The sequence below is a fragment of the Spirillospora sp. CA-142024 genome (assembly GCF_050942325.1).
Lineage (GTDB): Bacteria > Actinomycetota > Actinomycetes > Streptosporangiales > Streptosporangiaceae > Spirillospora.
The window spans coordinates 2807588-2862592 of sequence record NZ_CP192077.1 but is presented as its reverse complement, the minus strand read 5'-3'; the positions used below and the strand labels follow the sequence as shown (position 1 = coordinate 2862592).

At 71.7% G+C, this 55005-nt stretch carries 57 protein-coding genes (2 of these 57 only partly in view); 20 read left to right on the top strand and 37 right to left on the bottom strand.

What is annotated here, in order from left to right; all coding sequences use genetic code 11:
• A protein-coding gene (locus ACQPZP_RS13890; protein ID WP_433478024.1) for an ROK family transcriptional regulator crosses the window boundary here: on the bottom strand, positions 1–675 show its 5' portion. The gene continues 549 nt to the left of window position 1, outside the view; only the first 675 of its 1224 coding nucleotides appear in the window; the start codon lies at positions 673–675; its stop codon lies beyond the left edge, outside the window.
• A 253-nt stretch (positions 676–928) separates the two neighbouring features.
• Between ACQPZP_RS13890 and ACQPZP_RS13885 the strand changes: the two genes are divergently transcribed.
• The 6 genes from ACQPZP_RS13885 to ACQPZP_RS13860 all read left to right on the top strand — a co-directional run bounded on the left by ACQPZP_RS13885 (position 929) and on the right by ACQPZP_RS13860 (position 6940).
• A complete protein-coding gene (locus ACQPZP_RS13885) occupies positions 929–2194 on the top strand; it encodes an extracellular solute-binding protein (protein WP_433478023.1) in 1266 nt (421 codons plus the stop codon).
• Positions 2195–2216: 22 nt separating this feature from the next.
• Entirely contained in the window at positions 2217–3188 is a 972-nt protein-coding gene (locus ACQPZP_RS13880; RefSeq protein WP_433478022.1) for a carbohydrate ABC transporter permease, read from the top strand.
• A complete protein-coding gene (locus ACQPZP_RS13875; protein ID WP_433478021.1) occupies positions 3185–4027 on the top strand; it encodes a carbohydrate ABC transporter permease in 843 nt (280 codons plus the stop codon). Before ACQPZP_RS13880 ends, ACQPZP_RS13875 begins: the two co-directional genes overlap by 4 nt.
• Entirely contained in the window at positions 4024–5490 is a 1467-nt protein-coding gene (locus ACQPZP_RS13870; RefSeq protein ID WP_433478020.1) for a glycoside hydrolase family 3 protein, read from the top strand. The genes ACQPZP_RS13875 and ACQPZP_RS13870 overlap by 4 nt, the downstream gene beginning before the upstream one ends.
• 105 nt (positions 5491–5595) lie before the next feature.
• On the top strand, positions 5596–6060 hold the full coding sequence (locus ACQPZP_RS13865) for an RrF2 family transcriptional regulator (protein ID WP_433478019.1): 465 nt from the start codon (positions 5596–5598) through the stop codon (positions 6058–6060).
• Positions 6061–6118: 58 nt separating this feature from the next.
• Entirely contained in the window at positions 6119–6940 is an 822-nt protein-coding gene (locus ACQPZP_RS13860) for a DNA-formamidopyrimidine glycosylase family protein (RefSeq protein WP_433478018.1), read from the top strand.
• Positions 6941–7228: 288 nt separating this feature from the next.
• On the opposite strand, the gene ACQPZP_RS13855 is transcribed toward ACQPZP_RS13860, so the two are convergent.
• From ACQPZP_RS13855 to ACQPZP_RS13835, 5 genes are all read right to left on the bottom strand, one after another.
• A complete protein-coding gene (locus ACQPZP_RS13855) occupies positions 7229–7735 on the bottom strand; it encodes a hypothetical protein (protein ID WP_433478017.1) in 507 nt (168 codons plus the stop codon).
• Positions 7736–7863: 128 nt separating this feature from the next.
• Positions 7864–8331: a Dps family protein gene (locus ACQPZP_RS13850; RefSeq protein WP_433478016.1), complete on the bottom strand. Its 468-nt coding sequence runs from the start codon at positions 8329–8331 to the stop codon at positions 7864–7866.
• A gap of 149 nt (positions 8332–8480) precedes the next feature.
• Complete coding sequence (locus ACQPZP_RS13845) at positions 8481–8834, bottom strand: helix-turn-helix domain-containing protein (RefSeq protein WP_358450696.1); 354 nt, start codon at positions 8832–8834, stop codon at positions 8481–8483.
• 111 nt (positions 8835–8945) lie between these two features.
• On the bottom strand, positions 8946–10241 hold the full coding sequence (locus ACQPZP_RS13840; protein WP_433478015.1) for a CinA family nicotinamide mononucleotide deamidase-related protein: 1296 nt from the start codon (positions 10239–10241) through the stop codon (positions 8946–8948).
• A gap of 325 nt (positions 10242–10566) precedes the next feature.
• On the bottom strand, positions 10567–11079 hold the full coding sequence (locus tag ACQPZP_RS13835; protein ID WP_433478014.1) for a DUF1990 family protein: 513 nt from the start codon (positions 11077–11079) through the stop codon (positions 10567–10569).
• An 87-nt stretch (positions 11080–11166) separates the two neighbouring features.
• Between ACQPZP_RS13835 and ACQPZP_RS13830 the strand changes: the two genes are divergently transcribed.
• From ACQPZP_RS13830 to ACQPZP_RS13820, 3 genes are read left to right on the top strand one after another with little or no spacing between them, the layout of a single operon-like run.
• Positions 11167–11970, top strand: a complete 804-nt coding sequence (locus ACQPZP_RS13830) for an MOSC domain-containing protein (RefSeq protein ID WP_433478013.1) — start codon at positions 11167–11169, stop codon at positions 11968–11970.
• Between the two features lie 22 nt (positions 11971–11992).
• On the top strand, positions 11993–12316 hold the full coding sequence (locus ACQPZP_RS13825) for a hypothetical protein (RefSeq protein WP_433478012.1): 324 nt from the start codon (positions 11993–11995) through the stop codon (positions 12314–12316).
• Positions 12313–12735 carry an acyl-CoA thioesterase gene (locus ACQPZP_RS13820; protein ID WP_433468167.1) on the top strand — a complete coding sequence of 141 codons (423 nt, stop codon included), beginning with the start codon at positions 12313–12315 and terminating at the stop codon, positions 12733–12735. The genes ACQPZP_RS13825 and ACQPZP_RS13820 overlap by 4 nt, the downstream gene beginning before the upstream one ends.
• Positions 12736–12741: 6 nt before the next feature.
• Here the strand turns inward: ACQPZP_RS13820 and ACQPZP_RS13815 are convergent, their stop codons facing one another.
• From ACQPZP_RS13815 to ACQPZP_RS13780, 8 genes are all read right to left on the bottom strand, one after another.
• Positions 12742–13332: a CDP-alcohol phosphatidyltransferase family protein gene (locus ACQPZP_RS13815; RefSeq protein ID WP_433478011.1), complete on the bottom strand. Its 591-nt coding sequence runs from the start codon at positions 13330–13332 to the stop codon at positions 12742–12744.
• Complete coding sequence (gene rimO, locus ACQPZP_RS13810) at positions 13329–14741, bottom strand: 30S ribosomal protein S12 methylthiotransferase RimO (protein ID WP_433478010.1); 1413 nt, start codon at positions 14739–14741, stop codon at positions 13329–13331. The genes ACQPZP_RS13815 and rimO overlap by 4 nt, the downstream gene beginning before the upstream one ends.
• A gap of 90 nt (positions 14742–14831) precedes the next feature.
• The gene (locus ACQPZP_RS13805; RefSeq protein ID WP_433478009.1) at positions 14832–15587 is read right to left on the bottom strand and encodes a helix-turn-helix domain-containing protein; all 756 of its coding nucleotides are present in this window, start codon (positions 15585–15587) and stop codon (positions 14832–14834) included.
• Between the two features lie 144 nt (positions 15588–15731).
• Positions 15732–18338: a DNA translocase FtsK gene (locus ACQPZP_RS13800; protein ID WP_433478008.1), complete on the bottom strand. Its 2607-nt coding sequence runs from the start codon at positions 18336–18338 to the stop codon at positions 15732–15734.
• Between the two features lie 103 nt (positions 18339–18441).
• Positions 18442–20127 carry a ribonuclease J gene (locus tag ACQPZP_RS13795; protein WP_433478007.1) on the bottom strand — a complete coding sequence of 562 codons (1686 nt, stop codon included), beginning with the start codon at positions 20125–20127 and terminating at the stop codon, positions 18442–18444.
• The gene (gene dapA, locus ACQPZP_RS13790; protein WP_433478006.1) at positions 20124–21062 is read right to left on the bottom strand and encodes a 4-hydroxy-tetrahydrodipicolinate synthase; all 939 of its coding nucleotides are present in this window, start codon (positions 21060–21062) and stop codon (positions 20124–20126) included. The genes ACQPZP_RS13795 and dapA overlap by 4 nt, the downstream gene beginning before the upstream one ends.
• Before the next feature lie 156 nt (positions 21063–21218).
• On the bottom strand, positions 21219–21440 hold the full coding sequence (locus ACQPZP_RS13785) for a hypothetical protein (protein WP_433478005.1): 222 nt from the start codon (positions 21438–21440) through the stop codon (positions 21219–21221).
• 139 nt (positions 21441–21579) lie between these two features.
• The gene (locus ACQPZP_RS13780) at positions 21580–22623 is read right to left on the bottom strand and encodes a hypothetical protein (RefSeq protein ID WP_433478004.1); all 1044 of its coding nucleotides are present in this window, start codon (positions 22621–22623) and stop codon (positions 21580–21582) included.
• Positions 22624–22852: 229 nt separating this feature from the next.
• Here ACQPZP_RS13780 and ACQPZP_RS13775 point away from each other — a divergent pair, with 229 nt between their 5' ends.
• Positions 22853–23029, top strand: a complete 177-nt coding sequence (locus ACQPZP_RS13775) for a hypothetical protein (RefSeq protein WP_433478003.1) — start codon at positions 22853–22855, stop codon at positions 23027–23029.
• Between the two features lie 12 nt (positions 23030–23041).
• Here ACQPZP_RS13775 and ACQPZP_RS13770 read toward each other — a convergent pair whose 3' ends face one another.
• Positions 23042–24067 carry a hypothetical protein gene (locus ACQPZP_RS13770; RefSeq protein ID WP_433478002.1) on the bottom strand — a complete coding sequence of 342 codons (1026 nt, stop codon included), beginning with the start codon at positions 24065–24067 and terminating at the stop codon, positions 23042–23044.
• Positions 24042–25055 carry a DMT family transporter gene (locus tag ACQPZP_RS13765; protein ID WP_433478001.1) on the bottom strand — a complete coding sequence of 338 codons (1014 nt, stop codon included), beginning with the start codon at positions 25053–25055 and terminating at the stop codon, positions 24042–24044. Before ACQPZP_RS13765 ends, ACQPZP_RS13770 begins: the two co-directional genes overlap by 26 nt.
• Between ACQPZP_RS13765 and ACQPZP_RS13760 the strand changes: the two genes are divergently transcribed.
• Positions 25054–26445: a PLP-dependent aminotransferase family protein gene (locus tag ACQPZP_RS13760; protein WP_433478000.1), complete on the top strand. Its 1392-nt coding sequence runs from the start codon at positions 25054–25056 to the stop codon at positions 26443–26445. The genes ACQPZP_RS13765 and ACQPZP_RS13760 overlap by 2 nt on opposite strands.
• On the opposite strand, the gene ACQPZP_RS13755 is transcribed toward ACQPZP_RS13760, so the two are convergent.
• Together ACQPZP_RS13755 and ACQPZP_RS13750 are read right to left on the bottom strand one after the other, a co-directional pair.
• Positions 26440–26793, bottom strand: a complete 354-nt coding sequence (locus ACQPZP_RS13755; RefSeq protein ID WP_433477999.1) for a VOC family protein — start codon at positions 26791–26793, stop codon at positions 26440–26442. The genes ACQPZP_RS13760 and ACQPZP_RS13755 overlap by 6 nt on opposite strands.
• Positions 26790–27047, bottom strand: a complete 258-nt coding sequence (locus ACQPZP_RS13750) for a hypothetical protein (RefSeq protein WP_433477998.1) — start codon at positions 27045–27047, stop codon at positions 26790–26792. The genes ACQPZP_RS13755 and ACQPZP_RS13750 overlap by 4 nt, the downstream gene beginning before the upstream one ends.
• Positions 27048–27171: 124 nt before the next feature.
• Between ACQPZP_RS13750 and ACQPZP_RS13745 the strand changes: the two genes are divergently transcribed.
• The 4 genes from ACQPZP_RS13745 (at position 27172) to ACQPZP_RS13730 (ending at position 30972) form a co-directional block, all read left to right on the top strand.
• Positions 27172–27723 (top strand): CGNR zinc finger domain-containing protein, encoded by a 552-nt coding sequence (locus tag ACQPZP_RS13745; protein WP_433477997.1) that lies wholly within the window; start codon positions 27172–27174, stop codon positions 27721–27723.
• 97 nt (positions 27724–27820) lie between these two features.
• Positions 27821–28360, top strand: coding sequence for an N-acetyltransferase family protein (locus ACQPZP_RS13740; protein WP_433479604.1), 540 nt, complete (start codon positions 27821–27823; stop codon positions 28358–28360).
• A gap of 61 nt (positions 28361–28421) precedes the next feature.
• Complete coding sequence (locus ACQPZP_RS13735) at positions 28422–30071, top strand: MFS transporter (protein WP_433477996.1); 1650 nt, start codon at positions 28422–28424, stop codon at positions 30069–30071.
• 34 nt (positions 30072–30105) lie between these two features.
• Entirely contained in the window at positions 30106–30972 is an 867-nt protein-coding gene (locus ACQPZP_RS13730) for a 1,4-dihydroxy-2-naphthoate polyprenyltransferase (RefSeq protein WP_433477995.1), read from the top strand.
• Here ACQPZP_RS13730 and ACQPZP_RS13725 read toward each other — a convergent pair.
• Entirely contained in the window at positions 30936–31991 is a 1056-nt protein-coding gene (locus tag ACQPZP_RS13725) for a hypothetical protein (protein WP_433477994.1), read from the bottom strand. The two genes, ACQPZP_RS13730 and ACQPZP_RS13725, sit on opposite strands and share 37 nt — an antisense overlap.
• A gap of 83 nt (positions 31992–32074) precedes the next feature.
• Positions 32075–32749 (bottom strand): uracil-DNA glycosylase, encoded by a 675-nt coding sequence (locus ACQPZP_RS13720; protein WP_433477993.1) that lies wholly within the window; start codon positions 32747–32749, stop codon positions 32075–32077.
• Positions 32750–32861: 112 nt separating this feature from the next.
• Here ACQPZP_RS13720 and modA point away from each other — a divergent pair, with 112 nt between their 5' ends.
• The 3 genes from modA (at position 32862) to ACQPZP_RS13705 (ending at position 36623) form a co-directional block, all read left to right on the top strand.
• Entirely contained in the window at positions 32862–33641 is a 780-nt protein-coding gene (gene modA / locus ACQPZP_RS13715; protein WP_433477992.1) for a molybdate ABC transporter substrate-binding protein, read from the top strand.
• 137 nt (positions 33642–33778) lie between these two features.
• Positions 33779–35860, top strand: coding sequence for an ATP-dependent zinc metalloprotease FtsH (gene ftsH, locus ACQPZP_RS13710; RefSeq protein ID WP_433477991.1), 2082 nt, complete (start codon positions 33779–33781; stop codon positions 35858–35860).
• A gap of 91 nt (positions 35861–35951) precedes the next feature.
• Entirely contained in the window at positions 35952–36623 is a 672-nt protein-coding gene (locus ACQPZP_RS13705; protein WP_433477990.1) for a Uma2 family endonuclease, read from the top strand.
• 6 nt (positions 36624–36629) lie between these two features.
• On the opposite strand, the gene ACQPZP_RS13700 is transcribed toward ACQPZP_RS13705, so the two are convergent.
• Positions 36630–37469, bottom strand: a complete 840-nt coding sequence (locus ACQPZP_RS13700) for an SCO6745 family protein (protein ID WP_433477989.1) — start codon at positions 37467–37469, stop codon at positions 36630–36632.
• 101 nt (positions 37470–37570) lie between these two features.
• Here ACQPZP_RS13700 and sigJ point away from each other — a divergent pair, with 101 nt between their 5' ends.
• On the top strand, positions 37571–38449 hold the full coding sequence (gene sigJ, locus ACQPZP_RS13695; protein WP_433477988.1) for an RNA polymerase sigma factor SigJ: 879 nt from the start codon (positions 37571–37573) through the stop codon (positions 38447–38449).
• A 55-nt stretch (positions 38450–38504) separates the two neighbouring features.
• Here sigJ and ACQPZP_RS13690 read toward each other — a convergent pair whose 3' ends face one another.
• The 8 genes from ACQPZP_RS13690 to rpsO form a co-directional block, all read right to left on the bottom strand.
• Positions 38505–38972: a Pycsar system effector family protein gene (locus tag ACQPZP_RS13690; protein ID WP_433477987.1), complete on the bottom strand. Its 468-nt coding sequence runs from the start codon at positions 38970–38972 to the stop codon at positions 38505–38507.
• Between the two features lie 132 nt (positions 38973–39104).
• Positions 39105–39494, bottom strand: coding sequence for an N-acetyltransferase family protein (locus ACQPZP_RS13685; protein WP_433477986.1), 390 nt, complete (start codon positions 39492–39494; stop codon positions 39105–39107).
• A gap of 47 nt (positions 39495–39541) precedes the next feature.
• Complete coding sequence (locus tag ACQPZP_RS13680) at positions 39542–40078, bottom strand: transglutaminase-like domain-containing protein (protein WP_433477985.1); 537 nt, start codon at positions 40076–40078, stop codon at positions 39542–39544.
• The gene (dapB, locus tag ACQPZP_RS13675; protein WP_433468138.1) at positions 40078–40815 is read right to left on the bottom strand and encodes a 4-hydroxy-tetrahydrodipicolinate reductase; all 738 of its coding nucleotides are present in this window, start codon (positions 40813–40815) and stop codon (positions 40078–40080) included. The genes ACQPZP_RS13680 and dapB overlap by 1 nt, the downstream gene beginning before the upstream one ends.
• 37 nt (positions 40816–40852) lie before the next feature.
• Positions 40853–41476 (bottom strand): FMN-dependent NADH-azoreductase, encoded by a 624-nt coding sequence (locus ACQPZP_RS13670; protein ID WP_433477984.1) that lies wholly within the window; start codon positions 41474–41476, stop codon positions 40853–40855.
• A 98-nt stretch (positions 41477–41574) separates the two neighbouring features.
• Positions 41575–42894, bottom strand: coding sequence for a M16 family metallopeptidase (locus ACQPZP_RS13665; RefSeq protein WP_433477983.1), 1320 nt, complete (start codon positions 42892–42894; stop codon positions 41575–41577).
• Positions 42895–43031: 137 nt separating this feature from the next.
• Complete coding sequence (locus ACQPZP_RS13660; protein ID WP_433479603.1) at positions 43032–45362, bottom strand: polyribonucleotide nucleotidyltransferase; 2331 nt, start codon at positions 45360–45362, stop codon at positions 43032–43034.
• A 347-nt stretch (positions 45363–45709) separates the two neighbouring features.
• On the bottom strand, positions 45710–45979 hold the full coding sequence (rpsO, locus tag ACQPZP_RS13655) for a 30S ribosomal protein S15 (protein ID WP_067792110.1): 270 nt from the start codon (positions 45977–45979) through the stop codon (positions 45710–45712).
• A gap of 306 nt (positions 45980–46285) precedes the next feature.
• Between rpsO and ACQPZP_RS13650 the strand changes: the two genes are divergently transcribed.
• Entirely contained in the window at positions 46286–46876 is a 591-nt protein-coding gene (locus ACQPZP_RS13650) for a hypothetical protein (RefSeq protein WP_433477982.1), read from the top strand.
• A gap of 77 nt (positions 46877–46953) precedes the next feature.
• Here ACQPZP_RS13650 and ACQPZP_RS13645 read toward each other — a convergent pair whose 3' ends face one another.
• The 8 genes from ACQPZP_RS13645 to ACQPZP_RS13610 form a co-directional block, all read right to left on the bottom strand.
• Entirely contained in the window at positions 46954–47895 is a 942-nt protein-coding gene (locus ACQPZP_RS13645) for a bifunctional riboflavin kinase/FAD synthetase (protein WP_433477981.1), read from the bottom strand.
• A 112-nt stretch (positions 47896–48007) separates the two neighbouring features.
• A complete protein-coding gene (gene trhA, locus ACQPZP_RS13640) occupies positions 48008–48676 on the bottom strand; it encodes a PAQR family membrane homeostasis protein TrhA (protein WP_433477980.1) in 669 nt (222 codons plus the stop codon).
• A 109-nt stretch (positions 48677–48785) separates the two neighbouring features.
• Positions 48786–49658, bottom strand: a complete 873-nt coding sequence (gene truB, locus ACQPZP_RS13635) for a tRNA pseudouridine(55) synthase TruB (RefSeq protein ID WP_433477979.1) — start codon at positions 49656–49658, stop codon at positions 48786–48788.
• Positions 49659–49671: 13 nt separating this feature from the next.
• Entirely contained in the window at positions 49672–50706 is a 1035-nt protein-coding gene (locus ACQPZP_RS13630) for a DHH family phosphoesterase (RefSeq protein ID WP_433477978.1), read from the bottom strand.
• Complete coding sequence (rbfA, locus tag ACQPZP_RS13625; protein WP_433477977.1) at positions 50703–51236, bottom strand: 30S ribosome-binding factor RbfA; 534 nt, start codon at positions 51234–51236, stop codon at positions 50703–50705. Before rbfA ends, ACQPZP_RS13630 begins: the two co-directional genes overlap by 4 nt.
• An 89-nt stretch (positions 51237–51325) precedes the next feature.
• Entirely contained in the window at positions 51326–51634 is a 309-nt protein-coding gene (locus ACQPZP_RS13620) for a DUF503 domain-containing protein (RefSeq protein WP_433468130.1), read from the bottom strand.
• Positions 51635–51844: 210 nt separating this feature from the next.
• Positions 51845–54880, bottom strand: a complete 3036-nt coding sequence (infB, locus tag ACQPZP_RS13615) for a translation initiation factor IF-2 (protein ID WP_433477976.1) — start codon at positions 54878–54880, stop codon at positions 51845–51847.
• Between the two features lie 108 nt (positions 54881–54988).
• Positions 54989–55005 carry the 3' end of a YlxR family protein gene (locus ACQPZP_RS13610; RefSeq protein WP_433468128.1) on the bottom strand. The gene runs 256 nt beyond the window's last position, so the window shows 17 of its 273 coding nt (coding positions 257–273); the start codon falls outside the window, past its right edge; the stop codon is at positions 54989–54991.

Sequence of the window (55005 nt, the reverse complement as noted above, 5' to 3'; positions counted from 1 at the left end):
GCCCAGCATCACCGACAGGCCCATGCCGCGGTCCAGCCACATCAGGGCGAAGTCGTCGGCGTCGTGCGCGGCCCCGTACGCCCGTTCGGCGATGGCGGCGAGGTTGACGTCGTTCTCGATGGTGACGGGACGGCGCAGGTCCGTGCGCAGCGCGGCGAGGACGCCCTCGTGCCAGGCGGGCAGGTCGAAGGAGAACTGGACGTCGCCGGAGCGGGGGTCGACCACACCGGGCGTCCCGATGACGAACGCGCTCAGCCTCGACACGGCGACCTTGGCCGAGCGGCACGCCTTGGCGACGGCGCTGTGCACCATCTTCACGGGGTCGTCGGCGCCGTTCGGGTCCACCGTGACCTGGGCGACGATGTGCCCGGTGATGTCGGCGACGCCCGCCGTGACCCCGTCCGGCCCGACCTCCAGGCCGGCGACGTAGGCGCTGGACGGGACGACCGCATAGAGTGCGGCGTTCGGGCCTCGTCCACCCGCCTGTTCCCCGACGACCGACACGAGCCCGCGTTCCTCCAGCCTGGACAGCAACTGGGACGCGGTCACCTTCGACAACCCGGTGTGCTCGCCGATCTGGGCGCGGGTCAGCGGGCCCTGCTCGACGAGCAGGTCCAGTGCCGCGCGGTCGTTGAGCTCACGCAGCAGCCTCGGCGTTCCCGGGCGTCTTGCCATCCTGGCACCCCTGATGTCTCAATCCGCTAACGAGCAGTTTTGTTTAGGAAAGTTTCTTGTTAGTTTACGCCCAAGCGCCGACCGGTCCGGTACCCCGGGCCGGGGGCGCGCGCAGAGCGCGGACTGGCGAGCAGGGCGCCCGCGACCGATGCGAACGCGAGTGGGGCATGGCCAGGACCTTAAAGGGTCCCACCGGCTCCACCCGCATCGCAGGCCACAAGGCCGCGCGAGGCGATGCCGGAAAGGATCCCCAGTGAAGTACATCAAGATTGCGGCCGCCGCGGCCGCGATCGCCCTGGCCGCCACGGCCTGCGGCGGCGACAAGAAGGACGACGCGGGCGCCGGCAAGGACCCGGCGCAGCTCAAGGTCTGGATGATGGGCGACGGGACACCGGAGCAGACGAAGTTCCTCGACGGCGTCGAGACCGAGTTCAAGCAGAAGCACCCGAACACCGACGTCCAGATCAAGTACGTGCCGTGGCCGCAGGTCGCCACCACGTTCCAGAAGGCCGCGGCCGGCGGCGAGGGCCCCGACGTCACCGAGCTCGGCAACACCGACGTCCAGTCGCACATCGAGCAGGGCAGCCTGGCCGACATCACCGGCAAGTTCGGGGGCTGGGCCGACGGCAAGACCCTGAACAAGACGGCGCTCGCCAACGACCAGGCGGACGGGAAGACCTACGCGGTGCCGTGGTACGGCGGCGTTCGCGGCGTCTGGTACCGGACGGACTGGTTCCAGGACCTCGGCATCCAGCAGCCGAAGACGTGGGCCGACCTCACCGCCGCGGCGAAGAAGGTGCAGGACGCCAAGAAGGTGCCCGGCATCGGCATCCCGAGCGACCAGACCAACGCGCTGCTCAGCTTCATCTGGGGCAACGGCGGCGATGTGGCCGCCAAGCAGGGCGGCGAGTGGAAGGGGCGGCTCGACCAGCCCCAGGCGATCGAAGCGGTGAAGTACTACGCGGGCCTCGTCACCACGGAGAAGGTCGCGCCCGAGAAGTACGTCGGCAAGAACGAGCTGGAGGGCCCGCAGCGCGACTTCGCCCTCGGCAAGCTCGGCATGTACATCGACGGCAGCTGGGCGCTCAAGGAGATGAAGAAGGTCTCGGAGAAGAACGCCGGCAAGTGGGGCGTCTTCCCGATCCCGAGCAAGACCGGCGGCAACGCCCCGGTCATGGCGGGCGGCTCCGACCTCGCCGTCTGGAACGACAGCAAGGCCAAGGACGCGGCCTTCGACTACATCACCGTCCTGAACAACGCCAAGAACGCCAAGGGCTGGGCCGACTACAGCGGCTTCTCGTCCATGCGGTCGGACGTGACGTTCTCCGACCCGAAGCTGGAGATCTTCACCCAGATCGCCGGCAACACCAAGTTCCCGCCGATCAGCGCCGGCTGGGGCGAGTTCGAGCAGGCCAAGAAGGTGCTGCCGAACACGGTCAAGGCGATCATGCAGGGCAAGTCCGCCGAGGAGGAGATGAAGAAGGCGAACGGCCAGGCCAACACCCTGCTGAACCCGTAGTACCCGGCTGATCGGAACGCCCATGCTCGACACCGCCCCCGCGGTGCGGAAAGCGCCCGGCCGGAGGTCCTCCGGCCGGGCGCGGCCCCGCCGCCGGCCCCGCCTCGGGCCCTACCTGCTGATCGCGCCGACCGTGCTCGTGATCGCCGTCCTGATGTTCTGGCCGATGATCCAGATCGGGATCATGTCGTTCCAGAAGGTCGGCAACCGCCAGCTGCGCGGCGAGCCGGCCGAGTCGGTCGGGACCGAGAACTTCGACAAGATCTTCAACGACCCGTTCTTCTGGCAGACCCTCCGGCACACGGTGCTGTTCGCCGTCGTCGCGGTGACCCTGACCCTGGTCCTCGGGACGCTGGTGGGGCTGCTGCTCAACAAGCTCGGCAAGAAGATGTCGGGCTTCGTCGCCGGCGGCGTGATGGTCGCCTGGGCGACCCCGCCCGTCACCGCCGCGATCATCTTCAGCTGGCTGTTCGGCACCACCGGCGGGCTCGTCAACTGGTGCCTGGACCTGCTGCCCGACTTCCTCGTGGGGGGCGGCTGGAGCGACTACAACTGGTTCGCGACACCGCTGTCCACCTACACCGTCCTCACCGTGTGCGTCGTCTGGCAGGCGTGCCCGTTCGTCGCCGTGTCCGTGCTGGCCGGGCTGAAGAGCGTCCCCGGCGAGCTGTACGAGGCGGCCCGCGTGGACGGCTCGGGCCCGTGGCGGACCTTCTGGAGCCTCACCTACCCGATGCTCAAGCCGATCTTCCTGGTGCTGATCGTCATGTCGATCATCTGGGACTTCAAGGTCTTCACGCAGCTGTTCATCATGGCCGGGATGGCCAACCGCGACGCGTTCAACCTGTCGCTCTACGGCTACTCCGAGGCGTTCGGCTCGCTGAATCCGAAGCTCGGCATGGGCTCGGCCATCGCGCTCGTGCTGACCCTCATCCTGCTCGTCGTCACCGCCCTGTACGTGCGGGTCATGGTCCGGCAGGGGGAAACGAGATGAAGCGCTCACTGCCGCGCAGGCTGCTGCTGAACGGGACGGGGCTGCTCGTCTTCCTGATCGCGGTCTTCCCCGTCTTCTGGATGGCGTCCACCGCGTTCAAGCCCAACAACGAGATCTTCAGCACGACGCCGAAGCCGCTGCCCTCGCATCCGACGCTGGCGCACTTCGACCTGGTGCTGAACGGCGGCATCGCCGAGGTCTCCTTCTGGGAGTACTTCCGCAACAGCGCGATCCTGGCGCTCGTCACCGTGCTGGCGTCCGGGCTGCTCGCGCTGATGGCCGCGACCGCCGTCGCCCGCTTCCGGTTCCGGTTCCGCACCACGTTCCTGATCATGCTGCTGGTGGTGCAGATGGTGCCGTGCGAGGCGCTGGTCATCCCGCTGTTCCTCGACCTGAAGAAGCTCGACCTGCTGAACAGCATGGCCGGTCTCGCGATCGTCTACATCGGCTTCGCGGTGCCGTTCGCCATCTGGATGCTGCGCGGGTTCGTCGCCGCGGTGCCGCGCGAGCTGGAGGAGGCCGCCGCCATCGACGGCGCCGGCCCGGTCCGGACGTTCTTCCGGGTCATGCTCCCGCTCGTCGCGCCCGGACTGGTGGCGACCAGCATCTTCTCCTTCATCACCGCCTGGAACGAGTTCATCTTCGCGTTCACGTTCCTCGACGACCAGAACAAGTACACCCTGCCGATCATGCTGCAGTTCTTCTTCGGCCGCAGCGGCAACGCCTGGGGGCCCATCATGGCAGCGTCCACGCTGCTCACCATTCCCGTCATCGCCTTCTTCCTGCTGGTCCAGCGCCGCATGGTGTCCGGCCTCACCGCCGGGGCGGTGAAGGGGTGACGACCGACGACATCGCGACCACGGCGGAGATCGCCCGGCTGGCGCGCGGCACGCTGCTCCCGTCCTTCCCCGGGGCGACCGCGCCGCGCTGGCTGCTGGACGAGCTGGAGGCCGGCCTCGGCGGCGTCACGCTGTTCGCCCTCACCGGCAACGTGCCGAGCGCGGAGGCGCTGGCCGCGCTCACCGCGCAGATGCGCAAGGCCGGCGACCCGTTCGTCGCGATCGACGAGGAGGGCGGCGACGTCACCCGGCTCGGCGGCCACCGGGCCGGCAGCCCCTACCCGGGCAACGCCGCGCTCGGCGCCGTGGACGACCCGGAGCTGACCAGGCGGATCTACCGGTCGCTGGGCGCCGAGCTGGCCGAGGTCGGGGTGAACGTCAACTTCGCGCCGTCGGTGGACGTCAACACCGCCGACGACAACCCGGTCATCGGGACCCGCTCGTTCGGCTCCGACCCCGGGCTCGTCGCGCGGCACGCCGCCGCGTCCGTCACCGGCACGCAGGAGGCGGGCGTCGCCGCCTGCGCGAAGCACTTCCCCGGCCACGGCGCGACGGTGGAGGACTCCCACCTGGCGATCCCGCTCGTCGACGCCGACCTGGACCTGCTCGACCGCCGCGAGCTGGTCCCGTTCCGGGCGGCGATCGAGGCCGGCACCCGGGCGGTGATGACCGGGCACCTCAACCTGCCCGCGATCACCCGCGGGGTGCCCGCCACCCTGTCCCCCGACGCGATCACCGGCCTGCTCCGCGAGCGGCTCGGCTACCGGGGCGTGGTCGTCACCGACGCGCTCGACATGGAGGGGGCGAGCGGCGCGATCGGCATCCCGGAGGCGTCCGTGCGGGCCCTCATCGCGGGCGCCGACCTGCTGTGCCTCGGCCCCCGCGAGCACGCCGAGACCGTGGCGGCGACGCTCGCCGCGATCGACGAGGCCGTCCGGACCGGGCGGCTCCCGCTCGCCCGGCTGGCGGACGCGGCGGAGCGCACCGCGCGGCTCCGGGAGTGGCTCGCCGGGCGCAGCCCCGGCGTCGTCGACCGTGCCGCCGGCCTGGCGGCCGCCCGCCGCGCCGTCCAGGTCACGGGAGCGCTCCCAGGCTGGGACCGGCCACCGCTGGTCGTCGAGACCGAGTCACCCGGCAACATCGCGGTCGGCCCGACGCCGTGGGGTCTGCACCCGTGGGCGCCGGACACGGTCCGGACCGACGGCGCGGACGGGACGGCGGACGGTGTCCTGGACCGTGCCAAGGGACGCGGCCTGATCGTCGTCCTGCGGGACGCGCACCGCCACGCCGGCCAGCGCGCCCTCACCACGGCGCTGCTCACGGCCCGTCCCGACACCGTCGTGGTGGAGATGGGCCTGCCCGTCTGGCGCCCCGGCTCGGCCGTCTACCTGGCCACCTACGGCGCCGCCGCCGCCAACGCCCAGGCCGCCGCGGAGATCCTGGGGCTCACCTCCGCCGGCTGACCGGCCCGCGGCGCGCCCGCCGGATTCAGAGCCCGGTTCCGGCGGGCGCGCCGCGCTCACGTGCGAAGAACCCGAGTGGTCCGATCGGCAAGGGATAATGCTTACATGCGATTGTCCGCCCGGGTCGACTACGCGCTCCGTGCCGCCGCCGAACTGGCCGTCGCCGGGAATCATCCGGTGACCGCGGTGCAGCTCGCCGAGGCGCAGCAGATTCCGCCCAAATTCCTCGAGAACATCCTCGGCCAGCTGCGCCGGTCCGGTCTCGTCCGGAGCCAGCGGGGACCCGAGGGCGGCTACTGGCTGGCGCGTCCGGCCGAGAAGATCTCGCTGGCCGACATCATCCGCGCCATCGACGGTCCGCTGCTCGGCGTGCGTGGCGAACGGCCCGAGCACGTGGGGTACGAGGGGCCGGCGCGTTCGCTGCAGGAGGTGTGGATCGCGCTGCGCGCCAGTGAGCGCTCGATCCTGGAGCAGGTCACGCTCGCGCACATCTCCACCGGGGAGCTGCCCGCGCCCGTCCGCAAGCTGACCGAGGACCCGTCCGCGTGGGAGAGCCCCTCGTTCATCTGAGCCTTTCGGGCGGTCGCCCCCGGCGTGCGGGTGCCGCCCCCGGAGGAGACAGAGCCTCATGCCGGAAGGGGATGTCGTCTGGCTGACCGCGCGGCGCCTTCGTGAGGCGCTCGCGGGGCGGACGCTGACGCGTTCCGACTTCCGCGTCCCGCGGCTCGCCACCACCGACCTTCGAGGGCGGACCGTCCTGGACGTGGTGTCGCGCGGCAAGCATCTCCTCGTGCGCGTCGAGGGCGGCCTGACCATCCACACGCATCTCCTGATGGAAGGGCGCTGGCAGGTCGGCCGGGCGGGGCCGTCGCCTCGCGACCATCGGGTGCGGCTCGTCCTGGCCAACGCGGAGTGGCAGGCGGTCGGTCATTCGCTCGCCCTGGTCGAGCTGTTGCGCACCGCCGAGGAGGAGAAGGCCGTCGGGCATCTCGGACCCGATCTGCTGTCCCCGTCGTGGGGCGGCGAACTGGCCGCCGAGGCCGTCGCGCGGCTGGGCGATGAGCCGGGGCGGGCGATCGGCGAGGCACTGCTCGACCAGACGCGGCTCGCGGGCATCGGCAACGTCTACAAGGCCGAGGTTCTCTTCCTGCGGGGCGTGAACCCGTGGACCCCTGTCCGGGACATCCCCGACCTGCGCGGACTCGTGGAGCTCTCTCATCGGCTCCTGGACGCCAACAAGGCGAGGCACGGCCACATCACCACCGGCGAGCCGGGGCGCGGCCGGGAGCACTGGGTGTACGGACGAGCAGGCCGCCCCTGCCGCCGCTGCGGCAGCCGGATTGAGCGAGCAGGCCAGGCGTCCCAAGCCGGAGAGCGCACCACCTACTGGTGCCCCCACTGCCAACCCGCCCGTGGGGAGACGACCCCCACACCACCCGCCGGAGCCTGACCGGTCGGCGCCCGCCGGCGTCCCCGGCTGGAGAGCGGAGCGCGCATTGGGTGCGAACCACCAGCCTGCGCCCAGATAGCGGGCCTCGTCCGCCCCGAAGCCGTGGACACGGCCGCGAGCGCATCAGCCGATACATCAGCCACGCACCAACCTGGGCCATCGCGATCGCGTCCGAAGGCAGTTTCGAGCTTGCGAGAAACTGATCGCGCAGCGAGCCGCCAGGCGAGCCGGAGCGATGCGCTTGCCGTCGAGTTCGCGGGGGCCGTCCTGGAACATCTGCGCGCTTGATCAGCGTGGGGTGATCTGGCCGTTCGCGACGGTCAGGACGGCCTGCGGTTCGCCTTCGCCGCAGTGCGGGCCGTTCGGGAACGTGGCCTTGGGGGTGACGTCGACGCGTTTGCCGAGATACGTCCGGCCCTGGGCGTCGCGCAGCGTGAGCGTGACCTTCACCGACGTCTTCGGCAGGCCCTCGACGTGCGCGAAACCGCGCATGCCGCCGTCGGGGGAGGCGGACGCCCCGCAGGCGTCGTCCGGTTCGTCGCCGTCGCAGCCGGTGGAGACCGTCTTCGAGGTCGGCCTCAGCTCCAGCTTCGGCTCCTGGCATGTCCCGCCCCAGCACACCCGCAGGTGCGCGGACGCGACGCGCGCCCCTTCCGGGGCCGGGACGACCACGCTCAGGCCCGGCATGGAGCCGATCAGGGTGCACTCGCGCCCGGCGCCGTCTCCGCCGGTGCCGCAGGCGGCGAGGGCGAGCAGCGCGGTGCCGAGTGCCACGGCCGTGCGGAGGCGACGCATCCCCAAAGATCACCACATTCCGCGGCGGGTTCGCATCTGAACCCGGAAATGCCCCGGCCCCCGCCGGAAGGGCGGGGGCCGGGGCATCTATCGCGCTCGGGGCCGGTGGCGCGGCCCGGTCGCGCGGGTCAGGTCTGCGCCTGGAACATCCAGTGCTGCTTCTCCAGTTCGCGGGTGATGCCGATGAGCAGGTCCTGGGTGACCGGGTCCGGCTCGTCGGTCGCCGCGACACGCTCGCGGAACCGGCCGATGATCTGCGCCAGGGTGTCGGTGATCGCCGCGACGACCTTGTCGTCGGCGAGGTAGCCGGCCTCCGGCTGCGGAACCGTGCTGCGGTCGGCGACCGTGCGGACACGGCCGTCAGGGTTCACCCCGATCGCCACGGCGCGCTCGGCGACATCGTCCTGCCCCGCGCGGGCGAGGGCGACGATCTCGTCAAGGTGCTCGTGGACGACCTTGAAGTTGCGTCCGGTCAGATTCCAGTGCGCCTGCTTGGCCACGAGTGAAAGATCGATGAGGTCGACGAGAGCGCCCTGCAAGGCGTCCCCCGTGGCCTTCAGGGCAGCATCACCGAGCGGGCTCTTGATCGCCGCCATGATCGGGCTCCTTCCGCGTCGTTACGGTCATCCGTCACAACACGTAAGGGTCCCCGGAAATGCCGAGCCCATGCGTGAGGCCGCGCACACCCGCGGCCCCGGGTCGCGCATGAACCCGGCCCGTGCGGCCCTGCCCGTCCGGTGACGGGTCAGGCCGCGACCATGTCGGCGCGGAGCTCGCCGGTGATCTCCTCTGGGGTCTCCGGAATGCTCTCGGTGGAGATCCGCTCGTGCTCGGGCGCGCCCGCCATGACGGGCTCGTGCTGCAGCTCGGCGAGGGCCAGCTGATCCGCTACTTCCCTCAGCACGTGCGACAGCGGGACGCCCAGGGCCTTGCAGATAGAGGACAGCAATTCCGAAGATGCCTCTTTCTGCCCCCGCTCGACCTCGGAGAGGTAGCCGAGTGACACCCGCGCGGCCGCGGACACCTCACGGAGGGTGCGTCCCTGGCGCAGCCGCAGCTGCCGCAGTACGTCACCGAGCAGCTGGCGAAGCAGGACCATCGTCTCGCTCCCTCCCTCAGTTCGGACCATCTGCCGGTTCCACCGTACCCGCCTTGACGGTGACCATGGCAGACCGTTGATTTCGTGTTCGCTCGGAACGTAACGCTGTAATCAGCCCCGATCTTCCCGATCTGCCTGAGCCTCCCCGTCGCCGTCCGCCACGTCAAGCCCCAGAAGGCGACGTCTCAGCAGCTCAAGGGCATGGACGACGGTCATCCGCCGGATCACGGCGCGGACCTCCGGACCCGTCCCCGGCACGGGGAGTTTCGGGCCGACCACGGTGTGCGAGTTCCCGGGACCGGCCAGGCCGATATAGATCGTTCCGACGGGGTGCCCGTCCTGGCCGTCAGGGCCGGCGACACCCGTCACGGCGAGCCCGTACGTCGTGCCGAGAGCGTCGCGGACGCCCGCGGCCATCGCGGCGGCCACGTCCGGGTGCACCGCGCCGTGCTCGGCGAGCAGATCGTCCGGGACGCCCAGCAGCCGCCCCTTCACCTCCGTGGCGTAGGTCACCATGCCGCCCGCGTAGGTGACGGACGAGCCGGGCGCCCCGGTCAGCTCCGCGCCGATGAGCCCGCCCGTCAGCGACTCCGCGGTGGCGACGGTCTCGCCGCGGTCGGCCAGCAGCCGGTGCAGCACGAGGGCCAGCGACTCGTCCTCGACGCCGTAGACGGCCGGGCCCAGCAGCTCCCGGACGCGCGCCTCCACGTCCGCCAGGCGTGCGGCGGCGTTCCCGCCGGCCACCGTGATGCGCACCTTCACCTCGGCCGGGTCGGGCAGGTAGGCGAGCTTCACCCCGTCCATCGCCTCGACCTCGGCGAGCCGCGTCGCGATGACCGACTCCCACAGCCGCGCGGTGCGCAGCGTGCGGCGCGCCACCGCGGGCAGCCCGGCGATCCGCGCCAGCTCCGGCAGCACGACCTCGTCCATGATCGTGCGCATCTCGAACGGGACGCCGGGCAGCGCGTAGGCGGTCCCGCCGGGCAGTTCGACGCGCAGACCCGGCGCCGAGCCCGCCGAGTTGGCCAGCACCCGCGCGCCCTCCGGGACGTCCGCCATGCGCAGCGCCATCGGCTGCAGCTCACGGCCGGCCCTCGCGACCCGCTCGCGCAGCCGCCGCTCCAGCGCCGCGTCCCGGACGAGGGCGACGCCCGCCGCCTTGGCGAGCGCGTCCCGCGTCACGTCGTCGTAGGTGGGGCCGAGCCCGCCGGTCGTGATGACCGCGTCGGCCCGGTCGAGCGCGGACGCCACCGCCGCGACGATCACGTCGAGCTCGTCGCCGACGACGACACTGCGGGTGACGTCGACGCCGTGGTCGGCGAGCCTGCGGCCGAGCCACGCCGCGTTGCCGTTGATCGTGTCGCCGAGGAGCAGCTCGTCCCCGACGGTGAGCAGTTCGACCCGCATCGCGCCCCCATCTCCCCACTTCGCAAGGGACTCGAATCTACCGGCGCGGGCCGGCGACCGACCCGCCGGAAGGCCGGTTCACCGGGAGTGGCGACCGATTGAGGACGGCGCGGATCGGGATCCGCCGCGCTTTCCATTACCCCATGTCATTGCCTTATGCGAATTCGACAATGATCAGAAGCCCAGGTCACCGTGTGAGTCAAAACTCATTCCGCCGATTCGTCCGAGTGGACGGCGAGAGGGATAATCGATCACGCAGCACCCGCGAAAACCGGGCCGCGGGACCACGACCGGGGTGGGCGTGGTTCCGCGGTCCGCCCGGGGTTCAGGGGCGCGCCAGCCGGCGCAGCACCGCGCCGCAGCGGCGGGCGTAGGCGCGCTGGAACACCGGCCCGAGCGGGCCCGCCGCCCTCGCCGCGGCCGTCGCCGGCCGGCTGAACGCGGTGACCGTCAGCCACACGTCGTCCTCGTCGTCCAGATGCACGACGAACGACTCCTCGCCCGACTGCGGATGGCCCGGAAGCGTCCCGTACGCCCACCCGGTGTAGCGCTCCTCCTCGCGGGTCCACACGATCCTGCAGGGCGCGTTCAGGCGCAGCGGCCCGGCGCCCAGCCCGATCACGACGCTGACGCCGGGCGCGGCGCGCGGAGCCGACGTCTCCACCCGGACGGGAAGCGCCCGGTGCATCCAGAACTCCATGACCGCGTCCGCCGCGTTCCGGTACGCCGCGTCCCCCCGCCCGACGAGCACGCGGTGGCGCAGATGCCGGTAACCGTCCGGCCGCTCCGCCTCCCGCGTCGCGCCCACCTCGGCGTAGGTGAAGTCCTGTGCGGTCATCCGGTCCGGCCTCCAAAGTGACGAATCGGTGTCAAGTATCGCCCGTTTCCCTGGTGACCTGGCGGACCTCTCCGTAACGTCCGTCGCATGATCGCCGTCATAGCGGAGCTGAACGTCTTCCCGATCAAAAGCGCCGGAGCCGTCCCGGTCACCGAGGCCGAACTGACCCCGAACGGGCTGCGCCACGACCGGGCGTTCATGCTCGTCCGCCCGGAGGGCCGCCACCTGTCACAGCGGGAGGTCCCCGAGCTCGCCCTGCTGCGTCCCTACTACGACGGCGTGAAGCTGACCGTCCGCACACCGCTCGCGCCCTCGCCCCTGGTGTGCGAGGCGGTGGACGGCCCGGCCCTGGACGTGACCGTGCACAAACGCCCCTGCCAGGGCATCGACCAGGGCGACGAGGTGGCCGAATGGTTCTCCACCACCCTGGGACTTTCCTGCCGCCTCGTCCGCTTCACCGGGACGCGTCCCACCATGCTCGGCGGCGGGACGCTGACCTATGCCGACGGCTACCCCGTCTCGGTGCTGTCCGCCGAGTCACTGGACGACCTGAACCGGCGGGTGGAGGCCCGGCTGCCGATGGCCCGGTTCCGGCCCAACATCGTCCTGCGCGGACTCGGCCCTTACGGCGAGGACGCCGTCACCCTGCTGCGCGGCGACCACGCGGAGATCGAGCTCATCAGGCCCTGCGGCCGCTGCGTCATCATCAACACCGACCAGGACACCGCCCGGCGCGCACCGGAGCCGCTCCGCGCCCTCGCCCGCTACCGCACGGAACGTTTCGCCGGAAGCCGCGAGATCATGTTCGGCCGCCTCGGCATCCCCCGCACGCTGGGCGCTCTGCGCGTGGGCGAGAAGCTGAGCGCCCTCACATCGCTTTGCGATGGCTAACGATCGATATACGATTGCGAACGTGGAGGAACCGATCGACCGCGCCCGGCTGCAAGCCGGCCTGCGGCTCATCGCACGCGGCCTGGAGGAGCTCGCCGCCGCCCTCGACGGCCCGGACGAGGCCGGGGAACCCGAACGCACCGCACGCGTCATCCGCGACTGGGGGCGCAGGGGCCTCCGCAAGGACGAGGCGTCCGCACTGTTCAAGAGGCATGGCTTCGCGCCGCAGACGACCGGCGGCTGGACGCGCGGCGACTGGGTCGAGATCGGCGACGACGGCCTGCGCTACCTGACCGCGAAGTCCCACGAGTGGCTCGCGGGATACGACGAGGAGGAGGGAACATGACGCCGCCGTTCACCGTGCGGGTCACCGTCCGCGCCTACGAACTGGACACCCAGGGCCACCTCAACGGCGCCGTCTACCACCAGTACGGCGACCACGCCCGCTGGGAGTGCCTGCGCGCCGCGGGCATCTCCGTCGACGAGCTCATCGCGACCGGCGTCGGACCGGTCACGCTGGAGAACACCATCCGCTACCACCGCGAGCTGCATGCGGGCGACGACGTCGACATCACGTGCGCGTTCGACTGGGGTGAGGGCAAGACGTTCCGGATGAGGCAGGAACTGCGGCGCACGGACGGCGCTCTGGCAGCCGAGATCACCAGCCTCGGCGGCCTGCTCGACCTGAAGGAGCGGCGGCTCGTCCCCGACCCGGGAAGCCACTGGCGCGCCCTGGCCGAGACCCCCGCGCTGCTCGGCCTCTGAGCGCCCTCAGGAGGCGGCGGGCTTGCGGCGCATCCGCCATGCCTGGACGACGTAGTCGACGCCGGTGACGACCGTGACGACGAGGGCGGCGCCCATCGTGGCCCAGCGCAGGTAGTCCAGCGGGCCGGGCAGGATGTAGAAGCCGATCGCGAAGACCTGCAGCATCGTCTTCAGCTTGCCGCCCTTGCTGGCCGGGATCACGCCGCGCCGGATGACGACGAACCGCATCACCGTGATGCCGATCTCGCGGACCATGATGACGATGGTCACCCACCACCACAGCTCCCCCATCACCGACAGGCTGACCAGCGCGGCGCCGGTGAGCGCCTTGTCCGCGATCGGGTCGGCGATCTTGCCGAAGTCGGTGACCAGGCCGCGGGCCCGGGCGATGTCGCCGTCGATCTTGTCGGTGATCGAGGCGACCGCGAACACCGCGAACGCGGCGAGCCGCCATCCGTCGCCGTCCTTGAAGAACAGCCAGACGAAGACGGGCACCAGCGCGATCCGGGCGAGCGTCAGGGCGTTGGCGACGTTCCAGACACCGGCCGGCGGCGGGTCCTGGGAGCCCGCGACCGGATCCGGGGTGCCCGCGATCATGACACGTCCGCGACGAGGTCCACCCCGTCGCTGCCCACGACCCGGGCCGCGACGATGTCGCCGAGGGCGAGGCCCTCGCCGCGGACCAGGACCGTCCCGTCCACCTCGGGCGCCTGGTGCTCGGCGCGGCCCTCGAAGCCGCCGTCCTCCGCCTTGTCCTCCAGCAGGACGCGGACCGGCGACCCGACCCGGTCCTCGGCGCGCTGCGCGGTCAGCTCCTCGGCGAGGCCGGACAGCTCCTCCACCCGGGCGGCGACCTCGGCGGGGTCGAGCTTGCCGTCCAGGTTCGCGGCCTCGGTGCCGTCCTCGTCGGAGTAGCCGAACACGCCGACCGCGTCGAGCCGCGCCGCCGACAGGAACTCCGCGAGTTCCTCGAAGTCGTCCTCGCTCTCGCCGGGGAAGCCGATGATGAAGTTCGAGCGCACGCCGGCCTCCGGCGCCAGCGCGCGGATCTGGTCCAGCAGCCCGAGGAACCGCTCCCGGTCCCCGAACCGGCGCATCGAGCGCAGCACCCGGCCGCTCGCGTGCTGGAACGACATGTCGAAGTACGGCGCGACGCCCGGGGTGCCGCAGATCGCCTCGATGAGCCCCGGCCGCGTCTCCGCGGGCTGCAGGTAGCTCACCCGGACGCGCTCGACGCCGTCCACCGCGGCGAGGTCCGGCAGCAGCTTCTCCAGCGCGCGGAGGTCTCCGAGGTCCTTGCCGTAGGACGTGGAGTTCTCGCTGACGAGGACCAGCTCCCGGACGCCGTGCCCGGCCAGCCAGCGCGCCTCCTCCAGCACCTCCGCCGGCGGACGCGACACGTACGCGCCGCGGAACGCCGGGATCGCGCAGAACGTGCAGCGCCGGTCGCAGCCGGACGCCAGCTTCAGCGGAGCGACCGGGCCGCCGCCGAGACGCCGCCGCAGCACCCGCGGACCGGACGCCGGGGCCACCCCGTCCGGCAGGTCGTCCTGCCCGCCGTGCCCCGGGATCGCCGCCCGGGAGGAGTGCCGCTCGACCGGGCTGATCGGCAGGAGGGTGCGGCGGTCACGCGGGGCGTGCGCGGCGTGCCCGCGTCCCGCCATGACGTCGTCGAGCCGGTCGCCGATCGCGGTGTAGTCGTCGAAGCCGATCACCGCGTCCGCCTCCGGCAGCGCCTCCGCCAGCTCCTTGCCGTACCGCTCGGCCATGCAGCCGGCCGCCACGACCTTGGCCCCGGAGTCGTGCGCGGCCAGCAGCGTGTCGATGGAGTCCTTCTTGGCGGCCTCGATGAACCCGCAGGTGTTGACGACCACCACGTCGGCGCCGTCCGCGCCGTCCGCCAGGTCCCAGCCCGCGTCCTCGATGCGCGCGGCGAGCTCCTCGGAATCGACCTCGTTGCGGGCGCAGCCGAGCGTGATGAGCGAGACCTTGCGGCGAGTGGACATGCCCCTAAGGTAATGGCCCGCGCCGCCACAAGAGACCAGCGGGGCCCACACCCCCGCTCAGGCGCGTCACACCGCGGGACGACCTCCCGCTTAGGCGGATTCGGGGTCGTTGCGGTCGAAGCTCAGCCGCTGCACGCCCTTGCCCTTGCCGGGCGACCCCAGGGCCTTGCCGTTGACGGTCAGGTCGACGCTCCCGCCCACGCCGATCACCATCCGGACCTTCTTCTTGGCGGTGAAGCTCTTCTGGTCGCCCTCGCGGAGCATGCCGCTGAACAGCGTCTTGCCCTTGTCCCCGCGGACGTTCAGCCACGTCGCCCGCTTCGCCTCGACCTGCACCTCGACCTTGGTGCGGGGCGCCTCCGCGACCGGGCTGTTCGGCTGCGCAGGCGCGGACGTGGTGGGCGCGGGGGCCGGCCCCGCGGGCGTCCCGGCGACCTGCTGCGCGGTGCGCCGCTCGCCGCCGCCGCCGTGCCCGACCACCTGGACGACCCCGTAGATCACCACGAGGGCGAGGGCGAGCGCCATCGCGGCGCTCCAGTTCGGCGACCGGCGCTCGCGGAACGCGACGGGCTGCTCCGGCTCGAACGCCGACAGCGCCGAGACGGGCTGCGGGGCGCCGCCGTGCGCCGCGTCGAACTCGGCGACGAGCGGTTCCGGATCGATGCCGATGACCCGCGAGATGCTGCGGATGTGGCCGCGGGCGTAGAAGTTGCCGCCGCACGTCGAGAAGTCGTCGGCCTCCATGCCGCGGATGACGGTCTCGCGTATCCGCGTTTGGAGACTCACCTGTGTCACCGAGAGACCGGCCCGCTGACGCTCCTCCGCCAAGGTCTCACCGATGCTCACGCCGGGCCTCCTCTGAGGAGCTCGTGGCCGATTCCGCTTGACTGCGACACCAGTCTAGGAACGGCAATGCCCACTGGGCGACAGCCAACACGTTCGAAACAGGGCAAGATTTCGCATCATTCCGCAATGCCCCGCGGCCCGGGCTCAGCCGCCGCCGCGCAGCTCCGCGAGCACCCCGGGGAGATCGTCGGGTTTGGTCAGCACGTCCCGCGCCTTGGAGCCCTCGCTCGGCCCCACGATGTCGCGGCTCTCCATCAGGTCCATCAGCCGGCCGGCCTTGGCGAACCCGACCCGGAGCTTGCGCTGCAGCATCGACGTCGACCCGAACTGGGTGGACACGACCAGCTCGATCGCCTGGACGAGCAGGTCCATGTCGTCGCCGATCTCCTCGTCGATCTCCTTCTTCGGCGCGCCGGACGCTGCGACGTCCTCCCGGTAGTTCGCCTCCATCTGCGCCTTGCAGTGGTCGACGACCCCGTGGATCTCCTTCTCCGCGACGTAGGCGTTCTGGATGCGCATGGGCTTGCTCGCGCCCATCGGCAGGAACAGCGCGTCGCCCTGCCCGACGAGCTTCTCCGCGCCCGGCTGGTCGAGGATGACGCGGCTGTCGGCCAGCGACGACGTCGCGAACGCCAGCCGGGACGGCACGTTCGCCTTGATGAGCCCGGTCACGACGTCCACCGACGGACGCTGCGTCGCGAGCACGAGGTGGATCCCGGCGGCGCGCGCGAGCTGGGTGATGCGGACGACGGAGTCCTCCACGTCGCGCGGCGCGACCATCATCAGGTCGGCCAGCTCGTCCACGATGACGAGCATGTACGGGTACGGCGTGTAGACGCGTTCGCTTCCGGGCGGCGGCTTGAGCTTGCCCGCCTTCACCGCCTTGTTGAAGTCGTCGATGTGCCGGAACCCGGACGCGGCCAGGTCGTCGTAGCGGCGGTCCATCTCGCCGACGACCCAGTCGAGGGCCTCCGCGGCCTTCTTCGGGTTGGTGATGATCGGCGTGATGAGGTGCGGGATGCCCTGGTACATCGTCAGCTCGACCCGCTTGGGGTCGACGAGGATCATCCGTACCTCGTCCGGCGTCGCGCGCATCAGGACCGAGGTGATGAGCCCGTTGATGCACGTCGACTTGCCCGCGCCGGTGGCGCCGGCGATGAGGATGTGCGGCATCTTCGCGAGGTTCGCCACGACCGTGCGCCCCTCGACGTCCTTGCCGAGCCCGACGACCATCGGGTGGTGCTCGTTCGTCGCGGCGGGCGAGCGGAGCACGTCGCCGAGGCTGACGATGTCCTTGTCGGTGTTCGGGATCTCCACGCCGATCGCGGACTTGCCGGGGATCGGGGAGATGATGCGCACGTCCGCGCTCTTCACCGCGTAGGCGATGTTCTTCGTCAGCGCGGTGACCTTCTCGACCTTCACCGCCGGGCCGAGCTCGATCTCGTACCGGGTGATCGTCGGGCCGCGGGTGAACCCGGTGACCTGCGCGTCGATGTCGAACTGCTCCAGCACGCCGGTGAGCGCGTTCACCACCGTGTCGTTGGCCTTCGTGCGCGGCTTGGAGACGCTGCCGGGACGCAGCGCCGACGGGTCCGGCAGGGCGTAGATCTCGCCGGACGACGACAGCGGCAGCTGCTCGGAGCGGCGCGGCGCCGGGGTCGGGTCGGGCACCTCCGGCGGCGCCGGCGGCTCGGTCATGGACTCGCCGGCCACGTGCACGTCCATCGGCTCGTCGTCGGCGGGCGGCGCGGGCGGCGGGACGTCCACCCCGAACGGGTCGGGCTCGAACAGCTCGTCGGCGAGGTCGCGCTTCGGCCGGTCGGCCTTCTTCGGCTCGTCCTCCAGCAGGGGCGTGTCGTACGGCCTGGAGTGCTCGCCGACCTCCAGCTCGCCGTCGTCCTCGGGCTTCTTCTTGCGGCGCCGCTTCTTCGGCGCGTCCTCGCCCTCGGCCGCGTCGGCGGACGGGCGTTCCGGGCGGCCCTGCAGCGTCGCCATCGCCCACAGGTCGGTGACCCGCTCGGGCACCTTCGCGATCGGCGTCGCGGTCACCACCAGCAACCCGAAGCCGGACAGGAGCAGCAGCAGCGGGACCGCCACCCACCCGCTCAGCGCCGCGTCCAGCGGGGCCGACACCAGCCATCCGACAAGGCCGCCCGACTCGCGGACGCCGTCCATGTCCTTCGCGGGGGACGGGACGCCGGCGGCGATGTGCAGGATGCCGAGCACGCCGACGCCGAGCGCGGTGATGCCGATGACGACGCGCCCGGTGTCCTCGTGGTCCTCGGGGTGGCGCAGCGTCCGCCACGCCAGCAGGGCCAGCAGCACGGGCAGCACCATCGCCATGATGCCGAGGCCGCCGCGCACGACCTTCTCCAGCGCGATGGTGACGACGCCGTCCGGCCGGAACCAGGTCACGGAGGCCAGCACGATGGAGGAGCCGAGCAGCGCCAGCCCGAGCCCGTCGCGCCGGTGCTCGGGGTCGAGGTTGCGGGCGCCGTGCCCGTAGGCGCGGAAGACGGACCCGACCGCGACCGCGGCGAGCAGATACAGCTTGAACAGGAGCTTGAAGAACCCGAGGACCGCCTGGGAGATCGGGTCGGGCTTCTGCGGGGGGCGCCCACGGCCCGAGCCGCGGCCCCCCTTGGAGGTGCCGCTCGGTCGCTTCCGGGGGGACGAACCTGCGGACTTGCGTGCCGCCGTGCCCCCCGCACGCGAGGAGGTCTTCGCACCCCCAGACGCACGTGTGGCCATGATTATGAGAGTAACCAAGGACCACTTCGGTTCCGGGTATGGCGAACGGCGTGTTGGACGACGGACGGCCGCGGGGCGCCCCCGCGGCCGTCCGGACCGGGCGTCAGACCTCGACGACCACCGGGACGATCATCGGGCGGCGGCGGTAGTTGTCGCTCACCCACTTGCCGACCGTGCGCCGGATGAGCTGGCCGAGCTGGTGCAGGTCGTTCACGCCGTCGCCGGCCGCGTCCCGCAGCACGGCCTCGATCCGCGCGATGATCTCGTCGAAGTCCTCGTTGACGATGCCGGCGCCGCGGGCGTGCACCTCGGGCCCGGCGACGAGCTTGCCGGACGTGGAGTCGATGCCGACGACGATGGAGACGAACCCCTCCTCGCCGAGGATGCGCCGGTCCTTCAGCGAGGTCTCGGTGACCTCGCCGACCGACAGGCCGTCCACGTACACGTACCCGGCGGGGACGGCGCCGACGATCTTCGCGCGCCCGTCCACGAGGTCGACGACGACGCCGTCCTCGGCGATGACGATGCCCTCGTCGGGGACGCCCGTGAGCGCGGCGAGCTTCGCGTGCGCGCGCAGGTGCCGCCATTCCCCGTGGATCGGCATGAAGTTCGCCGGCTTCGTCACGTTGAGCACGTAGAGCAGCTCACCGGCGGACGCGTGCCCGGACACGTGCACGAGTGCGTTGCCCTTGTGGACGATGCGGGCGCCCCACCGGGTGAGCCCGTTGATGACGCGGTTGACCGCGTTCTCGTTGCCGGGGATCAGCGACGACGCCAGCATCACGGTGTCGCGGTCGGTGATGCGGATCGAGTGGTCGCGGTTCGCCATCCGCGACAGCGCCGACATCGGCTCGCCCTGCGAACCGGTGCACACCAGCACGAGCCGGTCGCCGGGGATGTCGTCGATCACCTTCTGGTCGACCATGACGTCCTCGGGGACGTCCAGGTACCCGAGTTCGCGTGCGACGCCCATGTTGCGGACCATCGACCGTCCGACGAAGCAGACCTTGCGGCCGTTGCCGACGGCGGCGTCCAGGACCTGCTGGACGCGGTGGATGTGCGAGGCGAAGCAGGCGACGATCAGCCGCTCCTGCGCGGTGCGGAACACCTCGTCGACGACCGGGCCGATGTTGCGCTCGCTGGTGACGAAGCCGGGAACCTCGGCGTTGGTCGAGTCGGCCATCAGCAGGTCGATGCCGTCGGCGCCGAGCCGGGCGAACCCGGGCAGGTCGGTGAGGCGGCCGTCCAGCGGGAGCTGGTCCATCTTGAAGTCGCCGGTGTGCAGGACGAGGCCCGCCGGCGTGCGGACGGCGACGGCCAGCGCGTCCGGGATCGAGTGGTTGACGGCGAGGAAGTCGCAGTCGAACGGCCCGAAGCTCCGCCGCTCGCCCTCCGCGACCACGTCGGTCACCGGTCTGATGCGGTGCTCGGTGAGCTTGGCCTCCAACAGCGCCAGCGTGAGCCGCGACCCGACCAGGGGGATGTCGCGGCGCTCGCGCAGCAGGTAAGGGACGGCGCCGATGTGGTCCTCGTGGCCGTGCGTGAGGACGACGGCCTCGATGTCGTCCAGGCGGTCCCTGATGTACTCGAAGTCGGGCAGGATCAGGTCGACTCCGGGCTGCTCGGTCTCGGGGAACAGCACGCCGCAGTCGACGACGAGCAGGCGGCCGCCGTACTCGAACACCGTCATGTTGCGGCCGATCTCCCCGAGCCCGCCGAGCGCGACGATGCGCAGACCGCCCTCGGGCGGGGCGGGCGGGTCCGAGAGCTCCGGGTGAGGATGACTCACCGGGCGACCTCCGGGATGACAACCTCCGGCACTTTGACTCCCCCTATCGTGAGGTCTTCTCGCAGGCGCGCCGCGAACTCCGGCGAGGCCTCCACGAGCGGCGCGCGGAGCGGGCCGCCTCCGGGGAGGCCGAGCAGGTTCAGCGCTGCCTTGACGGCGATGGCGCCCTGCGTACGGGTCATGATGGCGGTGACCACGGGCAGCAGCCGCCGGTGGATCTCCAGCGCCCGCCCGTGCTCACCGGCGCGGTATACGTCGATCATCTCATGAAGCTCGGCGCCCACCACATGGCCGACCACGCTGACGAACCCCGCCGCGCCGACCGACAGCCAGGGCAGGTTGAGGTTGTCGTCGCCGGAGTACCAGACGAGGTCGGTCTCGGCCATGACCCTGGACGCGCCGAACAGGTCGCCCTTGGCGTCCTTGACGGCGACGATGCGCGGATGGTCGGCGAGTTGCACGAGCGTGTCGTTCTGGATCGGCACCCCGGCGCGTCCCGGGATGTCGTACAGCATGTTGGGCAGCGCCGTCGCGTCGGCCACCGCCGTGAAATGGCGGACGAGGCCCTCCTGCGGCGGCTTGTTGTAGTACGGCGTGACCACGAGCAGGCCGTGCGCGCCGGCGGCCTCGGCCTGCCGCGCGAGTTTCAGGCTGTGCTCGGTGTGGTTCGTCCCGGCACCGGCGACGATCACCGCGCGGTCGCCGACCGCCTCGATGACCGCGCGCAGAAGCGTGCTCTTCTCGTCGTCGCTCGTCGTGGGCGACTCGCCCGTGGTCCCGTTGACGACGAGACCGTCGTGGCGCCGCTCGTCGACCAGGTGGGTCGCGAGGCGCGCGGCGCCTTCGTAGTCGACGCCGCCGTCCGGGAGGAACGGAGTGACCATGGCGGTCAGCATCCGCCCGAACGGGGCGTCAGTCGTTGTGCTGGGTGCCATGCAACGAACGGTACCGTTCCGGCCGATCGACTTGGACCCGCAGGTCGAAGCCGACCTATCCGAAAACGGGAGGAAGCCGCCGCCACACGCTCGGGGGTACGCGTGGCGGCGGCTCCCACACCCCACATCGTGGCACGCAAATGCCGCGTTACGGGGTCAGTCCGGCCACTTCCCGGACTCGGTTGGATAACGTGACCCCGCGGTCATCTCATGCAGGCGGACACGGAGCTCCTCGACGTCGGGGGTGCGCACGAGATCGTTCCCGCGGACGGCCCACCAGTGGCCGGAGCCGCCCCGTCCTATCCGCCAGCCGGCGAACTCGGCTGACAGCCGGCTGATCCGGTCGGCGTCGTTCCGCGCGGACTGCTGAGTGCCCATCGGCCTCGTCCCCACTTCCTTTGCCATCCGCCTGTCGAACCTTGACCTTCCGCACCGACCCTTACCCCCGCGCATGCGCGGGTATCCACCCCTTTTTACCTGGGCATACCGGGATTCGGAACGTGACGGGGCGAGTTCTTCAGCCGACGGGACTTTCCGTCGTCCGGGGCGGCCAGGCGGTGCGGTATCGGGCCCATTCGGCCGGATCGGTGGTCCAGTCCGCGTAGACGCCGACGCCGTACGGGCGCTTCGGCGGCCGCTTCAGGTCATCGATCCCGCGCCGGACGCCACGGAGCGCGACGGGCAGGTCCTCCGCCCAGTCCATGAGGGGCCGGTAGGTGGGGACGCCCATGAAGACGGTCGTGCGGTCGCCGATGAGCTCCAGCGTCGTGCGGGTGTGCCGGGCGAAGTGCCATCCGCCGAGGGAGCGGGTCGGCAGCGAGACGTCGTACGTCATGATCGCCACCTGGTCGGCCCGGTCGGCGACGGCGCGCAGGAACTTCTCGGTGGGCCGCGGCGGGTAGTGGATCGTCCCGGCGCGCGGGATGAGCGCCTTGTAGAAAGGCTGGACGGCGTCCAGGAGCGTCGGCTGCTCCAGCGCGACCGACAGCAGCCTGCCTCTGGATCGGGTCAGCTGACGGGTCCGGTCCATGAGGGCGAGGAAGGCGTGGTCGTCCGGGTAGATGGGTTCGAAGTCGTAGTGGATGCCGTCGAACCCGAGATCGAGGAACGCCTCGTCCGTTTTGAGGACTCGTGCCCGGACGGCCGGATCGTCGAGATCGATGATCCCTTTGCCGTCCACCACCCGGATCTGGCCCAGATACGCCTGCGCTCGGACGCCCGGCGCGTACCTGTGCACGGCGGCGATGAGTTGCCGCGCGTAGCGGTACTTGGATTCGGGGACCGTCCCGTCCGCCTCGAACGGTCCCGCGTGGAAGAACACGTCGGTGATGCGGTTCTCCTGAAGCAGACTTCCGAGTGCGCGGTACTCGGCGTCGCCGTGCGGCTCCCCCACCCACTGGTGCCGGGCCCAGAGCGCGTTCGCCTCGGTGCCGCGCGCCTCCGGCTCGGGCTGCCACCACGCCCACGCTCCGGCGGGCACGAGCGCCGCGAGACCGAGAACGTACGCCGCCGCCCACGCCGTGCGGCGCAGAACACGTCCAACCCGCCCCTTTTGCCTCATCACGCAATGATCGCGGATCGTCCGGGTGCACCGGACGCGCCGCGCACCGCGTGCTTCACGCCCCGGCCATGAAATGATCATGGTTGGGGCGTGATCGCGCGCCGTGCGCGGCGACCGTTGACATCCGGGGAATTCTCTGATGACGAGGCGGCTCGGCAGTGTCGGCCCGTGGTCTCGATGGGAGAGCCGCCCGGTCCTTACCGTCCACGCGGATGGAGGTCGATCCGGCATGCGAGTCCCGCCCGACCGGCGCGAACCGCGCCCCCTGATCAGTACCCGCGCGCTGGTGATCGGCCTGGCGGCGGTCGCCGCCGCCGCGCTGACCGCCGCCGCCCCGGACCTCGCCGTCCCCATAGGCGTGGGCGTGGCGGTCGTCACCCTCCTCGCCCAGATAGTCAAAGACTGACGCCCGCGCGTGTCAGAACACGGGGATGATGTCCTCGGGGTCGATGCCGGTCACGTCCACGCCGGAGATGTCGAGTTCGGGGATGGCGGGGAACTCGATGCCCCAGCGTTCGACGATGGCGCGCACCCGGGCGATGGCGACCTTCCAGTTCTCGGCCTGCTCCTCGAAGGACAGGACGCCGAGGCCGGCGTCGCGGGCGTGGCCCATCAGGACGCGGTGGTTGGTGAGGAAGTAGGGCGGCAGGTCCCAGAAGCCCTCCGGCGGCTCCCAGAGGATCATCGACAGGAAGACGAACCCGGCGCGGAGCTGCTTGGTGATCTGGCCCTTGACGTCGTCGGTGAGGCCCGGCCACTCGTTCTCCAGGATGGTCATGCAGATCTGCAGATGGCGCGACTCGTCCCGGCCGATCTTCTGGAACATCTCGCCGAAGACGGGATGCCGCGTGCCGGTGGCCATACCGCGGAACAGGGTGGACGCCGCCATCTCGCCCATCATGAAGCTGGTGAACAGGACGGCGAGCGAGTACTTGCGGACGGCGGTGTTGTAGCCCTGCCAGTAGCGGCCGCCGTTGTGGTACAGCCAGCCGATGTTGTTGTGGGCGGCCTTCTCCAGGTCGGTCCCGGGCCGCCAGTCGAGCGGCCCGCCGGGCCATATCCGGGCGATGGCGCGCTGGCAGCACTCCTCGTGGTTCATCTCGTCCCGCGTGATCGAGAAGAAGCACTTGCGGACGGGGTCCTCCTCGTGCTGCTCGAACGCGTGGATGGTCGCGCGGGCGAACACGGCGGGGCCGGAGGCGTCGAAGTTGGCCAGGACCGCGAACCAGTACATGATCCCGAGCCGCTGCTCCCGGCTGAAGTCCTCGGGACGCAGGTCGTCCCAGGGCAGGTCGGCGGGGTTCCAGACCATGCGCTTGGACCTCTGGTAGATGGCGGCGAGCTTGTCGGTCTCGACGCGCCACTCCATCGGATAGATGTTCGGCTGGGGGACCTCCGGGGCGGGCCAGAACCCGCCCTCAGGAACGATCAGCTCGTCGGCCATGCGCGACCCCCTGGAAGTCACCTCGTTGTGACGTCTTCACCTCCATCGTGCGCGGCCCTGTCATGTCCCGCAAGGTGTGCCGGACGCGGGTGCGCTGGGTGAGGGCCACGCAGACCAGCACGGCGACGGCCGCCAGCGCGGTCGTGGCGTCGATCAGTTCGGCGAGGAGGATGCCGGACCAGAGCAGGGTCAGCACGGGCTGGGCGAGCTGGACCTGGCTGGCGCGGGCGATCCCGGCCCGCGCGAGCCCCTCGTACCAGGCGAAGAAGCCGAGGTAGGCGGAGAAGGCGGCGACGTAGCCGAAGCCGAGCGCGGTACGGCCCGTCCAGACGGGGTGGGTCGTCGCGAGGAGCCACCCGGTGACGGGCACGGTCAGGGGCGCGGCCAGCACGAGGGCCCAGGAGATGACCCGCCAGCCCGGTATGTCGCGGGCCAGGCGGCCGCCCTCGGTGTAGCCGGCCGCCGCGGCGAGCAGCGCGGCGAACAGGAACAGGTCGGCGGCCGTGACGTGGCCGGCGCCGCGGATCAGGGCGAACCCGGTCACGCAGGTCGTGCCGGCCGCGCTCGCGAGCCAGAACGCGCGGGACGGGCGCTCCCCCGCGCGCAGCACGCCGAACACGGCGGTGGCGGCGGGCAGCAGCCCGACGACGACGGCCGAGTGGGCGGACGAGGCGCCGTGGTCGAGCGCGAGCGTGCTGAGGACCGGGAACCCGAAGATCACCCCGGCCACGACGACCGCGAACCCCGGCCACTGGCCGCGGCGCGGCGGGCGGGCCCGGACCGACAGCAGTGCGACGGCGGCGAGGACGGTCGCGGCCGCCGAACGGCCGACGCCGATCAGGTACGGGTCGAGCCCTTCGAGCCCGATGACCGTCGCGGGGAGGGTGAACGAGAAGATCAGGACGCCGAGCGCGGCGAGCCACAGGCCGGGCCCGAGGGTCGGAGGCGCTATCGCCCTGGTATCAGTAGCGCTATCCTCATTCTTCATGAAACACGATAGCAGTGTGGCGGCTCTGGCCGGCATCCTGCGTGCGGACGTCCGCCGGATGGGCCCCGGCGAGCGGCTGCCGTCCAGCCGTGCGCTGGTCGAGCGGCACCGGGTCAGCCCGGTGACGGTGTCGCGCGCGCTCGGCGTGCTCGCCGCCGAGGGCCTCGTCGTGACGCGTCCGGGAAGCGGGGCGTTCGCGGCGGAGCGCGCCGGCGCCGCCCGGGAACCGGCCGACTTCGGCTGGCAGGCGGTGACGCTCGGCGACCGGTCCGTCGACCCGTCCGGGGTGTCGTGGCTGCTCACCCCGGCGCCGGACGGCGTCGCCGTGCTCAGCGGCGGCTACCTGCACCCGGCGCTCCAGCCGGCGCGGGCGCTCGCGACGGCGGCGGCGCGGGCCGCCCGGCGCCCGGACGCGTGGGAGATGCCGCCGCTCGGCGGGATGCCCGGGCTGCGCGCCTGGTTCGCCCGCACGGTCGGCGGCGCCGTCTCCCCCGCCGACGTGGTGATCACCAGTGGCGGGCAGCAGTCGCTGACGACCGTCCTGCGGGCGCTGCTCCCGCCGGGCGTGCCCGTGCTGGTCGAGTCGCCGACGTACCTGGGCGTCCTCGCGGTGGCGCGGGCGAGCCGGCTGCACCCGATGCCGGTTCCCGTGGACGCGGACGGCGTCCGCCCGGACCTGCTCGCCGAGGCGTTCGCGATGAGCGGTGCGCGGGTCCTCTACACCCAGCCCACCTTCCACAACCCGACCGGCACGGTGCTGAGCCCCGAGCGGCGCGAGCAGGTGCTGGACGTTGCGCGGGCGGCGGGCGCGTTCGTGGTCGAGGACGACTTCGCACGGCACCTCGGCGTCGACGCGCCTCCGCCGCCGCTGATCGCGCAGGACGCCGAGGGACGGGTCGTGCACATCGCGTCCCTGACCAAGGCGACCGCGCCGAGCCTGCGGGTGGCCGCGGTGATCGCCCGCGGGCCGGTCGCCGAGCGGATCCGCGCGACGCAGCTCGTCGAGGAGTTCTTCCCCGCCAGGCCGTTGCAGGAGACGCTGCTGGAACTGGTCAGCTCACCCGGCTGGCCGAGGCACCTGCGGGCCGTCCGCGACGCCCTGCGGTCCCGCCGGGACGCGCTCCTCACCGCGCTCGCCCGCGACCTGCCGGAGCTGCGCGTGAACCGTCCGGCCGGCGGATTCCACCTGTGGGCCCGCCTGCCGGACGGCGTGGACGACACCGCGCTCGCGGAGGCCGCCCTGCGCGCCGGCGTCCTGGTCAGCGCGGGGCGGCCGTTCTTCCCCGCCGAGGCCCCCGCGCCGCACCTGCGGATCAGCTACGGGAGGGCGGCCTCGGAGCAGGAGCTGGCCGAGGGCGTCCGCCGCCTCGCCGCCGTCCTGCGGTCATGACGCGGTGACGAAGCAGAACTCGTTGCCCTCCGGATCGCGCCACACCCGGAAGGGCGACTCCGGGTCGCCCATGGGACCGCCGGCCGGGGTCGCGCCGAGGCTCTCCGCCCGCTCACCGGCCGCGTGGACGTCGGGCACGTCCAGGTCCAGGTGAATCCGGTTCTTCCCCTTCTTCCCCTCGGGGACGCGCTGGAACGACAGGATCGGCCCGCCGGCTCCGAGCGGCTCCAGGTCGAGCCAGTCGTCGCTCGCCGCCGTCGTCTTCATGCCGAGCAGGCGTCCCCAGAAGGCCGCCATGGCGTCCAGGTCCGCGCAGTCGATGACGATGTTGCCCACCTTCGGGGTCATCGCACGCCTCCTACCGGCCGGAAGGCGTGGGCCGATCGTGCGGCTGCGCGGGCGCAGTAAGGCTCGGGGCGCCGCCGGCGCGCCAGTCCGCCGATCCGGTCGAGGGCCCAGGCCCGTCGCTCGGCCGCACGTTCCACCGACCGTGCACGGGCGATGAGCCGCGCCTCGGCGATGTCCGCGTGAAGCCGCGCGTACTCGCGCTCGGCCCAGACATGGCGCGTGGCGAGCGCCGCCAGGTACGGCAGCTCGTTCATGACGTCCTCCCGTTCGTTGACACCACCTAAACCGTAACGCCGGTGTCGTCAGGATGCAACCAGTAAAACCTATATGCCGGTGTCGTACCTTGGTAGAGTGCCCAGTGGACGAGCAGGAGGGGTCATGACCGAGACGCACCCGGACGGGGACCCCGCGCTGCTGCTCACGGACTTCGTCAACACGCTCAACATCGAGCCCGGCACCGATGAGATCGCGACACCCGCCGAGCTCGCCGGGTGGCTGGCCGAACAGGGGCTCGTCCCGGGCGGAACGCCGGCCGGCGACGCCGATCTGCACACGGCGATCACGTTGCGCGAGGGGCTCCGCGAGGCCATGTCCGCCCACCACGGCCCGCGAGGGGCGGACTACCCCGACGACCTGGAGGACGCACTCGCCGCCCTGCCGCTGCGGATCGCCCTCACCGGCCCGCGCCCCGCGCTCGTCCCGCTCGATCCGCCCGGCTCGGCCGCCGCCGGGCTGGCCCGCATCGCCGCCGCGATCACGGACTCGGTCGCCGCCGGGACGTGGCCGCGCCTGAAGGTCTGCCAGGAGGACACCTGCCGCTGGGCTTTCCTGGACACGTCCAAGAACCGGTCCCGCTCCTGGTGCTCGATGAGCGTCTGCGGGAACCGCACCAAGACCCGCGCCTACCGCGCCAGGCGGCGGAGCGGCTGATCACGGTCCGGGGGCGCGAAGGCCGGGGCGCCGCCGTGCCGGGTGCCGTGGGGGCTCTAGGGTGTCGGTTGTTCCGGGAAGAGAGGGCGTGGGCGGCATGGCGGACGTGGGGGTGCGGGCCGCACGGCGTGCGGACGCGGGCGCCATCGCCGAGATCCAGGTGCGGGCCTGGCGGCACGGATACCGCGACCTGCTTCCGGCGGGTGTCCTCGACCAGGTGACCGGGGAGGCCGCGGCCGAGCTGTGGCGGGACAAGTGGGCGGAGGCGGCGACTGCGCCGCCGAGCCCGCGGCACCGGCTGCTGGTGGCGGTGGCGTCCGACCTGGTCGTGGGGTTCGCCGCGCACGGTCCGTCCGAGGACGCCGACCTCGACCCGGCGGGCGCCGCCGAGCTGATCACCCTGCTGGTCGATCCGCTGCACACCCGCGCCGGGCACGGCAGCCGGCTGCTCGCCGCGACCGCGGACCTCCTCCGCGAGGACGGCTTCGCCACCCTGATCTCATGGGTCTTCGAGGACGACGAGGTGACGCGGACGTTCCTCGGCTCGGCCGGATGGGCGCCCGACGGAACGGCCCGGACGCTGGACATGGGCGAGCCCGTCCGGCAGATCCGGCTGCACACCGACATCAGCGCATAGCCGTGGGGCCTAGCCAGGGGTCGGTGAACCGCATGGGCGACCCGGCCATATCTTTGAAGTCGTGCCCGAGTCCACGTCTCTGACGCCGCCGCGCGCCCCGGCGCCGCCGCCCGCCGTCCGGCACCGCCGCCTCGGCGTCGTCGTCATGAGCCTCGGCGTGTCGCTGATCGTCGTGGACGCCACCATCGTCGGGGTGCTGCTGCCGCGGATCGTCTCCGACCTCGGCATGACGACCACGGACGCCGAGTGGGTCACCTCGGTGTACTCGCTGGTGTTCGCCGCGCTCCTCATCCCGTTCGGGCGGGCGGGCGACCTGTTCGGCCGCCGCAGGATGTTCGTGCTCGGCGTGACGGTGTTCGCGGCGGCGAGCCTCGCCGCCGCGCTGGCCGGGGGCGGCTCGGCGCTGATCGGCGCGCGGGCGCTGCAGGGCGTCGGCGCCTCGATGATCATGCCGGCGACGCTGTCCACGGTGAACGCCGTGTTCACCGGGCGGGACCGGGCGGTCGCGTTCGGCATCTGGGGCTCGTTGATCAGCGGCATGGCGGCGCTCGGGCCGCTCGCGGGCGGGGCGCTCGCCACCGGAGGCGGCTGGCGCTGGGCGTTCGGGATCAACCTGCCGCTCGGCGCCGCGCTGATCGCCGGCGCGCTCCGCCTCATGCCCGAGACCCGGGCTCCCGGCGTCGCGGACGCGCGCCGCGAGATCGACTGGACGGGCGGCGTCCTGTCCGCGCTCGGGCTCGGCGCTCTGGTGTGCGGGATCATCGAAGGGCAGACCTACGGCTGGTGGGCGGCGACGCGCCCGTTCTCGACGGCGGGGTTCGACTGGCCGGAGACGGGCCTGTCGCCGGTCCCGGTCGTCCTGGCGCTCGGCATCGTGCTGATCGCGGCGCTCGTCGTCGTGGAGCGGTCCCGGGCGGCCGCCGGACGTCCGGTGATGCTCGACCTGGAGCTGTTCCGCATCCCGAACTTCCGGCGCGGGAACCTGGCCTCGGCCCTCATCAACGTCGGCGAGTTGGGACTGCTGTTCGTCCTTCCGCTGTTCCTGCTGGGCGTGCACGGGACGAACCCGCTGCAGATCAGCCTGGCGATCCTGCCGCTCGCCCTCGGCGCGTTCCTGTCCGGCGGATACGCGGGCAGGCTCGCCAACAGGCGCGGCGCCCACCGGGTCGTCCAGCTCGGGATGGTGCTGGAGGTCGCCGCGGTCGCCGCGCTGGGCCTGACCGTCTCCGCGACGACCGGCGGGCTCGGGCTCGCGCCGTGGATGCTGCTCTACGGGACCGGCCTCGGCCTGACGTCGGCGCAGCTCACGAACGTGTCGCTGGCGGACGTCCCGGCGGCGCGGTCCGGGCAGGCGTCCGGGACCCAGTCGACGGCCCGGCAGGTCGGCGCGGCGCTCGGCATCGCCGCGATCGGCACGGTGTTCGCGACCAGCCTCGGGCACGCGATGACCGACCGGCTGTCCGGCTCCGGCCTGCCGCCCGGACGGCAGGCCGCGATCGCCCACGACCTGCGCGAGAGCGCCGGGACGTCCGGACGTGATCTTCACGACACGCCGGAGATGGCCGCCGCGGCGCACGCCGCGGACGCGAGCCTCGCCGCCGCGACCAGGCACGCCGCGCTCACCACCGCGGCGATCCTCGCGCTCGGGCTCGGTCTTTCGCTGCGGCTGCGCCCGAGCACTGATCATCATCGGGAAGAATCGAAGCGTTAGTCCCCCTGTCGTCCCACGAGAACATGCGGTAACTGTGGCCACGCTCTCCCAATGGGTCGCCGGATCCCGGCCCCGCACCCTGCCCGCGTCCCTCGTTCCCGTCGTCGTCGGCACCGGCGTCGCCGCCGGCGAGGGCGATCCCGTCTGGTGGCGCGCCGTGCTCGCCGCGTTCGTCGCCCTCGTCCTGCAGATCGGGGTGAACTACTCCAACGACTACAGCGACGGCATCCGCGGCACCGACGAGGTCCGCGTCGGGCCGCTCCGGCTCGTCGGGTCGAAGGTCGCACCGCCGAAACAGGTGCTCGCCGCCGCGCTCGGCTGCTTCCTCGCCGCCGCCGTGGCCGGGCTCGTCCTCGCCGCCGTGACGACCTGGTGGCTGGTGCTCGTCGGCGCGTTCGCGATCCTCGCCGCCTGGTTCTACACGGGCGGGAAGACCCCGTACGGCTACCGGGCGCTGGGCGAGGTCTCGGTGTTCGTCTTCTTCGGCCTCGTCGCCGTCGTCGGCACGGTGTACGTCCAGGTCGAAGGGCTGCCGTGGGAGGCCTGGGCGGCGGCGGTGCCGATCGGGCTGCTGGCGTGCGGGCTGCTCGTCGCCAACAACCTGCGCGACATCCCCACCGACCGCGAGTCGGGCAAGCGGACCCTCGCCGTGGTGCTCGGCGACCGCTGGACACGGATCATGTACGCGGCCTGCACCGCGCTGCCGTTCATGATCGTCCTGGCGCTGGGAGCCGTGCACCCGTGGGCGCTGATCGCGCTGCTCGCGGCTCCGCTTTCGCTGCCGCCGACGCGGAAGGTGCTGAACGGCGCGGCCGGTCCCGCCCTGATCCCGGTGCTGGGCGAGACCGGCCGGCTCCAGATCGCCTACGGCGTGCTGCTGGCGGTGGGCCTGGCGCTCTGATCCTCGGCCAGCATGAACGCGCCGGTCAGCCCCATGACGAGCCCGGCGAGCAGTCCGGCGAGCGCGGTCAGGGCGGCCGCGGCCGTGACGTCCGACGCGAGGAAGCCCGGGCGGGCGAGCATCACGAGGAGCCCGTAGAGGGACCACGCGAACGTGGCCGAGGCGCCGACCCAGGCGACCGCGAGCGGCGCCACGAACCGGCCCGGGCGTTCCACCCGCTGGACGATCAGCACGAGCGCGGTCGCCCCGGCGAGCGCCAGCAGCCCCCACACGCCGTCGGCCAGCTGCTGGCCCAGGTTCCGGTTTTCGAGCTCGTCGGCGCGGAGACCCGCCGTCCCCCCGAACGCCCAGTAGAGGTGCGTCGCCGCGAAGGCCGCGGCCGGGACGACCGCCCCGCGCGCCAGGAGCACCTGCAGCGGGTTGGTCGCGCCCTTGGGGACGTCGCCGGTGCGAACGGTGAAGACCCGGGGCCACCGGTCGCGCGCATAGAGGACGAACGCCGTCAGCAGCCCGAGACCCTGCAATGTGAAGCCCGAGTAGACGACGGCGTACACCCAGCCTTGGATCGCGTTGTCGTCCGCTGTGAGCGGCTCCGAGGAGAACAGCACCTGCAGCAGGCTGCCCAGTGGGACGGCGAGGACGATCGGCGCGAGCAGCCCGACCGCGACCCAGATCGGCGTCAACACCAGCCAGGCCGGCGCGCGCCTGCCCCACCGGAACGTGAACGCCATCGCGACGAGCACGGCCACCGCGTCCATCGCCATGGTGATCGCGTTGCCCGCGTAGAGCGCGGAGTCCCCGGCCGCGGACGGGTCGTTCCACCCGACCGTGCTGCCGGACAGCCACGCGATCTTGATCGTGAGGTAGGGGACGCACGCGGCGATCGTCGCCGCGCAGACGGCCAGGCGCAGGCCGGACGGTCCTTCCGGGGGGTGCGGGGGGTCGTCCCCCCACAAGGACCCGGGCCGGGGCTGCGCGGCGTGCGTCCGTTCCGGCCGCGGGTGAGCTGAGGCGGTCATGACCCGACGATCCACCGGGACGCCCGTCCGCCGCCTCCCGCCGCCGGGTGACGCCCGTCCCCCGCGGGGGTGAACCCGGGCCGCTAGCCCCAGCTGATCTCGGGGAGACCCGCGTCGACGAGGGCCTTGTTGACGGCGCTGAACGGGCGGGTGCCGAAGAACTTCTTCGCGCTGAGCGGGCTCGGGTGCGCCGACTCGATCACGGTGTGCTGCGGGCCGGTGATCAGCCGGGCCTTCTTGCGGGCGTAGGCGCCCCAGAGCACGAACACGACCCGCTCGGACTTGTCGTTCAGCGCTCGGATCGCGGCGTCGGTGAAGTCCTCCCAGCCCTTCCCGGCGTGCGAGCCCGCCTCGCCGCCGCGGACGGTGAGCACGGCGTTCAGCAGCAGGACGCCCTGGTCGGCCCAGCGGGTGAGGTCGCCGGACTCCGCCGCCGGGACGTCGAGGTCGGTGCCGAGCTCCTTGTAGATGTTGCGCAGCGACGGCGGCAGCCGCACGCCGTCGCGCACGCTGAAGCTGAGCCCGTGCGCCTGGCCGGGGCCGTGGTAGGGGTCCTGGCCGAGGATCAGGACGCGGGCGCGGTCGAACGGGCAGTGCCGGAACGCGTTGAACAGGTCGTCGCGCGGCGGGTAGACGGTCTGCCCGGCGTACTCCCCCGCGACGAACGCGCCCAGTGCGGCGGTGGCGATCGGGTCGAGCAGCGGGTCGAGCCGCTGCCGCCAGTCGCCGGGCAGCAGTTCCATCAGGTCGAGGGACATCGTCGAGCCTCCGAGAACGTGATCTCCAGTTGCCGGAAACCCTAGTGCGGGCCACTGACACGCCAGGCCGAATCCGGGGAGCGCGACGGGCACGACCCTAGGATGAGGCCATATGCCCGAATCCCCCCGTCGGCGGCGTCTCCGCGCGTCCGCGCTGCTCGCCGCGCTCACCCTCCCCGGTCTCGGTGCGGGCTGCGGCGGCTCGTCCGGGCCGACGACCCTGACCGTCCTCGCCGGCTCGTCGCTGACGGAGGTGTTCGGTGAGATCGGGACGGCCTACCACCAGGACAATCCGGGCGTCCGGCTCCGGTTCGTGTTCGGCGCCGCACCGGAGATCGCCGACCGGCTGTCCGAGCACGATCCGGGCGACGTCCTGGTGACGGCGGACAGGACGAGCATGAACGAGGCCGGCGAGTATCTGACCGGACGCCGCCGGATCATCGCGCAGGACTCGCTCACGATCGCGGTCGGGCCGGGCAACCCGCGGCGCATCCGGGGCCTGCGGGACCTGACCCGGCCGGGACTGCGGGTGGTGGTCGGCGCAGGGTCGGTTCCGGTGGGCCGGTACACCAGGCAGGTCCTCGCCAAGGCGGGTCTGACCGTCCGGTGGAGCAGCGAGGAGATCGGCGCGCGGGCCGTCCTGGACCGGATCCGCTCGGGGGAGGCCGACGCGGGCCTCGTGTACATCACCGACCTGCGCTCGGCCGGGATCGCGGCGAGCAGCGTCCCCATCCCCGCCGACCAGAACGTCACCGTGGCCTTCCCCGCCGCCGCCCTCCGTGACGGAGACCACAAGGACGCCGCGAACGCCTTCCTGTCGTGGTTGCTCACGCCCGACGCGCAGAAGCTGTTCAACAAGTACGGCTTCGTCACTCCGAGCGCCCCTCAGTGAGCCGCGCCCGGGGCCGCCCGTGGCAGGGGGGAACGGATGGGGACCGAACGCCGTTTATCTCCCCGGGACCCGCCGGGGTTCCGGGCCGGCCGCCGCGGCGGCGGGCGCCAGCGGGAACACCTTGATCATTCGGGGAGATGCCAGACGTGCCGGACCAGCGACCCGCGCCGCGGCCGAACGAGGCGCCACAGCCCAGCAGGACGCCGCCGCCGGACACCGGTGCGCGCCGTTCCGGCTCCGCGGAGCCCGGCAGGCGCCAGTCGGTGCCGCCCCGCAGCGATCCCGACCAGCCGTGGCGCGCCGAAGGCGTCCCGGACCGGCGGAGCCGGCCGGCGCGCGGTCTGGGCGGAGGCGGGTGGAGGCCGGGCCGCAACACCGCCCTCTTCTGGGGGCTGCTGCTGGCCGTCTTCGCGCTGAGCTACATGTCCATGCACGTCACCGGCCAGAAGGAGCGGGTGACGATCCCCTACACGGCGTTCACCCAGCAGGTTGCCGCCGGGAACGTCAAGGACGTCTACACCAAGGGCTACGAGATCCAGGGCCAGCTGAAGAGCAAGCAGCAGGTCCCGGGGCACGGGGAGAAGACCTACACCTCCTTCGAGACGCTGCGCCCCGCGTTCGCCGACGACAAGATCTACACGCAGATGGTGCAGAAGGGCGTCGAGGTCGAGGCCAAGCCGGTCAACGAGGACCGCGGCCTGCTCGCCAACCTGCTGCTGTCGCTGCTGCCGACCCTGCTGTTCGTCGGCCTGTGGGTCGGCGTGATGGTGTGGCTGCAGCGCCGCATGAGCGGCGGCGGTGGCGGCGGGCTCATGGGCGGCTTCGGCCGCTCCCCCAAGCCCGTCACGCCGGACGAGAAGCGCGCCACGTTCGCCGACGTCGCCGGCATCGACGAGGTCGAGGCCGAGCTGAGCGAGGTCGTCGACTTCCTCAAGGACCCGGGCAAGTACCGCAGGATGGGCGCCCGCGTCCCGCGCGGCGTGCTGCTGACCGGCTCGCCCGGCACCGGCAAGACGCTGCTGGCCCGTGCCGTCGCCGGGGAGGCCGACGTCCCGTTCTACTCCGCGGCCGCGTCCGAGTTCATCGAGATGGTCGTCGGCGTCGGCGCGGCCCGCGTCCGCGAGCTGTTCACCGAGGCCCGCAAGACCGCCCCGTCCATCATCTTCATCGACGAGATCGACACGATCGGCCGGACGCGCGGCGGCGGCGCCAGCATGGGCGGGCACGACGAGCGCGAGCAGACGCTCAACCAGATCCTCACCGAGATGGACGGCTTCTCCGGCTCCGAGGGCGTCGTCGTGATCGCCGCGACGAACCGCCCCGACATCCTCGACCCGGCGCTGCTGCGCCCCGGGCGGTTCGACCGGCAGGTCGCGGTCTCCCCGCCCGACCTGGACGGACGTGTCGCGATCCTCGGCGTCCACACCCGCGAGGTCCCGCTCGACGCCGACGCCGACATCGTCTCGATCGCCAAGATGACGCCCGGCATGACCGGCGCCGAACTGGCCAACCTCGTCAACGAGGCCGCCCTGCTCGCCGTCAAGCGCGAGAAGGACGCCGTCGACATGGACGACTTCCAGAGTGCGCTGGAGAAGGTGCAGCTCGGCACGCGGCGCTCCCTGGTCATGCCGTTCGAGGAGCGGCGCCGCACGTCGTACCACGAGTCCGGGCACGGGCTGCTCGGCATGCTGCAGCCGGGCGCCGACCCGGTCCGGAAGATCACGATCGTGCCGCACGGCCGCGCGCTCGGCGTCACCGTGTCCACCCCGGACGACGACCGGTACGCCTACGACGAGCGCTACCTGCGCGGCCGCATCATCGGCGCGCTCGGCGGAATGGCGGCCGAGGAACTGGTGTTCGGCGTGATCACCACCGGCTCGGAGAGCGACCTGGAGCAGGTCACCAAGATCGCTCGCGGGATGGTGGGCCGCTGGGGCATGTCGCAGAAGATCGGCCCTCTGTCGATCCTCCCGGCGGACGGCGACGGCCCGATGAGCCATTACGCCGCCCAGGGCACCCTGGACGCCGTCGACCTGGAGGCCCGTCGCATCGTCGACGAGTGCTACTCCGAAGCCCTGGAGACCCTCCGCGCCAACCGGGGCAGGCTGGACTCCCTCGCCGCCGCCCTCCTGGAGAACGAGACCCTCGACGAGACCGCCGCCTACGCCGCCGCGGGCATCGACCGCACCATCCGAGAACCCGACCTGTCGAAGACCTGACCCCACGGCCGCGATCACCGATTCTGGGTACGCTGGTCACACAGGGTCTCTACGATGACGGGAGCCAAGCGTGATGGAGGAATCACCCAAAGTGAGCATTCTTGCCACTAGTCACCACCACCACGAGCTCCCCGACACCCCCTACAACCTCTGGATGCGGGACGAGCTCGCCGACGTGCTGGATCTCCCCCACGACGGCACCCGAGTCGAAATCATCGGTGGGGAGATCATCGTGTCACCTGGGCCGGACTACGCCCACAACGTCATCGTCCGCACCGTCAACGAGGGGTTCCTTGCCGCCAAGCTGATGAATTCGGGCTTCCCGTGGCGGTGCGTCCAGACACAGGACCTGAATCTCAGCGAGATTCACGACGGTTACATCCCCGACCTCTGCGTGCTCAGCGCGGAGACCGATGAGGAGGCCAGGGTCGCCCAGCTCAAGAAGGTCCTCCCTCCACATCTGGAGTTCGTGCTGGAGGTGACCTCGCCCAGCACCGCCTCCTATGACCGGCTTCCAGGGAAGAAGCGGGTCAAGCCGACCAAGTGGAACGGCTATGCCCGCGTGGGAATCCCCTACTACCTGCTGGTCGATCGTGATCCGCAAGCCGCGCAAACGACCCTGTTCACCGAACCCGTACCCGCCAGCGGCGAGTACCGGGAGTCGATGACCTGGGCGTTCGGCGAGGCGATCAAGTTGCCCGAGCCGTTCGGCATCGAGATCCCCACTGGCGAGTGGGAGCCCTGGCAGCGCGGGCAGGGGTAGGGCCGGTCAGCCGGCCCGGGGAACGCCGATCGGGTTGGGATACGGAATCTCGTCGGCCAGCGCCTTTGCCGCTGGGAAGAGTGACCTGTAGACCGCGGTTGGGTCGTCCAGGACGTCGTAAGGGGACGCTGCCAGTTCGTCGGTGCGCTGTTCGATGCGCGCCTTGAGGGCTCGTCCCTTCTCTGTGGCCCGCCCGTCCGCCATGAGTCCGCGGCGGGTGAAGGCGTCGACCGCCTCGGCCCATTCCTCCGGTGACCAACCGCGGCTCTCCTGGAGGCGCTCGGCGGGGACGACGCCCACCGCGGACGCGAGCACGTTCGCCTCCAGTCCACTCAGCCCCTCCCCGGTCAGGAGGGCGACGTGCCCGTCCCCCCGGTGCTCCCTCAAGGCGGTGGTCGCCTGCCAGAGCGCCTCCACGGGGTCCTCTGGGACGGGCAGGTCACGGTTCGCCGCGAATAGGGGACGCCCTGCCCCGTCCGCCGCCGTCACCACCTCGTGGAGAAGCGGCGCCACCGTCACCGCCACGTTCCCGATTCCCGGAAAGGCCCTGCGCAGTGCGCGGGCCGCGGCCGCGCCCCGTAGCCGGACGATGCTGTCGGGCGAAGCGAAGGCCCACGCGTCCGGCACGGCCCGTCGCACCCGCGCCGGATGGAACCCGAAGAACGTCGCCTCGACGGTCCCCGCGGACACCGGCCCGAGCGGCGCGGCCCGGCTCCCGAAGTACCCCATCCAGAAGCCCTTGAGACCGGCCTCCCTGTTGGCCGTCCGGCATTCTTCGGCGAAGTACGTCACCGCGTGCAGCGGCTCGATGACCTTCCAGATCTCCCGCGCGAACGTCGCATCCATCAAGCGAACGCTAAGGCCGTTCCAGGCGCCCGGACAACCCCCGGTCACATCCGCCGGGCCGGTTTCGTCAGTGCTATGAAGGAGCCGACCGAGGGAGACGCATGGACGAGCGGGAGTTTCTGGCCGAGCGGTTCGAGGGGCACCGCACGCATCTGAAGGCGGTCGCCTACCGGATGCTGGGGTCTCTCGCGGAGGCCGACGACGCCGTCCAGGAGGCCTGGCTGCGGCTCAGCCGCTCCGACGCCGACGACATCGAGAATCTGGGCGGCTGGCTGACCACGGTCGTGGGGCGGGTGTGCCTGGACATGCTGCGCTCCCGCACGTCCCGGCGTGAGGACCCGCTGGAGGAACGCCTCCCCGACCCGGTCATCAGCCCCGCCGACGGCGCCGACCCTGAACACGAGGCGCTGATGGCCGACTCGGTCGGGCTCGCCCTCCTCGTGGTGCTGCAGTCCCTCACCCCCGCCGAGCGGCTGGCGTTCGTCCTGCACGACACGTTCGCGGTCCCATTCGAGGACATCGCTCCCATCGTGGGACGGACCCCGGCCGCGGCCCGGCAGCTCGCTAGCCGCGCCCGCCGCCGGGTGCGGGGCACGACGCCGTCCCCCGAGCGGAATCCGGCACGCCAGCGCGCCGTCGTGGAGGCGTTTCACGCCGCCGCCCGCGACGGCGACTTCGACGCGCTCGTCTCGGTCCTCGACCCGGACGTGGTGCTGCGCGCCGACGTCGGCGCCGTGCCCGGCGGCTGGACGGAGATCCACGGTTCGGCGGAGGTCGCCGGGCAGGCGCTCATGTTCCGGGAGGCGGCCGGCACGACCGTGCCCGCGATGGTCAACGGGACCGCCGGCGTGGTCAACGTCAGGGACGGGCGCCCGTGGTCCGTGCTGTCCTTCACCGTCGCGGACGGCCGGATCGTCGCGATCGACATCCTCGCCGACCCGGACCGGCTGGCCGGCCTCGACCTCGACATCCTCGGCTGAGCCGCAGGCCCTCCCCGCCCACCCGGCACGCGGCGGAGCCGCTGAAGGCGGAGGGTCAGGCGAACAGGAGGGAGGCCCACACGGCGGCGTTGCCGGCGACCACCATCGCCATGGAGTACTGCAGGAACGCGTGTTTGCGCCAGACGATTTTCGAGAGCGCGATCAATTGCGTGCTGAGCACGAGTTTGCTCCGGTGGTCGCCGCCGTTTTCCAGAGCGCCCACGAGTTCCGCGGGCGTCCAGCGCCGCAGGTGGCCGAAGTAGACATAGTTCTGCGCCCAGTTCCGGCGCGCATCGCGGCGATTGAGCTGCGGGAACACCGCCGAACCGGCCAGCGCGATCGCGGCCACCAGCAGCGCCACGCCGCCCCGGAAGCCCCAGGTCTCCCATTCGGACAGCCGGTCGAGCCGCTTTCCATGTCCGGCGAACACGATGATCATGCTGAGGATCGCCGTCTCCAGCGTGAGGATCACCGACGCCTTGGCGTCCACCTTGGCGGTCCAGTCGTGCAGCGCCTGGTGCACCCGCCACGCGTACGACTCGAACGGCTCGTTGGCGAGCCCTTGCGGTCGATACTCCCTGTTCGCTGTGTCTGCCACGCACTTTGGACGGCCTTTCGCCGCGCCCCGGTTCTGCGAGTAGCGGATATATGTCCGTCAGGTAATGGCACGGTGGAAGAGGACTTTGTCCTTGCCTGGGCCGTCGTGGGCGGACGCCGGGGTGACGGTGAAGCCCATGGATCGGTGGAAGGCGACAGAGGAAGTGTTCTGGGGAGAGGTCAGGGCGTGGACGGTGTTACGGCCGTCGGCCCAGGCGAGGGCGAAAAAGGTCTCATAGAGGCGGCGCGCCAAGCCGACTCCACGGAAGGCGGGATTCACCCCGGCGAAGTGGATGTAGGCCGTATCGGGGATGGACGGAGACATAAAACCGACGAGGAAGCCCGCCAGATCGTCGCCGTTCTCGGTGACGAGGCTGGTGCGGTGGAAATGGTCGAGGAACAGGCGGGGCAGGGCACCGTGGACCTCGCGGCCCCACCAGTCGTCCACGACGGCGATGATGCGGTCGTAGTCGTCCGGTGTGGCGGGACGAAGGTTCATGGGAGGAGCGCCGGAAGAGCCGCCGGCCTGGACATGGCCTTGAGGCCGTCCAGGACGGACGTAGGCGGGGCGGCGTAGACCGTGGGGTGGACGGGGTCGCCGGGGTAGGCGAGACGGTCCTCGGACGCGGAGAACCTGACGTCGACGCCCGGCTTGTTGCCCCGCGGATCGAGCAGGACCCAGCGGTCGTCCACGAGGACGGCCGTGAGCCCGTGCAGGACCCCGGACGACTGCTGATAGCACAGCCCCGCCTGGATACCGCCCGCGCGCAGCAGGGCGACATAGGCGTGGGCCTTGGCGCAGCAGAGCCCGGTGCGCTGGTCGAGGACGTCGGAGGCGCGCCAGGGGACGCGGGTGTCACCGGTGTCCATGGAGTGCGGTATCCGGTCCCGGACGTGGTCGAACGCCGCGTGCGCGTAGGCGACGTCGTCGCCGGTGCGCAGTTCCGAGGCGATCGACTGGACGAGCGGGTGCTCGATGTCGATCGCCTCGGACGCGGCCAGGTAGTCCCAGGGGTCGGCGTCGAAGTCCATCACAGCCCGAGAAGCGCCTCGATGCCGAGCGTGAGGCGGTCGAGCTCGGGGACCCTGCGGACGGCCAGCAGAACCCCGGGCATGAACGACTCCCGGTTCATCGAGTCGTGCCGGATGGTGAACAGCTCGCCGTGCCCGCCGAGGACGACCTCCTGGTGGGCGATGGCCCCGGACATCCGGACGGCGTGCACGCGGACGCCGTCCACGTCGGCCCCGCGGGCCCCCTCGACCTCGGAGGTCGTGGCGTCCGGGGACGCGGGCACCCCGGCCTCGGCGCGGGCCGCGGCGACCAGTTCGGCGGTGCGGTAGGCGGTGCCGGACGGGGCGTCGGCCTTGTTCGGGTGGTGTGTCTCGACGATCTCGACGGACTCGAAGAACGGGGCCGCCTTCTGCGCGAAGTGCATCATCAGCACCGCGCCGATTCCGAAGTTCGGGGCGATGACCACGTTCCCCGCCGAGTCGTCGGTGAGCCAGGACCGGACGGTGTCGAGCCGGGACGGGTCGAACCCGGTGGTGCCGACGACCGCGTGCAGGCCGTGCTCGACGCACCATCGGAGGTTGTCCATGACGACGCCGGGGTGGGTGAAGTCGACCACGACCTCGGCGGCGGTCAGCTCGTCGAGCGCGTCGCCCTGGTCGACGGCGGCGACGAGTTCCATGTCGCCGGCCCCCCGCACGGCACGGCACACCTCGGCGCCCATGCGGCCCCGCGCGCCCAGCACCCCGACCTTGATCACGTGTTCCTCCCGGTTGGCGTCCCGCCCGAGCCTATCGTCAGAAGCGCTTGCCCAGCTCGCGCGCCTCCGCGTGCGCGGTGCGGCGGCCGGTCTCGGCGTCGGCGGTGGCCAGGTTCGGGCGGAACTCGACCGTGCGGATGTCGGTGACGCCCGTCCAGCGCAGCCAGCCCTCGAAGAACGGGGCCTGGTGGTCGCGGCCGAACGCGGGCGGACGGCCCTGCCCGTAGACGGCGCTGGAGTAGACGACGGCGGCCTTCTTGTCCCGGAGCAGGCCGCTGTACCCCTTCTCCGGGTCGAAGCGGAACACCCAGCCGGGCTGCGAGACGACGTCGATGAACTGCTTCATGATGTACGGGACGCCGGAGTTCCACATCGGGACGCTGAACAGGTAGCGGTCATAGGAGTCGTAGCGCTCGAAGACCTCGCGGGCGGCCCGCCATGCGGCGGCCTGGTCACCGGTCGGCTCCTCCCCCGCGAACACCGTCATCTTGGCGCCGGCGCCGGCGGGCCCGAACGCGGGGAGGACTCCGTCCCACAGGTCGAAGTGGTCGACGACGTCGCCGTGCGTCTCGCGGTAGGCGTCCAGGAACGTCTCGGCGATCGCCAGCGACTCGGACGCGCCGCCCCGGGGAGAGGCGGAGATGTGCAGCAGGCGGGACATGAGGGGTCCTCTCAGACAGACATTCGGACCGGGGTCCGGTTACCTTGGAGAGGGTAACGGACCCCGGTCCGCTTAACAAGCCGGTCTGCGCCCGGGTCTCAGGCCGCGAACTCGCGACCTCCCACCGGGCCGATCACGGTGAGGGCCTGCGGGACGGCCAGGACTTCGCGGGCGATGGCGCGCACGTCGTCCAGGGTGACGGCCTCGATACGGGCCAGGACCTCGTCCACCGGCAGCAGCGACTCGTAGACCAGTTCGCTCTTGCCGATGCGGCTCATACGGGAGCCGGTGTCCTCCAGGCCGAGGACCATGGCGCCGCGCAGCTGGCCCTTGCCGCGCTCAAGCTCCTCGTCGGTGAGGGAATCCTCGGCGGCCTTGGCGAGCTCGTCCCGGCAGATCGACAGGACCTCCTCGGCCTTGGCCGGCTGGCAGCCCGCGTAGACGCCGAAGATGCCCGAGTCGGCGTACTGGGCGGTGTAGCTGTAGACCGAGTAGGCGAGCCCGCGCTTCTCGCGGATCTCCTGGAAGAGGCGGGACGACATGCCGCCGCCGAGCGCCGCGTTCAGCACGCCGAGCGCGAACCGGCGGTCGTCGGTGCGGGACGTGCCGGCGCCGCCGAGGATGATGTGCGCCTGCTCGGTGTCCTTGTCGATCACGACGGTGCGCGGGTCGAGGGGCGCGGGCGTCCCGTCGATACGGGGCGCGGCGGGCGCGGCGTCACCCGTGAGGTGCCCGGCGAACGCCCGGGACACCAGCCGGACGACCTCGTCGTGGTCGATGTTGCCCGCTACCGACACGACCAGGTTGGACGGGACGTAGTGGTCCCGGTAGTAGCCGTGGATCCGGTCCCGGGACAGCGCGTTGATCGAGTCCTCGGTGCCGAGGATGGGGCGTCCGAGCGGGGTGTCGCCGTACAGCGCGGTGGCGAACTCGTCGTGGATCAGGTCGCCGGGGTCGTCGTCGCGCATGTGGATCTCTTCGAGGATCACGCCGCGCTCGGCCTCGACGTCCTCGGGCCGGTTGACGGACCCGGCGACCATGTCGGAGACGACGTCCACGGCGAGCGGGAGGTCGGAGTCCAGGACCCGCGCGTAGTAGCAGGTGTACTCCTTGGCGGTGAACGCGTTGAGGTCGCCGCCGACCGCGTCGATCGCCGCGGAGATCTCCAGCGCCGACCGCCGTTTCGTGCCCTTGAACAGCACGTGCTCCAGGTAGTGGCTGGCGCCGGCGTCGGCGGGGGCCTCGTCGCGGGAGCCGACCGCCGACCAGATGCCGAACGCGGCGGACCGCACGGTCGGCATCGTCTCGGTGATGACGCGCAGGCCGCCGGGCAGGACGGTGCGGCGCACCGCGCCGGCGCCGTCGGTGTGGATCGTGGTGGTGGTGCCGGGCTCCTGCGCCCTCGCCGGCAGGGTCACGTGTCGCTCACATTCCGAGTCGTGGGAAAACGGTCGGCCGGCCGCCGTCCCACAGCCCCCGCCCAACCACCCTGTCCAAGGACAAGCGGTGCTTGGCCGTTCTACTGCGGGACGGCCGGCCGGCCGGGACCGCCGAGTCAGGAGTTGCGCTGGCCGGCGTCGTCGGAGCCGCGGCGGGTGCGGCGCCGGCGCGGGCCGCGCCGCTCGCCGTCGTCGTCGCGGCGCTCCCGGCGCTCACCGGAGTCGCCGTCGCCGGACGCCTCGGGGGCGTCGCCGTCGTCGGGCTTCTCGGCGGTCTCGCGCTCGATCACCTCGACCGGCACCAGCGACAGCTTGCCGCGCTGGTCGATCTCGGTGACCTCGACCTGGATCTTCTCACCGACGCCCATCACGTCGTCGACGTTCTCGATCCGGGCGCCGCCGTGCAGCTTGCGGATCTGCGAGACGTGCAGCAGGCCGTCCTTGCCGGGCAGCAGCGACACGAACGCGCCGAACGTGGTGGTCTTGACGACGGTGCCGAGGAACCGCTCGCCGACCTCCGGCATGTGCGGGTTCGCGATCGAGTTGATCGCCTGCCGGGCGGCCTCCGCGGACGGCCCGTCGGTGGCGCCGACGTAGATCGTGCCGTCGTCCTCGATCGTGATGTCGGCGCCGGTGTCGTCCTGGATCGAGTTGATCATCTTGCCCTTGGGGCCGATGACCTCGCCGATCTTGTCGACCGGGACCTTGATGGTGATGATCCGCGGCGCGTTCGGGCTCATCTCGGCGGGCGCCTCGATGGCCTCCTGCATCACGTCCAGGATCGCCAGGCGGGCGCCCTTGGCCTGCTTCAGCGCGGCGGCCAGCACCGAGGCGGGGATGCCGTCGAGCTTGGTGTCCAGCTGCAGCGCGGTGATCACGTCGCGGGTGCCGGCGACCTTGAAGTCCATGTCGCCGAACGCGTCCTCGGCGCCGAGGATGTCGGTGAGGGTGACGTACTCGTCGCCCTCGTTGATCAGACCCATGGCGATGCCCGCCACCATCTGCCTGAGCGGGACGCCCGCGTCCAGCAGCGACATGGTGGACGCGCAGACCGAGCCCATCGAGGTGGAGCCGTTGGACCCGAGCGCCTCCGACACCTGCCGGATCGCGTACGGGAACTCCTCGCGGGTCGGCAGCACCGGGATCAGGGCGCGCTCGGCGAGGGCCCCGTGCCCGATCTCGCGCCGCTTCGGCGAGCCGACCCGGCCGGTCTCCCCGGTGGAGTACGGCGGGAAGTTGTAGTTGTGCATGTAGCGCTTGGTGCGCTCGGGGTTCAGCGTGTCGATCGTCTGCTCCATGCGGAGCATGTTCAGCGTCGTCACACCGAGGATCTGCGTCTCGCCGCGCTCGAACAGCGCCGACCCGTGCACCCGCGGCACGACATGCGCCTCGGCGGTCAGCTGGCGGATGTCCTTCAGGCCGCGGCCGTCCATGCGCAGCCCGTCGCGGATGACCCGCTCGCGGACCAGCTTCTTGGTGACGGCGCGGTAGGCGGCGGAGATCTCCTTCTCGCGCCCCTCGAACTGCTCGGCGAGCTTCTCGGCGGTGGCCGCCTTGATCTCGTCCAGCCGGGACTCGCGCTCCTGCTTGGCGGCGATGGTCAGCGCCTGCGCCAGGTCGCCGCTGACCGCGTCGGTGACGGCGGCGAGCACGTCGTCCTGGTAGTCCAGGAAGATCGGGTACTCGGCGGTCTCCTTGGCGGCGACGGCGGCGAGGTCGCTCTGCGCCTTGCACAGCACCTTGATGAACGGCTTGGCCGCCTCAAGGCCCTCGGCGACCGTCTCCTCGGTCGGGGCGGTCGCGCCCTCGCCGACGAGCTTGAGGGTGTCGCGGGTGGACTCCGCCTCCACCATCATGATCGCGACATCGCCGTCCGCCAGCACGCGGCCGGCGACGACCATGTCGAAGGTCGCGTTCTCCAGTTCGGGATGGGTCGGGAAGCCGACCCACTGGCCCTCGATCAGCGCGACGCGGACGCCGCCGATCGGGCCGGAGAACGGCAGGCCCGCCAGCTGCGTGGACATCGAGGCGGCGTTGATCGCCACGACGTCGTACAGGTGGTCGGGGTGCAGCGCCATGATCGTCTCGACGACCTGGATCTCGTTGCGCAGGCCCTTGGTGAACGACGGGCGCAGCGGCCGGTCGATCAGCCGGCAGGTGAGGATCGCGTCCTCGGACGGACGGCCCTCGCGGCGGAAGAACGAGCCGGGGATGCGCCCGGCCGCGTACATCCGCTCCTCGACGTCCACGGTCAGCGGGAAGAAGTCCAGGTTGTCCTTGGGCCTCTTGGACGCGGTCGTCGCCGACAGCACCATCGTCTCGTCGTCGAGGTAGGCGACGGCGGAACCGGCCGCCTGCCGGGCCAGCCGGCCGGTCTCGAACCGGATGGTGCGGGTGCCGAACGTGCCGTTGTCGATCACGGCCTCGGTGCTCTGCGCACCGTCGATGCGCACGGCTTCTGTCACGGGAAACCTCCTAAGGGTTCCATGTCGGTCCTCGCGGCCGTTTCCCGTTGGCTTGTCACGCTGCCGGTCTTCGATCGAAGCACCCGGATCGACAGCCCGCCGATGCGGCGGAACGGATCCGGAAGCCACTACCGAGGACCGGCCCGCACCAGCGGTGTCCGCGAGGCTTGTCTGCAGTTGTACGGCCGGCCGCGGCCTTTCGGCCTGGCCCGGCCAGGGCGCCGGCGGCCGGCCCGTCCGGCCGGGCCACCGGCACGGCCGGGCGGGACTCTCCGGCCCGCCGGCCGTAAAAGGAAGGGAGTGGCCCGGCGGACCACTCCCTCACCCTGCTAGCGGCGCAGCCCGAGTCGCTCGATTAGCTGCCGGTAGCGGTTGATGTCCTTGTTCGCGAGATACTTCAGGAGGCGGCGGCGACGGCCGACCAGCAGCAGCAGTCCACGGCGGCTGTGGTGGTCGTGCTTGTGCTCCTTGAGGTGCTCGGTCAGATCGTTGATACGGCGCGTGAGCAGCGCGACCTGGACCTCCGGCGATCCGGTGTCACCCTCAGTGGTCGCGTACTCGGCGATGATCTGGTTCTTCGTGGCGGTGTCGAGCGACACGTGGCTCCTTCGATGAATTCGTCACCCGCAGATCCGGGGCCCGGTGGGCGCGCGGGTCCGCATGGTGCGTGTTAAGAGAGTGGTGGGCCGCATGAGGGTGCAGCCAACCGCGCCGGGGCCCTTCCCGGCGACTATTCACCGTACCATGTCGTTTTGATTGCAAGCCCGGCTGTGTTAGCTGCAAGCCCGGCCCAAGGTGCTCGCCTGGCGGCTCGCACCTTGACCGGTCTTGGGCGAGCGCGACCTCGCTTCGCTGCGCGGCCACCAAGTTGACACTCTCAGGAATGTGATCGACGGTTGGTCGGCATGACGTCGCGCCATCGATTCGACCCGTCCTTGGCGATGTGGCCGGTGTGCCTGGTCATGGTCACCGGTGTCTCCGCGTTCGCTCTCGTTCCGGCCGGGATCCGATTCGGGTCTTTCGCATGGGACGACATGACGACCGACAGGCAGATGATGGCGCTGTGGGAGTTGTCGGCCGCAGCGGCCTGCACGGCGGGCAGCCTGGTGGGTCAACTGTGTGCGCTGGTCGCAGGGATGGTCGCCGGGGCAAGGAGGATGCGGCCGGTCGTCGCGGTCGGCAGCGGCATGGTGCTCGGTCTGATCGATGTGGGTTTGGCGGTGTGGGCCGCGCGGCCTCGACTGAACGCGTGGGCGCGTACGTCGCCTCTGCTTGAGTTGTCGACCGGCCGCATCAGTGACACTGAGCCACTGGCGCACGGTCCCGTCCTGACGATCGTGTTGATCACGTTGGTGATCTTCCCGGTGGCCGCCGGCTGCGGTCTTGCCGTGGCGCGGGCTCCACTGCCCCTGAAGGTCCTGCTGGTGCCGGTCGTGGCAGTGATCCTCTTCTTCATCCGCCTCGTGATCTTGTTCTCCACGATCGACCCGAGCTGATCCAATCCTGGAGCACTCACCGCTGGGACACCCGTCCCGAACGCCGCCGGTGATAGTCACCAAATCTGCGCGACCTCTTAGGACGTGATCTCGCGGGCTCGGGCCACGTCTCGGTGCATTTCCTCGATCAGGGCCTCGATCGAGTCGAACTTCAGGGTGTCGCGGATGCGGGCTGTGAAGTCGGCGGCCATGTGTTCGCCGTACAGGTCCAGGTCGTCGCGGTCCAGTGCGTACGCCTCGACCGTGCGCTCTCCGGCGCCCTCGAACGTCGGGTTGGTGCCTATGGAGATCGCGGCGGGCCAGCGGAAGCCGGGATAGCGGTCGGAGTCGCAGATCAGCCAGCCGCCGTAGACGCCGTCGGCCGGGATCGCCGTGTGCGGCAGCGTCTCCAGGTTGGCCGTCGGGAACCCGAGCGCGCGGCCCCGCTGGTGGCCGCGGACGACGACGCCCTCGACGCGGTGCGGACGGCCGAGCGCCCGCGCGGCCGCCTCGACGTCCCCCGCGTCGAGCCGCCCCCGGATGTAGCTGGACGAGATCGTGTCACCGTTGGCCACGAGCGGCATGCCCTCGGCCGTGAAGTCGTACTTCTCGCCGAGCTCCCGCAGCAGCGCGACGTCTCCCTTGGCCTTGTGGCCGAAACGGAAGTCCTCGCCCACGATGACGTGAACCGCGTGGAGACGGTCGACCAGCACCTGCCGGACGAACTCGTCCGGCGGCGTCTTCGACAGCTCCAGGGTGAACGGCACGACCACGACCGCGTCCGTGCCGAGCCCCTCCAGCAGCTCGACCCGGCGCCGGGTGGTGGCGAGCAGCGGCGGATGCGTGCCCGGGCGCACGACCTCGTCCGGGTGCGGATCGAACGTGATCACCACCGACCGCACGCCGCGGCGCCGCGCCTCCTCGGCGGCGGCCCCGACGATCCGCTGATGGCCGCGGTGCACGCCGTCGAACACCCCGATGGTGACGACCGAACGGCCCCAGTCCTCGGGGACCTCGTCGAGGCCATTCCAGCGCCGCACCATTGTCTCCCTGCGTAGCACGTGCCTGTCCGGTATCTCTTGCCGTCCTTAAGAGTGCCATGCGGGGGCGGGGGCGGTCGCATCCAGGGGGCGTGGTGCGCGCCACCCGGCGTCAGCCGGACTGGTAGACGACCAGGGAGACCGCGATGTACTGCAGGACGTAGGCCGCCAGCGTGCAGGCGTGGAAGACCTCGTGGAACCCGAACCAGCGCGGCGACGGGTTGGGCCGGCGCAGCCCGTACACCACTCCGCCGACGCTGTAGCAGACGCCGCCGATCGCGACGAGCAGGCAGGCGGCGAGACCGGCGCCGTCCAGGAACTGTGGCATGAAGAACACCGCCACCCAGCCCAGCACGATGTAGAGCGTCACGTAGAGGGAGCGGGGAGCGCCGATCCAGGTCGTCCGGAAGACGACGCCGGCGACGGCCCCGATCCACACGGTGAGGAGGACGGCGACGCGGACGGCGCCGTCCAGCGCCAGGACGGCGAACGGCGTGTACGTCCCGGCGATGATCAGATAGATGTTGGCGTGGTCGAACCGGCGCAGCACCTCGATAAGCCGGTGCGAACGCTGCCGGTGGTAGGTTCCCGAGATCCCGAAGAGCATCCCCGACGCCGCCACGTACAGCGCCGACGCGAGCCGCGCCTCCACGCTCGGGCCGAGCGCCACCAGCACCAGCCCTGCGACGAGCACCGCGGGGAACGCGCCGAGGTGCAGCCAGCCGCGCAGCCGGGGCCGGGTGGGGGACGCCACCGGGCGGTGGTCCTTCAGAGTGGTCACGGACACCTCCTCACCAAACCTACGCTTACGTAGGTTACGCGAGCGTAGGTTATGTCGCATCCGTTTCGTCCGGTGATGCTCGCCACGCGCGGGGGCGGGCGCCCTCCGGTCAGGGGACGAACACGGCGACGGGCTTGGCGACCTTTCCCTGCTCCTCGACGAGCGCGAGAAGCGTCCCGTCCGGCGCGAAGACCCCGACGGGGCCCGGCCCCAGCCCGGCCGCAGCGAGCCGTCCCCCGTGCGCGACCTTGCGGGCGTCGTCGTCCGACACGTCGCGGCGCGGGAACACCGCCGCGACCGCCTCCCCCATCGGGAGGATCTCCAGTTCCCCGGCGAGCTGGTCCAGCGTCCGCGCCATGGACAGGTCGTAGGGCCCGACGCGGGTGCGGCGAAGCGCGGTCAGATGGCCGCCGCAGCCGAGGGACGCGCCGAGGTCGCGGGCCAGCGCCCGGATGTAGGTGCCCGACGAGCAGGCGATGGACGCGTCCACATCGATCAGGTCGCCGTGCCGCCGGACGTCCAGGACGGTGAAGTCGCCCACCGTCACGGTACGGGCGGCGAGCTCGACCTCCTCGCCCTTGCGGGCCATCTTGTAGGCCCGCTCCCCGTTGACCTTGATCGCACTGACCTGTGGCGGAACCTGCTGGATCGTCCCGGTCAGCTCGGCGATGCCCGCCCGCAGCGCCTCATCGGTGACGGACCCGGCCGGCGCGGTCGCGGTGGTCTCCCCCTCGGCGTCGTCGGTGTTGGTCGACTCGCCCAGCCGGATCGTGGCGTCGTAGCCCTTCTCCGTCAGCGCGAGATGCCCGAGGAGGCGGGTGGCCTTGCCGACCCCGAGGACGAGGACGCCGGTCGCCATCGGGTCCAGCGTGCCCGCGTGCCCGACCCGCCGGGTCTTCGCCAGCCGCCGCATCTTGCCGACGACGTCGTGCGACGTCCATTCGGCGGGCTTGTCCACGATGACGAGTCCCGAGTTCTCCACGCGCGCTCCGCTTTCAGTCGTCGGGTTCGCCGGGGACGCGCAGCGCGGCGCGCAGCCGGCCGATGATCCAGGCGGGCTCCCCGCCCATGGTGAACGCGGCGGCGGTGCGGTGCCCGCCCCCGCCGAGCTCGACGCAGGCGCGGCCCACGTCGACCGAGCCCTTGGAGCGGGTGGACACGTACCACTCGCCCCGGTCGTTCTCCTTGCACACGACCGCGACCTCGGCCTCGTCGGCGCGCCTGAGCTGGTCGATGACCCCTTCGAGCTGGTCGTAGGTGACGTCCCGGGCGTCCCGGTCGGCACGCGCGATCGTCGTCCAGACCAGGCCCCGGCCGCCGGCGGCGTCGCGCTCCAGCCGGGCCCGCGCGAGCGCCCCGGCGAGGACCTGCAGGTAGCCGAAGGGGGCGCGGTCCCACAGCTCGCGGCTGACCGCCTCCGGCCGGACGCCGGCGGTCAGCAGCCGCCCCGCCAGGTCGTGCACCTCCGGGGTCGTGCAGGGGTACCGGAACGAGCCGGTGTCGCTGGCGAGCCCGGCGTACAGGCCCTGGGCGATGTCGCGGTCCAACGGGACGCCGAGCCTGCGGATCAGCTCCTCGACCAGCACCGCCGTCGCCGCGGCGTCCGGATCCACCAGCCGCACCCCGCCGAACTCGGTGTTGGACGCGTGGTGGTCGATGACGATCAGGGCGCCGGCCCGGTCGGCGGGATCCGCGAGCGAGCCGAGCCGGGCCCGGCCGGCCGCGTCCAGCGAGATCATCAGGTCCGGGGCGGCCGGCACCCGGGCCGGCTCGACCAGCATCTCCTGGCCGGGCAGGAAGCGCAGGATCGCCGGAATCCGGAACGGCTCCCCGAAGGACGCGAGGCAACGCTTGCCCAGTGCGCGCAGCGCCTGCGCGAGCGCCAGCATCGAGCCCAGCGCGTCACCGTCGGGCGCGACATGGCAGGCGAGGCAGACCTCGCCGGCCCCGTGGATCAGCTCGACCGCCCGGTCCCATTCGAGATCGGCGGACACCGCGGCGGGGGCGGCGGTCTCGGCCGGGCCGCTCACGATGACGGGCGTCCGGAACGGCCGTCCTCACCGTCCCCCGCGGCGTCATGCCCGTCGAAGTCGGGGTCGTCCTCTTCCTCGTCGTCCTCGTCGAGGTCCGCGTCATCGTCGGAATCGGGCTCGCGATAGGGGTTGGCGTCGCCCGCGTGAGCCGCGCCCTGGGCGGCCCGCGCCACTTCGGCGTCCTTCGCCCGTGCCTTGGCCAGCAGGTCGTCGATGTGCGCCGCGTTCTCCATCAGGGAGTCCATGACGAAGGTGATGCTGGGCGTATGGCGGACGCCCGTCTTCCTGCCCACCTCCGACCTGATGACGCCCTTGGCGCTCTCCAGGGCGGCGGCGGTCTCGGCGCGCTCGCCGTCCGACCCGTACACCGTGTAGTACACGGTGGCATCGCGCAGGTCGTTGGTGATGCGGGTGTCCGTCACGGTCACGAAACCGAGCCGCGGATCCTTGATCCGCCTCTCCAGCATCTCGGCCACGATCTGCTGGATGCGGTCGGCGAGCTTGCGCGCCCGAGCTGCGTCCACCATGATCGCACTCCCTTTCTGTGGTCCGGGCGAGGAGTTCGCCCCCGCCCATTCATTGTGGGGCGAGGCCCCACGCCCGCGCTCCGCTGCCGTCAATCCTCGTCGTGGAACAGCCGCTGCCGGGCGGACAGCAGTTCGATCTCCGGCCGTCCGGCCACCAGCCGTTCGCACTGGTCGAGCACCTGGGTGCAGTTGGCCGCGGTGCCCGAGACCACCGCCACCCCGATCTCCGCCCTGCGGTGCAGGTCGTTGCCACCGGTCTCGGCGACGGCCACCGCCGGGAAGTGCTTGTGCACCTCGGCGATGATGGGCCGCAGGACGGACCGCTTCTGCTTCAGCGAGCGGACGTCCCCCAGCAGCAGGTCGAGCGTCAGCGCACCCACGTACACCTGGTCGATCACCTCGGGATCTTTCGGAAGATGGAACGACGGTGGTCATCCGCCGTGTTCCCGGACCGTCCCCGGCGGGCGGGCACGGTCCGGACATGACGGACGCCAGGCTAGAAGATCCGCCTGGCGCCGTGTCACCCGATTAAACGATCACATCGCCGGTCGAGTCCGGACGGTCGCCCGCGCGGCTCCTCGCGGAACCGCGCGGGCGTCCGGCCTGCCTCAGTCGCGGGGCTTCTCCCGCATCTCGAAGCACTCGATGACGTCGCCCAGCTTGATGTCGTTGTACCCCACGCCGATACCGCACTCGAAGCCCTCGCGGACCTCGGTCGCGTCGTCCTTGAAGCGGCGCAGCGACGACACCGTGAGGTTGTCGGCGACCACGACGCCGTCGCGGACGAGGCGGGCCTTGGCGTTGCGCTGGATGATCCCCGAGGTGACCATCGAGCCGCCGATGTTCCCGATCCGCGGCACCTTGAAGATCTCCCGGATCTCGGCGGTGCCGAGCTGGGCCTCCTCGAACTCCGGCTTGAGCATGCCCTTGAGGGCCGCCTCGATCTCCTCGATCGCCTGGTAGATGATCGAGTAGTACCGGATGTCGACGCCCTCGCGGTCGGCCAGTTCCTGCGCGTTGCGCTCCGGCCGCACGTTGAAGCCGAGGATGACCGCGCCCTCCTCGGACGCCAGCGACAGGTTGACGTCGTCCTGCGTGATCGCGCCGACGCCGCGGCGGATGATCCGCAGGCTGACCTCGTCGCCCACGTCGATCTTGAGGAGCGAGTCCTCCAGCGCCTCGACGGAACCGGACACGTCGCCCTTGAGGATGAGCAGCAGTTCCTGCCGCTTGCCCTCCTGGAAGTCCTTGAACAGTTCCTCGAGGGAGCTGCTCTTGCGACTCTTGAGCAGTTCGGCGTTGCGCTTGCGCGCGACCCGCTTGTCGGCGATCTGCCGGGCGATCCGGTCGTCCTCGACGACCAGGAAGTTGTCGCCCGCGCCGGGCACGGCCGCGAGGCCGAGCACCATCACCGGACGGGACGGGCCCGCCTCCTCGACGCTGTTGCCGTTCTCGTCGAGCATCGCCCGGACGCGGCCGTTGGCCACGCCGCAGACGATCGAGTCGCCGACCCGCAGCGTGCCGCGCTGCACCAGCACGGTCGCCACGGCGCCCCGGCCCTTGTCCAGGTGGGCCTCGATGGCCGAGCCCTGGGCGGGCATGTCGGGGTTGGCCTTCAGGTCGAGCTCGGCGTCGGCGGTCAGGACGATCGCCTCCAGCAGCCCGTCGATGTTGGTCCGCTGCTTGGCGGACACGTCGACGAACTGGGTGGAGCCGCCGAACTCCTCGGCGACCAGGCCGTACTCGGTGAGCTGAGCCCGGACGCGGTTCGGGTCCGCGCCCTCGACGTCGATCTTGTTGACCGCCACGACGATCGGGACCCCGGCCGCGGTGGCGTGGTCGATCGCCTCTGTGGTCTGCGGCTTGACCCCGTCGTCCGCGGCGACCACCAGCACCACCAGGTCGGTGGTGTCGGCACCGCGGGCACGCATGGCGGTGAACGCCTCATGACCCGGGGTGTCGATGAAGGTGATCTTGCGGTCCTCGCCGTCGACCTCGGTCTCGACCTGGTAGGCGCCGATGTGCTGGGTGATGCCGCCGGCCTCGCCCGCCTGCACGTTGGCGTGCCGGACGGCGTCCAGCAGCTTGGTCTTACCGTGGTCGACGTGGCCCATGACGGTGACCACCGGCGGACGGGACTGGAGGTTCTCCTCGCCGCCCTCGTCCTCGCCGTACTCGATGTCGAACGACTCGAGCAGCGCGCGGTCCTCGTCCTCGGGGCTGACGACCTGGACGTCGAAGTCCAGCTCCAGCCCGAGCGCCATGAGGTCGTCGGGGTCGACCGACTGGGTCGCGGTGACCATCTTGCCGAGATGCATCATGATCGCGACGAGCGACGCCGGGTTGGCGCCGATCTTCTCGGCGAAGTCGGTCAGGGTCGCGCCCTGCGGCAGCCGGATGGTCTTGCCGTTGCCGCGCGGAGCCGAGATGCCACCGGCGGCGGGCGCCTGCATGTTCTCGAACTCTTGACGGCGTGCCCGCTTCGACTTGCGTCCACGCGCGGGGCGTCCGCCGGGACGTCCGAAGGCGCCCTGCGTACCGCCGCGACCGCGGCCACCGCCACCGGGACGGGGGCCGAAGCCACCGCCGCCGCCCGGACGGCCGCCGGCACCCGCGCGGGGGCCGCCGAAGCCGCCACCGCCGCCACCGGGACGGCCGCCGCCACCGGGCCCGCGGCCACCGCCGCCCGGCCCGCGGCCACCGCCGCCGGGCCCGCGGCCGCCACCGCCGCCGCCACCGGGACCGCCGCGCCCGGGGGCGCCGGAGGGCCGCGAGGACGGCATGTTCATCGGGCTCGGACGCGGACCGCCCGGCCGGGGCGGCATGCCGCCCGGGTTCGGACGCGGGCCGCCGGCGCCGGGAGCGCCGCCCGGACGCGGTCCGGGACGCGGACCGCCCGCGGCACCGCCGCCGCCACCGGGACGGTCACCGCCCGGACGGGGGCCGGGACGCGGCCCCGACTTGGGCGACTGGCCCATGCCGGTGTTGGTCGAGCTGAACGGGTTGTTGCCCGGACGCGGCCCACCGGGACCGCGGCCGCCGCCGCCCTGGCGCGGGCCGGGGCGGGGCCCCGGCTTGGGCGCGCGGGGACCCGGCTTCGGGCCGCCCGGCGCGCGGTTGCCCGCGCCGGGACCTGCCCCGGGACCGGCCGCGGGCGGAGCGCTCGGGGCCTGCGCCGCGGGCGCGTCCACCGGCGTGCTCGGCACCGGCGGGACGGGCGGACGCGGACCCGGCTGCGGAGCGGGCTGCGGGCCTGGCTTGGACGCGCCGCCGCCCTGGCCACCGGGGCCACCGGGACCGGCCGGGCCGGCGGGACCGCCGGGACCCGGCCTGGGTGCGGACGTGCGCGGACCGGGGCGCGGCCCCGGACGGGCACCCTGAGAATCGGAACCGCCGCCGGGCGGACCCGGACGCGGCGGCACGGACGGGCGCGGCGCCGGCTTCTTCGGCGCGGCCCGCCTGTCCCCCTGCTTGGGGGCGGAAGAAGAATTTGAGAAGGCTTCTTTCAGCCTGCGTTCGACCGGCGCCTCGATCGTGGAGGACGCCGACCGTACGAACTCGCCCATTTCCTTGAGCTTGGCCATGACGACCTTGCTCTCTACACCGAACTCTTTGGCGAGTTCGTAAACCCGGACCTTCGCCACTGCACTCCCTACTCGGTCCGGGGGTGCGGCCTCCGGACCGTCGCTAACTTGCCGTACTCATCGCGGCGTGCTCATCGAGCGCTCATAGCAATCTCGACCTGCTTCCGACTAGACGTCGCTTACCA

What these genes read in the sequence shown, in the direction of transcription:
- ACQPZP_RS13740 (WP_433479604.1), top strand. Translation starts at nt 27,821, where the DNA reads ATGGCGGACGTGGGGGTGCGGGCCGCACGGCGTGCGGACGCGGGCGCC.
- dapA (WP_433478006.1), bottom strand. Translation starts at nt 21,062, where the DNA reads ATGGCACCCAGCACAACGACTGACGCCCCGTTCGGGCGGATGCTGACC.
- ACQPZP_RS13720 (WP_433477993.1), bottom strand. Translation starts at nt 32,749, where the DNA reads ATGTCCCTCGACCTGATGGAACTGCTGCCCGGCGACTGGCGGCAGCGG.
- ACQPZP_RS13745 (WP_433477997.1), top strand. Translation starts at nt 27,172, where the DNA reads ATGACCGAGACGCACCCGGACGGGGACCCCGCGCTGCTGCTCACGGAC.
- ACQPZP_RS13875 (WP_433478021.1), top strand. Translation starts at nt 3,185, where the DNA reads ATGAAGCGCTCACTGCCGCGCAGGCTGCTGCTGAACGGGACGGGGCTG.
- ACQPZP_RS13725 (WP_433477994.1), bottom strand. Translation starts at nt 31,991, where the DNA reads ATGACCGCCTCAGCTCACCCGCGGCCGGAACGGACGCACGCCGCGCAG.
- ACQPZP_RS13775 (WP_433478003.1), top strand. Translation starts at nt 22,853, where the DNA reads ATGCGAGTCCCGCCCGACCGGCGCGAACCGCGCCCCCTGATCAGTACC.
- ACQPZP_RS13800 (WP_433478008.1), bottom strand. Translation starts at nt 18,338, where the DNA reads ATGGCCACACGTGCGTCTGGGGGTGCGAAGACCTCCTCGCGTGCGGGG.
- ACQPZP_RS13760 (WP_433478000.1), top strand. Translation starts at nt 25,054, where the DNA reads ATGAAACACGATAGCAGTGTGGCGGCTCTGGCCGGCATCCTGCGTGCG.
- ACQPZP_RS13860 (WP_433478018.1), top strand. Translation starts at nt 6,119, where the DNA reads ATGCCGGAAGGGGATGTCGTCTGGCTGACCGCGCGGCGCCTTCGTGAG.
- rbfA (WP_433477977.1), bottom strand. Translation starts at nt 51,236, where the DNA reads ATGGTGGACGCAGCTCGGGCGCGCAAGCTCGCCGACCGCATCCAGCAG.
- ACQPZP_RS13755 (WP_433477999.1), bottom strand. Translation starts at nt 26,793, where the DNA reads ATGACCCCGAAGGTGGGCAACATCGTCATCGACTGCGCGGACCTGGAC.
- rimO (WP_433478010.1), bottom strand. Translation starts at nt 14,741, where the DNA reads ATGTCCACTCGCCGCAAGGTCTCGCTCATCACGCTCGGCTGCGCCCGC.
- ACQPZP_RS13785 (WP_433478005.1), bottom strand. Translation starts at nt 21,440, where the DNA reads ATGGGCACTCAGCAGTCCGCGCGGAACGACGCCGACCGGATCAGCCGG.
- ACQPZP_RS13700 (WP_433477989.1), bottom strand. Translation starts at nt 37,469, where the DNA reads ATGGATGCGACGTTCGCGCGGGAGATCTGGAAGGTCATCGAGCCGCTG.
- ftsH (WP_433477991.1), top strand. Translation starts at nt 33,779, where the DNA reads ATGCCAGACGTGCCGGACCAGCGACCCGCGCCGCGGCCGAACGAGGCG.
- ACQPZP_RS13820 (WP_433468167.1), top strand. Translation starts at nt 12,313, where the DNA reads ATGACGCCGCCGTTCACCGTGCGGGTCACCGTCCGCGCCTACGAACTG.
- ACQPZP_RS13650 (WP_433477982.1), top strand. Translation starts at nt 46,286, where the DNA reads ATGACGTCGCGCCATCGATTCGACCCGTCCTTGGCGATGTGGCCGGTG.
- ACQPZP_RS13750 (WP_433477998.1), bottom strand. Translation starts at nt 27,047, where the DNA reads ATGAACGAGCTGCCGTACCTGGCGGCGCTCGCCACGCGCCATGTCTGG.
- modA (WP_433477992.1), top strand. Translation starts at nt 32,862, where the DNA reads ATGCCCGAATCCCCCCGTCGGCGGCGTCTCCGCGCGTCCGCGCTGCTC.
- ACQPZP_RS13830 (WP_433478013.1), top strand. Translation starts at nt 11,167, where the DNA reads ATGATCGCCGTCATAGCGGAGCTGAACGTCTTCCCGATCAAAAGCGCC.
- ACQPZP_RS13845 (WP_358450696.1), bottom strand. Translation starts at nt 8,834, where the DNA reads ATGGTCCTGCTTCGCCAGCTGCTCGGTGACGTACTGCGGCAGCTGCGG.
- ACQPZP_RS13780 (WP_433478004.1), bottom strand. Translation starts at nt 22,623, where the DNA reads ATGAGGCAAAAGGGGCGGGTTGGACGTGTTCTGCGCCGCACGGCGTGG.
- ACQPZP_RS13850 (WP_433478016.1), bottom strand. Translation starts at nt 8,331, where the DNA reads ATGGCGGCGATCAAGAGCCCGCTCGGTGATGCTGCCCTGAAGGCCACG.
- ACQPZP_RS13855 (WP_433478017.1), bottom strand. Translation starts at nt 7,735, where the DNA reads ATGCGTCGCCTCCGCACGGCCGTGGCACTCGGCACCGCGCTGCTCGCC.
- ACQPZP_RS13840 (WP_433478015.1), bottom strand. Translation starts at nt 10,241, where the DNA reads ATGCGGGTCGAACTGCTCACCGTCGGGGACGAGCTGCTCCTCGGCGAC.
- ACQPZP_RS13765 (WP_433478001.1), bottom strand. Translation starts at nt 25,055, where the DNA reads ATGAAGAATGAGGATAGCGCTACTGATACCAGGGCGATAGCGCCTCCG.
- ACQPZP_RS13680 (WP_433477985.1), bottom strand. Translation starts at nt 40,078, where the DNA reads ATGGACTTCGACGCCGACCCCTGGGACTACCTGGCCGCGTCCGAGGCG.
- ACQPZP_RS13815 (WP_433478011.1), bottom strand. Translation starts at nt 13,332, where the DNA reads ATGATCGCGGGCACCCCGGATCCGGTCGCGGGCTCCCAGGACCCGCCG.
- ACQPZP_RS13670 (WP_433477984.1), bottom strand. Translation starts at nt 41,476, where the DNA reads ATGTCCCGCCTGCTGCACATCTCCGCCTCTCCCCGGGGCGGCGCGTCC.
- ACQPZP_RS13770 (WP_433478002.1), bottom strand. Translation starts at nt 24,067, where the DNA reads ATGGCCGACGAGCTGATCGTTCCTGAGGGCGGGTTCTGGCCCGCCCCG.
- ACQPZP_RS13865 (WP_433478019.1), top strand. Translation starts at nt 5,596, where the DNA reads ATGCGATTGTCCGCCCGGGTCGACTACGCGCTCCGTGCCGCCGCCGAA.
- ACQPZP_RS13835 (WP_433478014.1), bottom strand. Translation starts at nt 11,079, where the DNA reads ATGACCGCACAGGACTTCACCTACGCCGAGGTGGGCGCGACGCGGGAG.
- sigJ (WP_433477988.1), top strand. Translation starts at nt 37,571, where the DNA reads ATGGACGAGCGGGAGTTTCTGGCCGAGCGGTTCGAGGGGCACCGCACG.
- ACQPZP_RS13880 (WP_433478022.1), top strand. Translation starts at nt 2,217, where the DNA reads ATGCTCGACACCGCCCCCGCGGTGCGGAAAGCGCCCGGCCGGAGGTCC.